53 protein-coding genes and 1 tRNA gene (2 of these 54 cut by a window edge) are annotated in these 56,117 nt (G+C 67.3%); 39 read left to right on the forward strand and 15 right to left on the reverse strand.

Annotation, left to right across the window (positions count from 1 at the left end):
• The 6 genes from UAJ10_RS15525 to UAJ10_RS15550 all read left to right on the forward strand — a co-directional run.
• Positions 1–59 carry the 3' portion of a PhzF family phenazine biosynthesis protein gene (locus UAJ10_RS15525; protein ID WP_322916165.1) on the forward strand. Its footprint begins 748 nt before the window's first position, so 59 of the gene's 807 nt are visible here — the last part of the coding sequence; its start codon lies beyond the left edge, outside the window; the stop codon is at positions 57–59.
• A gap of 384 nt (positions 60–443) precedes the next feature.
• Entirely contained in the window at positions 444–2,150 is a 1,707-nt protein-coding gene (locus tag UAJ10_RS15530) for a hypothetical protein (RefSeq protein WP_322916166.1), read from the forward strand.
• 306 nt (positions 2,151–2,456) lie between these two features.
• Complete coding sequence (locus tag UAJ10_RS15535; protein WP_322916167.1) at positions 2,457–3,626, forward strand: phosphoserine transaminase; 1,170 nt, start codon at positions 2,457–2,459, stop codon at positions 3,624–3,626.
• Between the two features lie 114 nt (positions 3,627–3,740).
• Positions 3,741–5,324: a phosphoglycerate dehydrogenase gene (gene serA, locus UAJ10_RS15540; RefSeq protein WP_322916168.1), complete on the forward strand. Its 1,584-nt coding sequence runs from the start codon at positions 3,741–3,743 to the stop codon at positions 5,322–5,324.
• 264 nt (positions 5,325–5,588) lie between these two features.
• Entirely contained in the window at positions 5,589–5,936 is a 348-nt protein-coding gene (locus UAJ10_RS15545; RefSeq protein ID WP_004273812.1) for a methyl-accepting chemotaxis protein, read from the forward strand.
• A gap of 343 nt (positions 5,937–6,279) precedes the next feature.
• Positions 6,280–7,326: a GGDEF domain-containing protein gene (locus UAJ10_RS15550; RefSeq protein ID WP_322916169.1), complete on the forward strand. Its 1,047-nt coding sequence runs from the start codon at positions 6,280–6,282 to the stop codon at positions 7,324–7,326.
• Between the two features lie 183 nt (positions 7,327–7,509).
• On the opposite strand, the gene UAJ10_RS15555 is transcribed toward UAJ10_RS15550, so the two are convergent.
• Entirely contained in the window at positions 7,510–7,866 is a 357-nt protein-coding gene (locus UAJ10_RS15555; protein WP_322916170.1) for a hypothetical protein, read from the reverse strand.
• A 358-nt stretch (positions 7,867–8,224) separates the two neighbouring features.
• Between UAJ10_RS15555 and UAJ10_RS15560 the strand changes: the two genes are divergently transcribed.
• Positions 8,225–10,528: an ATP-dependent helicase gene (locus tag UAJ10_RS15560; RefSeq protein WP_322917334.1), complete on the forward strand. Its 2,304-nt coding sequence runs from the start codon at positions 8,225–8,227 to the stop codon at positions 10,526–10,528.
• Between the two features lie 18 nt (positions 10,529–10,546).
• On the opposite strand, the gene UAJ10_RS15565 is transcribed toward UAJ10_RS15560, so the two are convergent.
• Entirely contained in the window at positions 10,547–11,188 is a 642-nt protein-coding gene (locus tag UAJ10_RS15565; protein WP_322916171.1) for a YbhB/YbcL family Raf kinase inhibitor-like protein, read from the reverse strand.
• A gap of 127 nt (positions 11,189–11,315) precedes the next feature.
• Between UAJ10_RS15565 and UAJ10_RS15570 the strand changes: the two genes are divergently transcribed.
• Together UAJ10_RS15570 and UAJ10_RS15575 are read left to right on the forward strand one after the other, a co-directional pair.
• The gene (locus UAJ10_RS15570; RefSeq protein ID WP_322916172.1) at positions 11,316–11,948 is read left to right on the forward strand and encodes a TetR/AcrR family transcriptional regulator; all 633 of its coding nucleotides are present in this window, start codon (positions 11,316–11,318) and stop codon (positions 11,946–11,948) included.
• Between the two features lie 101 nt (positions 11,949–12,049).
• The gene (locus UAJ10_RS15575) at positions 12,050–13,150 is read left to right on the forward strand and encodes a 2OG-Fe(II) oxygenase family protein (protein ID WP_322916173.1); all 1,101 of its coding nucleotides are present in this window, start codon (positions 12,050–12,052) and stop codon (positions 13,148–13,150) included.
• Here UAJ10_RS15575 and UAJ10_RS15580 read toward each other — a convergent pair.
• Entirely contained in the window at positions 13,147–14,742 is a 1,596-nt protein-coding gene (locus tag UAJ10_RS15580) for a tetratricopeptide repeat protein (RefSeq protein ID WP_322916174.1), read from the reverse strand. The two genes, UAJ10_RS15575 and UAJ10_RS15580, sit on opposite strands and share 4 nt — an antisense overlap.
• A gap of 213 nt (positions 14,743–14,955) precedes the next feature.
• Between UAJ10_RS15580 and pepF the strand changes: the two genes are divergently transcribed.
• The 4 genes from pepF (at position 14,956) to UAJ10_RS15600 (ending at position 21,598) form a co-directional block, all read left to right on the forward strand.
• A complete protein-coding gene (pepF, locus tag UAJ10_RS15585; protein ID WP_322916175.1) occupies positions 14,956–16,845 on the forward strand; it encodes an oligoendopeptidase F in 1,890 nt (629 codons plus the stop codon).
• 239 nt (positions 16,846–17,084) lie between these two features.
• Complete coding sequence (locus UAJ10_RS15590) at positions 17,085–17,954, forward strand: 50S ribosomal protein L11 methyltransferase (protein ID WP_322916176.1); 870 nt, start codon at positions 17,085–17,087, stop codon at positions 17,952–17,954.
• A 502-nt stretch (positions 17,955–18,456) separates the two neighbouring features.
• Entirely contained in the window at positions 18,457–20,502 is a 2,046-nt protein-coding gene (locus tag UAJ10_RS15595; protein ID WP_322916177.1) for an aminopeptidase P family protein, read from the forward strand.
• Between the two features lie 343 nt (positions 20,503–20,845).
• Positions 20,846–21,598 (forward strand): S66 peptidase family protein, encoded by a 753-nt coding sequence (locus UAJ10_RS15600; RefSeq protein ID WP_322917335.1) that lies wholly within the window; start codon positions 20,846–20,848, stop codon positions 21,596–21,598.
• Positions 21,599–21,697: 99 nt separating this feature from the next.
• On the opposite strand, the gene UAJ10_RS15605 is transcribed toward UAJ10_RS15600, so the two are convergent.
• Genes UAJ10_RS15605 through UAJ10_RS15615 form a run of 3 tightly spaced genes read right to left on the reverse strand, consistent with a single transcriptional unit; the run spans position 21,698 to position 24,778 of the window.
• Entirely contained in the window at positions 21,698–23,107 is a 1,410-nt protein-coding gene (locus tag UAJ10_RS15605; RefSeq protein ID WP_322916178.1) for an NAD(P)(+) transhydrogenase (Re/Si-specific) subunit beta, read from the reverse strand.
• Between the two features lie 15 nt (positions 23,108–23,122).
• The gene (locus UAJ10_RS15610; protein WP_040848625.1) at positions 23,123–23,551 is read right to left on the reverse strand and encodes an NAD(P) transhydrogenase subunit alpha part 2; all 429 of its coding nucleotides are present in this window, start codon (positions 23,549–23,551) and stop codon (positions 23,123–23,125) included.
• 6 nt (positions 23,552–23,557) lie between these two features.
• Positions 23,558–24,778 (reverse strand): Re/Si-specific NAD(P)(+) transhydrogenase subunit alpha, encoded by a 1,221-nt coding sequence (locus tag UAJ10_RS15615; protein WP_322916179.1) that lies wholly within the window; start codon positions 24,776–24,778, stop codon positions 23,558–23,560.
• Positions 24,779–25,312: 534 nt separating this feature from the next.
• Between UAJ10_RS15615 and UAJ10_RS15620 the strand changes: the two genes are divergently transcribed.
• Positions 25,313–25,513: a hypothetical protein gene (locus tag UAJ10_RS15620; protein ID WP_244909245.1), complete on the forward strand. Its 201-nt coding sequence runs from the start codon at positions 25,313–25,315 to the stop codon at positions 25,511–25,513.
• A gap of 60 nt (positions 25,514–25,573) precedes the next feature.
• Positions 25,574–25,897 carry an HNH endonuclease signature motif containing protein gene (locus tag UAJ10_RS15625; RefSeq protein WP_322916180.1) on the forward strand — a complete coding sequence of 108 codons (324 nt, stop codon included), beginning with the start codon at positions 25,574–25,576 and terminating at the stop codon, positions 25,895–25,897.
• 105 nt (positions 25,898–26,002) lie between these two features.
• Here UAJ10_RS15625 and rpsU read toward each other — a convergent pair whose 3' ends face one another.
• Positions 26,003–26,206, reverse strand: a complete 204-nt coding sequence (gene rpsU / locus UAJ10_RS15630; protein WP_012567245.1) for a 30S ribosomal protein S21 — start codon at positions 26,204–26,206, stop codon at positions 26,003–26,005.
• Positions 26,207–26,552: 346 nt separating this feature from the next.
• On the opposite strand from rpsU, the gene def reads away from it, so the two are divergent.
• Both def and UAJ10_RS15640 read left to right on the forward strand, forming a co-directional pair.
• On the forward strand, positions 26,553–27,092 hold the full coding sequence (def, locus tag UAJ10_RS15635) for a peptide deformylase (protein ID WP_322916181.1): 540 nt from the start codon (positions 26,553–26,555) through the stop codon (positions 27,090–27,092).
• A 106-nt stretch (positions 27,093–27,198) separates the two neighbouring features.
• Positions 27,199–27,918 carry a COQ9 family protein gene (locus UAJ10_RS15640; protein WP_322916182.1) on the forward strand — a complete coding sequence of 240 codons (720 nt, stop codon included), beginning with the start codon at positions 27,199–27,201 and terminating at the stop codon, positions 27,916–27,918.
• Between the two features lie 23 nt (positions 27,919–27,941).
• On the opposite strand, the gene UAJ10_RS15645 is transcribed toward UAJ10_RS15640, so the two are convergent.
• The 4 genes from UAJ10_RS15645 to UAJ10_RS15660 all read right to left on the reverse strand — a co-directional run bounded on the left by UAJ10_RS15645 (position 27,942) and on the right by UAJ10_RS15660 (position 33,280).
• The gene (locus tag UAJ10_RS15645; protein WP_322916183.1) at positions 27,942–29,081 is read right to left on the reverse strand and encodes a M14 family metallopeptidase; all 1,140 of its coding nucleotides are present in this window, start codon (positions 29,079–29,081) and stop codon (positions 27,942–27,944) included.
• Positions 29,082–29,260: 179 nt separating this feature from the next.
• On the reverse strand, positions 29,261–29,443 hold the full coding sequence (locus tag UAJ10_RS15650) for a hypothetical protein (RefSeq protein ID WP_322916184.1): 183 nt from the start codon (positions 29,441–29,443) through the stop codon (positions 29,261–29,263).
• 107 nt (positions 29,444–29,550) lie between these two features.
• Complete coding sequence (locus UAJ10_RS15655) at positions 29,551–31,359, reverse strand: patatin-like phospholipase domain-containing protein (RefSeq protein WP_322916185.1); 1,809 nt, start codon at positions 31,357–31,359, stop codon at positions 29,551–29,553.
• A 250-nt stretch (positions 31,360–31,609) separates the two neighbouring features.
• On the reverse strand, positions 31,610–33,280 hold the full coding sequence (locus tag UAJ10_RS15660; RefSeq protein ID WP_322916186.1) for an MFS transporter: 1,671 nt from the start codon (positions 33,278–33,280) through the stop codon (positions 31,610–31,612).
• A gap of 591 nt (positions 33,281–33,871) precedes the next feature.
• Between UAJ10_RS15660 and UAJ10_RS15665 the strand changes: the two genes are divergently transcribed.
• Positions 33,872–33,947: transfer RNA gene (locus UAJ10_RS15665), tRNA-Ile, on the forward strand.
• A 198-nt stretch (positions 33,948–34,145) separates the two neighbouring features.
• Positions 34,146–35,360 (forward strand): FAD-dependent oxidoreductase, encoded by a 1,215-nt coding sequence (locus UAJ10_RS15670; protein WP_322916187.1) that lies wholly within the window; start codon positions 34,146–34,148, stop codon positions 35,358–35,360.
• A gap of 15 nt (positions 35,361–35,375) precedes the next feature.
• On the opposite strand, the gene UAJ10_RS15675 is transcribed toward UAJ10_RS15670, so the two are convergent.
• Entirely contained in the window at positions 35,376–36,299 is a 924-nt protein-coding gene (locus tag UAJ10_RS15675; RefSeq protein WP_322916188.1) for a LysR family transcriptional regulator, read from the reverse strand.
• A 92-nt stretch (positions 36,300–36,391) separates the two neighbouring features.
• On the opposite strand from UAJ10_RS15675, the gene UAJ10_RS15680 reads away from it, so the two are divergent.
• From UAJ10_RS15680 to UAJ10_RS15695, 4 genes are all read left to right on the forward strand, one after another.
• Positions 36,392–37,648 carry an MFS transporter gene (locus UAJ10_RS15680; RefSeq protein ID WP_322916189.1) on the forward strand — a complete coding sequence of 419 codons (1,257 nt, stop codon included), beginning with the start codon at positions 36,392–36,394 and terminating at the stop codon, positions 37,646–37,648.
• Between the two features lie 149 nt (positions 37,649–37,797).
• Positions 37,798–38,565, forward strand: coding sequence for a class I SAM-dependent methyltransferase (locus tag UAJ10_RS15685; protein WP_322916190.1), 768 nt, complete (start codon positions 37,798–37,800; stop codon positions 38,563–38,565).
• Positions 38,566–38,670: 105 nt separating this feature from the next.
• Complete coding sequence (locus UAJ10_RS15690; RefSeq protein WP_322916191.1) at positions 38,671–39,576, forward strand: phosphorylase family protein; 906 nt, start codon at positions 38,671–38,673, stop codon at positions 39,574–39,576.
• A 110-nt stretch (positions 39,577–39,686) separates the two neighbouring features.
• Positions 39,687–40,691 carry an LLM class flavin-dependent oxidoreductase gene (locus UAJ10_RS15695; RefSeq protein ID WP_322916192.1) on the forward strand — a complete coding sequence of 335 codons (1,005 nt, stop codon included), beginning with the start codon at positions 39,687–39,689 and terminating at the stop codon, positions 40,689–40,691.
• 83 nt (positions 40,692–40,774) lie between these two features.
• On the opposite strand, the gene UAJ10_RS15700 is transcribed toward UAJ10_RS15695, so the two are convergent.
• The 3 genes from UAJ10_RS15700 to rimO form a co-directional block, all read right to left on the reverse strand.
• Entirely contained in the window at positions 40,775–42,451 is a 1,677-nt protein-coding gene (locus UAJ10_RS15700) for a M28 family metallopeptidase (protein WP_322916193.1), read from the reverse strand.
• A gap of 172 nt (positions 42,452–42,623) precedes the next feature.
• Positions 42,624–44,300 (reverse strand): M28 family peptidase, encoded by a 1,677-nt coding sequence (locus UAJ10_RS15705; RefSeq protein WP_322916194.1) that lies wholly within the window; start codon positions 44,298–44,300, stop codon positions 42,624–42,626.
• Positions 44,301–44,552: 252 nt separating this feature from the next.
• Entirely contained in the window at positions 44,553–45,923 is a 1,371-nt protein-coding gene (rimO, locus tag UAJ10_RS15710) for a 30S ribosomal protein S12 methylthiotransferase RimO (protein ID WP_416235371.1), read from the reverse strand.
• 539 nt (positions 45,924–46,462) lie between these two features.
• Between rimO and rpsL the strand changes: the two genes are divergently transcribed.
• From rpsL to rplN, 16 genes are all read left to right on the forward strand, one after another.
• Positions 46,463–46,834: a 30S ribosomal protein S12 gene (gene rpsL / locus UAJ10_RS15715; protein ID WP_004274236.1), complete on the forward strand. Its 372-nt coding sequence runs from the start codon at positions 46,463–46,465 to the stop codon at positions 46,832–46,834.
• A gap of 11 nt (positions 46,835–46,845) precedes the next feature.
• Positions 46,846–47,316 (forward strand): 30S ribosomal protein S7, encoded by a 471-nt coding sequence (gene rpsG, locus UAJ10_RS15720; protein WP_088871760.1) that lies wholly within the window; start codon positions 46,846–46,848, stop codon positions 47,314–47,316.
• A 30-nt stretch (positions 47,317–47,346) separates the two neighbouring features.
• Positions 47,347–49,416 carry an elongation factor G gene (fusA, locus tag UAJ10_RS15725; RefSeq protein ID WP_322916195.1) on the forward strand — a complete coding sequence of 690 codons (2,070 nt, stop codon included), beginning with the start codon at positions 47,347–47,349 and terminating at the stop codon, positions 49,414–49,416.
• A 32-nt stretch (positions 49,417–49,448) separates the two neighbouring features.
• Positions 49,449–50,639, forward strand: a complete 1,191-nt coding sequence (gene tuf / locus UAJ10_RS15730; protein ID WP_322916196.1) for an elongation factor Tu — start codon at positions 49,449–49,451, stop codon at positions 50,637–50,639.
• Positions 50,640–50,715: 76 nt separating this feature from the next.
• Positions 50,716–51,024: a 30S ribosomal protein S10 gene (rpsJ, locus tag UAJ10_RS15735; RefSeq protein ID WP_040848411.1), complete on the forward strand. Its 309-nt coding sequence runs from the start codon at positions 50,716–50,718 to the stop codon at positions 51,022–51,024.
• Between the two features lie 58 nt (positions 51,025–51,082).
• Entirely contained in the window at positions 51,083–51,790 is a 708-nt protein-coding gene (gene rplC / locus UAJ10_RS15740) for a 50S ribosomal protein L3 (protein ID WP_040848410.1), read from the forward strand.
• A 5-nt stretch (positions 51,791–51,795) separates the two neighbouring features.
• Positions 51,796–52,416 (forward strand): 50S ribosomal protein L4, encoded by a 621-nt coding sequence (gene rplD / locus UAJ10_RS15745; RefSeq protein ID WP_044564207.1) that lies wholly within the window; start codon positions 51,796–51,798, stop codon positions 52,414–52,416.
• On the forward strand, positions 52,413–52,730 hold the full coding sequence (locus UAJ10_RS15750) for a 50S ribosomal protein L23 (protein WP_088871757.1): 318 nt from the start codon (positions 52,413–52,415) through the stop codon (positions 52,728–52,730). Before rplD ends, UAJ10_RS15750 begins: the two co-directional genes overlap by 4 nt.
• An 11-nt stretch (positions 52,731–52,741) precedes the next feature.
• Positions 52,742–53,569 carry a 50S ribosomal protein L2 gene (gene rplB, locus UAJ10_RS15755; protein WP_322916197.1) on the forward strand — a complete coding sequence of 276 codons (828 nt, stop codon included), beginning with the start codon at positions 52,742–52,744 and terminating at the stop codon, positions 53,567–53,569.
• 12 nt (positions 53,570–53,581) lie between these two features.
• The gene (gene rpsS, locus UAJ10_RS15760; protein ID WP_004273665.1) at positions 53,582–53,860 is read left to right on the forward strand and encodes a 30S ribosomal protein S19; all 279 of its coding nucleotides are present in this window, start codon (positions 53,582–53,584) and stop codon (positions 53,858–53,860) included.
• A gap of 1 nt (position 53,861) precedes the next feature.
• Positions 53,862–54,257, forward strand: a complete 396-nt coding sequence (gene rplV, locus UAJ10_RS15765; protein ID WP_004273664.1) for a 50S ribosomal protein L22 — start codon at positions 53,862–53,864, stop codon at positions 54,255–54,257.
• Position 54,258: 1 nt separating this feature from the next.
• On the forward strand, positions 54,259–54,939 hold the full coding sequence (rpsC, locus tag UAJ10_RS15770) for a 30S ribosomal protein S3 (RefSeq protein ID WP_040848406.1): 681 nt from the start codon (positions 54,259–54,261) through the stop codon (positions 54,937–54,939).
• Positions 54,940–54,968: 29 nt separating this feature from the next.
• Positions 54,969–55,394 (forward strand): 50S ribosomal protein L16, encoded by a 426-nt coding sequence (gene rplP / locus UAJ10_RS15775; RefSeq protein ID WP_040848405.1) that lies wholly within the window; start codon positions 54,969–54,971, stop codon positions 55,392–55,394.
• Positions 55,391–55,597: a 50S ribosomal protein L29 gene (gene rpmC / locus UAJ10_RS15780; RefSeq protein WP_040848404.1), complete on the forward strand. Its 207-nt coding sequence runs from the start codon at positions 55,391–55,393 to the stop codon at positions 55,595–55,597. Before rplP ends, rpmC begins: the two co-directional genes overlap by 4 nt.
• 14 nt (positions 55,598–55,611) lie before the next feature.
• On the forward strand, positions 55,612–55,869 hold the full coding sequence (gene rpsQ, locus UAJ10_RS15785) for a 30S ribosomal protein S17 (protein WP_004273663.1): 258 nt from the start codon (positions 55,612–55,614) through the stop codon (positions 55,867–55,869).
• A gap of 25 nt (positions 55,870–55,894) precedes the next feature.
• On the forward strand, positions 55,895–56,117 hold the 5' portion of the coding sequence (gene rplN, locus UAJ10_RS15790; protein ID WP_004273662.1) for a 50S ribosomal protein L14. Its footprint extends 146 nt past the window's final position; 223 of the gene's 369 nt are visible here — the first part of the coding sequence; the start codon lies at positions 55,895–55,897; the stop codon falls past the right edge of the window.

Genomic DNA, 56,117 nt, shown 5'->3' on the forward strand with positions numbered 1-56,117 from the left:
ACCGCGTGCGCATCGGCGGCGACGCGGTCCTGTTCCTGGAGGGGCACATCCACATCTGACCCTGGGACCGCTTCTCACTTGGCGGGGAAGCGGTCTATGCCGTTCAGCCGATTGATCCGGCCCCCACCTTTTGGGGAGGATGCCCGAATGCTTCGGAGTCGGAAGGGGTATGGCATCGGTTGGTCTGCCCCCAACCGATGGCTTGACCCTTCCGCTCCGGGTGACCCCGACCACAGGGTGCGAAATCACTCCGTTTTCGCCGGCATGCCGGTTACGGAAGGGGTGGTTGCGGACATAGCCGTTTACCCGGCCCTGTGGATGCGGGATGATGCGCGACGCATTCATAAAACCGGGCGTTCAAGCTGTATTAACACTACGGCCGCGCCCAGCTATTCGTTGGAGCCAGGGTCCCGGTGGAAAGGCATCAGCAACTGGTCGGAACGGTGAAAACCGCGTTCGAGCTGCACAGCCTGCACAATGACCAGTGGCTTCTGGTCAAGGAAGGGCCTGACCTGCGGCAGATTGAGCCGGCAGCGGCCCTGCTGATCGACCGCAAGGAGGTCGACGGCGTCCGCATCGTGCGCCGCCGCGATTACCTGGACCATGACTTCAAGAGCCACATCACCGTGCGCAAGCGCCTGCGCCCCGGTGTGGCGGAAACCGACCCGCTGCAGATCGCCAACCCCGGCCGCGACGCCTCCTGGTGCGACAAGGCGGAGGATTTCACCGGCGACGTCCAGCGACAGGTCATCCGCGGCCTGTTCGCCCGCTATCTGGACGATGTCCGCGTGACCCCGCTGGAAGTGCTGTATTACGAGGCGGCGGCCCGCGCGTTGGACAACGCCGGTACCCTGGTCCAGGGCGCGCTGCAGCGCCTGGCCAGCCAGCAGGTGCGCGGCAGCCAGCAGAGCGCCGTGTCGCGCATGAAGGAACTGATGGCCATGGTGGACGACGGCCTCAGCCGTCTGCTGGCCAAGGCCAAGGGCAACCCGGTGCCGCCGCTGGCGCCCGGCGGCCTGAAGGCCTTGTCGGACAAGCTGGCCGCCGGCGGGGCCGACCCCATCCCCGGCCTCTATCGCGCCACCGCCGCCTATCTCGCCGGCTGCAAGACCTGGATGGAGAAGCTGGACCGGCTGTTCCGCCTGTTCAGCCCCGAGCTGACGGTGCGCGAGATGCGAATCATCGACAGCATCGCCGCCGAGATCATGGGCTCCTCCCTGGCCTTGCGCGAACTGGTGGGGAAGGAGGCCGACCGCATCGAGCTGGTGCTGAACGCCATCAACCTCTACGTCGGCAAGCTGGGCAAGGTGGAGATGGATGACGCCGGCAGCCATCTGCCCGGCGTCATCACCCTGTCGGAACTGCTGGCCCAGGGCGTGCTGCCGCGCACGCTGGCGGAACTGCGGCTGGGCCTGCTGCGCCACCTGCACGCCCGCCTGCCGTTCCATGGCGAGCGCAACATCCAGGATGAACTGCGCGCCCTGGTGCGCATCCAGGACCACCTCAAGGCCACGGCGCCCACCCTGGTGAATGACGAGGAAATCCAGGAAGCCATCGCGCTGCGCGCCGACAAGCTGATCCAGCCGGAAGGCATGTCGGACGTCATGGCCCTGGCCCGCGGCACCTATTCCAAGATCAACCTGATCCTGAGCCTGGTGAACATGGCGCCGGGCAAGCAGGCCAAGGCCAAGCTGGCGCCCTACCTGCGCTCCCTCATCGTGCCGGACGACATCGTCTGGGACATGGGCTGCCAGAATCGGCGCATGGACATCATCCAGCCGCTGAGCGAACTGTCCGACCGCATCCAGAACGCCGGCCTGCCCGAAACCTCCAAGCGGGAGATGCTGGACATCCTGGACAGCGCCCTGTTCGAGACGGTGCGGACGGAGATCGTCGGCAACCAGGCCATGGGCTTCGCCGACCGCATGCTGGCCCTGATCAACACCTGCGGCGGCCTGCCGGAGGGCAGGGCCCGCACCTTCGCCAGCGAGACGCTGACCACGGCCCTGCGCCGGCCGGAGTTCATCCTGAACTACCTGGAGCGATTCGAGAGCGCGACGGAGCGGCGGGACAACTATTTCAAGCTGTGTGAGAATTTGGCGGCGAGCCGCCTGGTTCCCCCGGCCCTGATTCCCCACGCGGCGGCTTGATTTTATTGCTCCTTCAGGTGCCGGGCGATTACGTTCGTGGCCTTGGCTTTCCTCGATTTCCAGTCCGCTGACGCTCCCCGGAAACCTCCGGCGGACGCGATCGCGTCCTACGACGGCCCGGGTGCAGCCCATGCCGTTGGCGGATTGGACATCATATCCGAAAGGATGTTTCGCGATGCGTTCTGGCATGGCAGCAATGTGTCGCCGCCATGCTGTCATGATTGACGTTCTTGCGCGACGCCCATAAGGTCCGCGGCGGGACACGCCTCCCCAACGAGGCGCAACTATTCTGCAAGGAATAGCATCATGACCGTACCGCCGAAGCCCGAGAGCCGGCCGTCGAATCCGAATTTCTCCTCTGGTCCTTGCGCCAAGCGTCCGGGTTGGACGCTGGAAGCCTTGAAGGGCGCCCTGGTGGGCCGCTCGCACCGGTCCAAGCCCGGCAAGGCCAAGTTGCAAGAGGTCATTGACCGCAGCCGCGCCCTGCTGAACATCCCGGCCGACTACCGTATCGGTATCGTCCCGGCCTCCGACACCGGTGCTGTGGAAATGGCCCTGTGGTCGCTGTTGGGCGCCCGGGGCGTCGACATGGTCGCCTGGGAAAGCTTCGGCAAGGATTGGGTGACCGACGTCGTGAAGCAGCTGAAGCTGCCCGACGCCCGCACCTTCACCGCCGGCTACGGCAAGCTGCCCGACCTGGCGCAGGTCGACTTCAAGAACGACGTGGTCTTCACCTGGAACGGCACCACCTCCGGCGTACGTGTGCCCGATGGTGACTGGATCGCGGCCGACCGCGAGGGCCTGACCATTTGCGACGCCACCTCCGCCGCGTTTGCCATGGATCTGCCCTGGGACAAGCTGGATGTGGTGACCTGGTCCTGGCAGAAGGTCCTGGGCGGTGAGGCGGCCCATGGCATGCTGGTGCTGAGCCCCCGCGCCGTCGCCCGCCTGGAAAGCTACAAGCCGGCCTGGCCGCTGCCCAAGATCTTCCGCATGACCAAGGACGGCAAGATCGTCGAAGGCATCTTCAAGGGCGAGACGATCAACACCCCCTCCATGCTGGCGGTGGAAGATGCCCTGGACGGCCTGCGCTGGGCCGAGTCCGTGGGCGGCCTGAAGGGCCTGATCGAGCGGTCCGAAAGCAACCTGGCCGCCGTGGCCGATTGGGTTGCCGCCGGCACCACCGCGGCCTTCCTGGCCGAGGTGCCCGCCACCCGCTCCTGCACCTCCATCTGCCTGAAGTTCGCCGACCCGAAGCTGGCCGGCCAGACGCCGGACGTGCAGGCGGAGGTGGCGAAGAAGGTGGCGGCCCTGCTGGAAAAGGAAGGCGTGGCGCTGGACGCCGGCGCCTACCGCGACGCCCCGCCCGGCCTGCGCATCTGGGGCGGCGCCACGGTGGAGCGGTCCGACATCCAGGCGCTGCTGCCCTGGATCGACTGGGCCTACGCCACGGTCGCGGCCGAACTGGTCGCCTGAGCCGAGCCTTAGCGTCTTACACGCCTTTCCCGACATACGGCCTGGCGCCGCCCTGAACACCCGGAGTCCATCCGGGGGCGGCGCCGGCCCATCCTGCAGAAGGATCGCAGAGCCATGCCCAAGGTTCTCATTTCGGACAGCCTGAGCCCCCGCGCCGTCGAGATTTTCAAGGAACGCGGCGTCGAGGTTGACGTCATCACCGGCCTGAAGCCCGATGAGCTGAAGGCCATCATCGGCAAGTACGACGGCCTGGCCATCCGCTCGTCCACCAAGGTCACCAAGGAAGTGCTGGCGGTCGCCACCAACCTGAAGGTGGTCGGTCGCGCCGGCATCGGCGTCGACAACGTGGACGTGCCCGCCGCCACCGCCAGCGGCGTGGTGGTCATGAACACCCCGTTCGGCAATTCCATCACCACCGCCGAGCACGCCATCGCCATGATGTTCGCGCTGGCTCGTGAAATCCCCGCCGCCAACACCTCCACCCATGCCGGCAAGTGGGAAAAGAACCGCTTCATGGGTGTCGAGCTGTACGGCAAGACCCTGGGCGTCATCGGCTGCGGCAACATCGGCTCCATCGTCGCCGACCGCGCCGTGGGCCTGAAGATGCGCGTCGTCGCCTTCGACCCCTTCCTGTCGGCCGAGCGCGCCCAGGATCTGGGCGTGGAGAAGGTGGAGCTGGACGAGCTGCTGCGCCGCGCCGACTTCATCACCCTGCACACGCCGCTGACCGACGCCACCCGCAACGTCCTGGACGCCAAGGCCCTGGCGAAGACCAAGCCGGGCGTGCGCATCATCAACTGCGCCCGTGGCGGCCTGATCGTCGAGGCCGACCTGAAGGCGGCGCTGGAGAGCGGCCATGTCGCCGGCGCCGCCCTGGACGTGTTCGCCGAGGAGCCGGCCAAGGAAAGCATCCTGTTCGGCAACGAGAAGATCATCTGCACGCCGCACCTGGGCGCCTCCACCACCGAGGCGCAGGAGAACGTGGCCCTGCAGGTGGCCGAGCAGATGTCCGACTTCCTGGTCACCGGCGCCGTGGTCAACGCGCTGAACATGCCCTCGGTCTCGGCCGAGGACGCGCCCAAGCTGAAGCCCTATATGAAGCTGGCCGAGCAGCTGGGCGGCTTCGCGGGCCAGATCACCGAGACCGGCCTGAAGTCTGTGACGGTGGAGTACGAGGGCCAGGTCGCCGACCTCAACACCCGTCCGCTGACCGCCATCGTCCTCATGGGCCTGCTGTCGCCCCTGCTGGCGTCGGTCAACATGGTCAACGCCCCCGTCATCGCCCGCGAGCGGGACATCAAGGTGGCGGAGACCAAGCGGGATGACGCCGCCGACTACCAGACCCTGATCCGTGTGGTGGTGCAGACCGAGCGGGCGACCCGCACCGTGGCCGGCACCCTGTTCGGCGGCGAGAAGCCCCGCATCGTGCAGATTGAGGAAGTGCCGATCGAGGCGGAGCTGAGCGAGCACATGCTGTTCATCCGTAACGAGGACAAGCCCGGCTTCATCGGCAAGCTGGGCACCACCCTGGGCGACGCCGGCGTCAACATCGCCACCTTCCATCTGGGCCGCACCGAAGCCGGCGCCAACGCCATCGCCCTGGTGTCGGTGGACCAGGAGGTGGCTGACGGCCTGCTGGAACGCATCCAGGGCCTGCCCAGCGTGGTGCGCGCCAAGGCCCTGCGCTTCCAGGCCTGAGGCCGAACCCGCGTCATGATCGGGAAGGCCGCCCCGGGGGGACCCAGGGCGGCCTTTTCTTATTTCCAAAGCTCCGCGTCTGGATTGTTTCGGAACCGAACCAAATAAATCCAGCTATATGCGCAGGGGTTGATTTTGTGCGTCCCGGCCCCTGTTCTTCTGTGGTATTAGAAGGCACCGGGTTGGCCGTCCCGGCAGGGGACACCCGGCCATCATTCCCGGCCACCGATCCAGCGATACCCTAATCAACCTCAGGTGCCATCGATGAGCTCCACGCCCACCAGTCTGTCGAAGACCGAGTTGTCCTCCGCCCTCCAGGAAATCAGCCGGGAACTGGAAGGCCTGCGCGCCGAGATCGAAAAGGTGGGCACCGTCGCCCAGCAGATTGACGCCATCGCCAAGCAGACCAACCTGCTGGCCCTGAACGCCACCATCGAAGCCGCCCGCGCGGGCGAGGCTGGCAAGGGCTTCGCCGTCGTCGCCGGCGAAGTGAAGAACCTGTCGGGGCAGACCGCCGCCGCCACCGCGGAAATCTCCGCCGTGCTGCAGAGCCTGACCAAGCGCACCCAGCACCTGGGCCAGCTGGTCGAGCGGGCGATCACCTCCGCCTGATAGGGTTGCGGCGGCTCGGTCAAGAGTCGCCCTTGTATTCGCGGGCCCGCGCGGGGGATGCACCCTCAGGCGCGGGCCTGTTTGTTTGCGGGCGTCACACGCTTTTTTGAGTGCGCCCTTAGGCGGCGCGGCTTCGGGGGCAACGAACAATTTCGGATATGGCGACTCTTTCCGATTTTCCGCCGTTTCCATCCCCGCCGTTTTGTGACTTATTCTTACGGGGTAGGGGCGGCGGGCGGCCGTCCTGAAAATGGCTACCTATAGAGGTAGTGAACCGAAAACCGCCCAGCCCGCATAGGGGACCGTGGAAGGCGCCCCGGACCAGATGGCGTAGGGAGAGCACGTGCTGTTCGCGGAGGGACCACAGGCTGCCGGCCACCTCGCCCAACGGGCGATGGAGCGCATGCGCGCCGAGGCGGTGGCCCCGCACCCGCACAACTTCACCGTCTGGTATGCCTACTGCAGCGGCCGTTATCCCGACCTGACCCGGGCGGTGGACATCATCGCCAGCAACGGCCTGCCCTTCACCGAGGCGCGTTGCGCCGACCTCTACCACAAGTTCTTCGCCGCCGATGACGAGATCCAGGCCATCCAGGAGATCGGCGTCAAGTTGACGGAGGCCCTGGCCGGCGTCACCGGCGCCGTCGCCACCGCCGGCAATGATGTGGGCAATTTCGGCGCGGCGCTGAAGGTGTTCCAGGGGCAGGTCGACCTGTCCGAAACCCTGGACCAGTTGCGCGGCGTCATCCGCGCCATGACGGAACAGGCCCAGCGCGTGGCCGTGCGCAACCAGTTCCTGCAAACCCAGCTGAGCGACAGCGCGCAGCAGCTGGAAACCATGCGCCGCGACCTGGACACCGTGCGGCGCGAGGCCATGACCGACGCGCTGACGGACCTGGCCAACCGCAAGCAGTTCGACCAGGCCCTGCGCGAGGCCGCCGCCACCGCCATGGAAGATGGCCGGCCCCTGTGCCTGCTGATGATCGACATCGATTTCTTCAAGAAGTTCAACGACAACCACGGCCATGTCGTGGGTGACCAGGTGCTCAAGCTGGTGGGGCGCACGCTGAAGGACTCGGTGCGCGGCCGCGATACCGCTGCCCGCTTCGGCGGTGAGGAATTCGCCATCATCATGCCGGAATGCACCCTGGACGAGGCGCTGGCCTTCGCGGAGAAGACCCGTGCCACCATCGCCAACCGCCGCATCGTCAAGCGCACCTCGGGGGCCGCCATCGGCAACATCACCCTGTCGGTGGGCGTCGCGCTGTATGAGCCCGGGGAAACGCTAGGCCGTTTCGTCCAGCGCGCGGACGAGGCGCTGTACATGGCCAAGCATGAGGGCCGCAACCAGGTGCGGGCGCATGTGGATACCGAAGCGGCTTTTGTATAGTTGCTCCGGGCGCCAGCAGGGCCATCCGACCCTTCGGCTATCCTCACCTTTCAGTCCGCTGACGCTCCCCGAAAGGTTCCGGGGGCCGCCGCCGCGGCCTCGTCGCTTCGCTTCGTTGAGGCCTTCGACATCAGGACGATATGGCGGTGGGGACGGGGCGGGCGTCCCCGCTCACCATTTGGATCACCACTTGCGCTCGGTCTTCATGCCGCCGGCGTTAATGGCGTCCAGGAAGGGGCTGCCGGTCGACTTGCGGTCGCGGGTGGCGCGCAGGGTGCCCTGCGCACGGGTGGCGGCGACCACCTTGACGGCGGCCTCGGTGGCGTCCGTGTGGATCTGGTGCCGCACGTCGGGTTCCAGCGACTCGAACGCCTCGCGGGCGAAGACCAGCGCGTTCTCCGACCGGGTTTCCAGAACCTGGCGCAGGGCGTTGGCCGCCATCAGGCATTCCAGCCGCTCAGGCCCGGACAGGTCGTCCAGGACATCGGCCAGGATGCCGATCGCTTGCAGCGTCTTGGTGTCGTTCAAGCGCAGGTTCATCGGTTCACTCCCCGCTTCGCCGGCCGCCGCCCGAGGGGGCGCGGGACCGTCCGAACGGCTTCATCATGGTGATCATTATCTTTCCACCATATGAACCTCTTGTGCAACGAGATAGGTGCCCGGCCTTTAGGGGAGGTCCCCTCTGGCGAAAGGGGGGGCAGACGGCGGAGAAGGTGGGGAAAGTCATCGCGGGGGCAGACGAAACGAGGCTTGTGCTATATATGTTCCCATCATGACCGACCTGTTTTCCCGTCTGGACCCGCCCGCCCCGCCCAAGAAGGACGAGCCTGAGAAGGTTGTGCCCTTCGCCGCCACGTCCGTCATGGCCCCGCGCCCCGCGCCGGCCCCGCCGCCGCCCATGCCCCCCCATGGGCCAACTGGCTGGTCGCCCGCCTATCTCGACGCGCTGAACCCGGCGCAGCGCGAGGCGGTGGAGTCGCTGGACGGTCCCGTCCTGGTGCTGGCGGGTGCCGGCACGGGAAAGACGCGCGCCCTGACCACCCGCCTGGCCCACCTGCTGATGACCCGGCGCGTCAGCCCCTGGAACATCCTGGCCGTCACCTTCACCAACAAGGCGGCGCGCGAGATGCGGGAGCGCGTGGGCGCGCTGATGGGCACGGACACCGAGGGCTGGTGGATGGGCACCTTCCACGCCCTGGCCGCCCGCATCCTGCGTCGCCATGCCGAGCTGGTGGGCCTGACCTCCAGCTTCACCATCCTGGACACCGACGACCAGCTGCGCCTGCTGAAGCAGCTGATGGAGGCGGAGGGCGTGGACGCCAAGAAGTGGCCGGCCCGCTTGCTGCTGTCGGTCATCGAGCGTTGGAAGGATCGGGCCCTGCCGCCCGACCGCCTGCGCCCCGAGGACGCGGGCGAGGCCGCCGGCGGCAAGGTGCTGACCCTGTACCGTCAATACCAGGAGCGCCTGCGCACGCTGAACGCCTGCGACTTCGGCGACCTGCTGATGCACAACATCACCCTGTTCCAGGCGCACGCGGATGTGCTGGCGGACTACCATCGCCGCTTCCGCTACATCCTGGTGGATGAGTACCAGGACACCAACGTGGCGCAGTACCTGTGGCTGCGCCTGCTGGCCCAGGGGCATCACAACATCTGCTGCGTCGGCGACGACGACCAGTCCATCTACGGCTGGCGCGGGGCGGAGGTGGGCAATATCCTGCGGTTCGAGCAGGACTTCCCCGGCGCCAAGGTCATCCGCCTGGAACAGAACTACCGCTCCACCGGCCATATCCTGGGGGCCGCGGCCGGCGTCATCGCCCACAACCAGGGCCGTCTGGGCAAGACGCTGTGGACCGAGGCCGATGGCGGGGAAAAGGTGCGCCTGCGCGGCCTGTGGGACGCCGACAGCGAGGCGCGCTGGGTGGGTGACGAGGTGGAGGCGCTGCAGCGCAAGGGCACCAGCCTGGACCAGATGGCCGTGCTGGTGCGCGCCGGCTTCCAGACCCGCGAGTTCGAAGAGCGCTTTATCACCCTGGGTCTGCCCTACCGCGTGGTGGGCGGACAGCGTTTCTATGAGCGCCTGGAAATCCGCGACGCCATGGCCTACCTGCGCGTGGTGGCCCAGCCGGCGGACGATTTGGCGTTCGAGCGCATCATCAACACGCCCAAGCGCGGCATCGGCCCCGCCACCATCCAACAGCTGTACCAGACCAGCCGCGTGCTGGGCGTGCCGCTGCTGGAGGCGACCTGGCGCCTGACCGGGACGGACGAGCTGAAGCCCAAGGTGCGCGGCACCCTGCGCGGGCTGGTAGAGGACTTCGCCCGGTGGCGGTCGCAGATGGACACCGTGCGCCACACCGACCTGGCCCAGTCCATCCTGGATGAGAGCGGCTATACCCGCATGTGGCAGGAGGACAAGACGCCGGAGGCGCCGGGGCGCTTGGAAAACCTGAAGGAACTCGTCAACGCCATGGGCGAGTTCGAGAACCTGCTGGGCTTCCTGGAGCATGTCAGCCTGGTGATGGAGAATGCGGAGACGGTGGATTCCGCCCAGGTCTCGCTCATGACCCTGCATGGCGCCAAGGGCCTGGAGTTCGACGTGGTCTTCCTGCCCGGGTGGGAGGAGGGCGTGTTCCCCAGCCAACGCACTCTGGATGAGAACGGCATCGCGGGGCTGGAGGAAGAGCGGCGGCTGGCCTATGTCGGCATCACCCGTGGCCGCAAGCGCGTCTACATCAGCCACGCCGCCAACCGGCGCATCCACGGCACCTGGTCCACCAGCCTGCCGTCACGCTTCATCGGCGAACTGCCGGACGATCATATCACGGTGGAGAATGACCCCGGGCTCACCTCCGGCCATTGGGGGCAGGCGATGGGGGGCACCGACGGCGGGTATAGCCGGGGCGGTTCGTCCTGGGGGGCCCGCAGCGACAGTTTCAGCGACAGCTTCAACCGCATGGGACGCCAGGCGCCCGCCGGCAACCGCACCAGCCGGCTGATCGAGGGCACGGCCCTGGACGTCACCCCGCGCGCCCGCCCCGATGCCCCCTTCCGCCCCGGCGCCCGCGTCTTCCACCAGAAGTTCGGCTACGGCGTGGTGAAGGCGGTGGAGAACGACAAGCTGGAAATCTACTTCGAACACGCCGGCACGAAGAAGGTCATGGACAGCTTCGTCGTGCCGGCGGACCAGGCGGGGAAATAAGGGCGGCGGACCGGCGCCTCACGCCCGCTCGTACGTTCCGGTCAGGGTGCCCCAGGCCAGCACGGTCTGGGGTGTCAGGGCCGCCAGCAGGTCGGCCAGGCTGGGCAGGTCCGGCAGGGCCAGCGGGTGTTCCAGGGCCAGCAGCTGGAAGACGTAGCGATGGGGGCCATGGCCGCGCACCGGACGCGGCCCGGCATAGCCGATGCGGCCGAACAGGCCCCGGCCCAGGACGACGCCGTTGCCCACCTGGGGGCACAGCTCCCCCTCCTCGAAGCCCTTGCGCTTGGGGGCGATGGCCGTGGCCAGCAGGTGGGTCACCGGCCGGGGCAGGGGGGCGTCCGGGTCCTGCATCACCAGGGCCAAGGCCGCCGTGCCGGCGGGCACGCCTGTCCAGGTGAGCGCCGGGGAAAGGTTCCCACCCACGCCGCCGCCGGCATGGTGGCGGGGGATGGCGGCGCCCTCGGCAAAGGCGGGGCTGCTGAGGCGCAGGCTGGCGGGCGCGTCCTTCACCAGGGGGTGGTTCACGACCAGGCGCGCATCCCCGGCCCGCAAGCCGCGCAGCAGGCGACCCAGCCAGTGGCGTTTGGCGGCGGCGGGGCGCATGCCGTGGCCGCGCTCCAGGATCAAGGGGGGCAGGCCGCTGTCCAGGGTGGTCCTCATGCGGTTCCTCCCGCGTCAGGGTGGTGAGGGGCAACGTGGTGCCCAAGTGGCGGCGCCCAGCTGAGGAGGTGACGGCGGCGGCGGCCCATGTTATGCGAGGATGATCTCGCATAACGGATAGTTGAGGATGTCCTCGCAAAAGTCAACAGCCGCGGCGGATGCCGCCCCCGACGGGGCCGGGCGGGCGCCCAAGCGGGCGCGCGGGCGGCAGCGCGTGGCCGCCCTGCTGGACGCCGCCACCCTGGTGTTCGCAGAAAAAGGCTATGACGCCGCCACGATGACGGAGATCGCGGCGCGATCCAGCACGGCCATCGGGTCGCTCTACCGTTTCTTCCCGTCCAAGGAGGCGCTGGCCGAGGGGGTGCTGCGCCGCTATGGCGAACGGGCGGGCGCGGGCCTGGACGCCATCGCCGCCCGGGCGCCCGACCTGACGGCGGGCGACCTGGTCGATGCGCTGCTGGACCTGATGATGGCGCTGAAAAGCGAGCGCACGGCGCTGAAGGTGTTGATGGATGCGCGGGTGGATTGCGATAACCGGCGCCAATACCTGCGCGGTGTCGTTCAGGGCCGTATCGCCGGCGTGCTGTCGGCCTACGCCCCGGCCCTGCCGGCGGATCGGGTGGCCGTCGTCTCCGTCATGCTGCTGCACCTGATGAAGGCCGTCCCGGAATTGGCGGAGGAGGGGGCGGCGGCGGCCCTGATCGCAGAGATGCGGCTGGTGCTGCGGGCCTACCTGACGGCGGCGGTGGCCGACGGCTGAGGTATGGCGGCCAGCGACGGAACGCCCCCTGGCGGCCCGGGGGCGGGTTGCTGCTATGGTGGCCATCAAGAGGCGCTGTTAGTTAGGAAGTCAGCACAGCGATGTCGGCATCAGGTCCTTGGGAGCGGTTCGTCTGCGGCGAGCCCGTGCCGTGGTTCAACGGCCCCACCCATACGCATCCCCGTTTCGCCCTGGACACCGTGGCCGGCCGCCATGTTCTGCTGGCCTTCTTCGCGTCGGCCGGGGAAGCGGCGGGCGCCGGCATGCTGCGCGCGGTGGCGGCGAACCGCGCCCTGTTCGATGACGACCGGGTCTGCTTTTTCGGCGTCACCACCGACGCCGGTGATGATGCCGCCGGCCGCGTCACGCCACAGCTGCCGGGCATCCGCTATTTCCTGGATCATGATTGCAGTCTCAGCCGGGGCTATGGGGCCATCGGCGCGGATGGCGTCCACACCGGCTTCTGGCTGCTGCTGGATCCCACCCTGCGGGTCCTGATGGCGGCACCCGCCGCCGAGGCGGAACAGATCATGGCGGCGGTGGCGGCCCTGCCGCCCCCGGATCTGCACGCCGGCATGGCGGTGCAGGCGCCCGTCCTGGTGGTGCCCCGGGTGTTCGAGCCCGATTTCTGCCGCCTGCTGGTCGCGCTGCACCAACGTCACGGCGGCCTGGATTCGGGCGTGATGAACGAGGTCGACGGCCGGCTGGTGGGGGTCTACGACTACGCCCGCAAGCGCCGCCGCGACTACTTCATGGAGGAGGAGGCGCTGTGCCAGGCGGCGACCCAGCGCATCGCCCGCCGCCTGCTGCCCCAGGTGCGCCAGGCCTTCGCCTTCGAAGCCACGCGCATGGAACGCCACGTGGTCGCCTGTTACGACGCGGAGGAAGGCGGCCATTTCAAGCCGCACCGCGACAACACCTCCGCCGGCACCGCCCACCGCCGGTTCGCCGTCACCCTGAACCTGAACACGGAAGACTATGAGGGTGGGGAATTGCGCTTCCCCGAATTCGGGCCCCACACCTATCGCGCGCCCACCGGCGGCGCCGTGGTCTTCTCTTGCAGCCTGCTGCACGAGGCGCTGCCGGTCACCCGGGGCCGCCGCTACGCCTATCTGCCTTTCCTGTTCGATGAGGCGGGAGAGAAACAACAACGAGAGTACCAGCAGCGGGTGGCCCAGGCGGAGATGGTTCCAAAGGACTAAAGCGTGTCCAGCGCTTCCCCCACCGCCACCACCACGGCCGGCCAGTCGCCGGGCCGTGGCTGGCGGAACAGGCGCATCGACGGATACCAGGGGCTGTCGGCGCGGTCCTCCATCCAGCGCCATTCCGCCACATGGGGCAGCAACAGCCAGGTGGGCCGCCCCAGGGCCCCCGCCAGGTGGGCCACGGCGGTGTCCACGGTGATGACCAGGTCCAGGGCGCTGATGGCCGCCGCCGTCTCGGCGAAGTCGGTCAGCTCCGGTCCCAGGGGGAGGGGCCCGGCCACCGGCGCCCCATCCTTCTGCAGGCTGTGCCAGGCGATGTCCGCGCGCCGCAGCAACGGCGCCAGCGCGTCCGGCGGCACGGACCGGCGGCGGTCGTTCCAGTGGCCGGGGTTTCCCTGCCAGACCAGCCCGGCGGCCAGGCGCCGGCCGTTCCGGCGCTCGGCGATGCGGTGGGCCCATCGCCGGCGGCTGTCGTCCGGTGCCCGCAAATAGGGGATCGGCGCGCCGGGCAGGCGGTCCAGCGTGACGCCCAGGTGGCCGGGCAGGCTCATCATCGGCAGGTGGGCGTCGGCCGGGGGCAGGCCGTCGACGCCGGGAAAGCCCGCCGCCAGGGGCAGCAAGACAGGGTCAACTCCCGCCAGGCCCAGCAAATCCCAACTGGCCTCGATCAGCCGGATCAGTTCCGCCCGCGTTTCCACCACCAGGCGGGCGTTGGCGGCTCGCGCCGCCGGCGCCAGGAAGCGCAGCATCTGCAAGGTGTCGCCCCAGCCCTGTTCGGAATGGATCAGCAAGGCGCCGCCGCCTAAATCCCCGCCGGACCAAAGGGGCATGGCGAAGGGGCGGCGCTGCGCCGCCAGGGTGGCATTGCCGCCCCAGCGCCACTCGAACTCGGCCCAGCCCTCGGCCAGGCGGCCCAGCTTCAACAAGGCCTGCGAGCGGTTCCAATGGAGCTTGGCATCATCGGGGTCCAGCGCCAGGCCGGCGTCGTAGGCCGCCAGGGCCCCGGCGCTGTCGCCGATGTCATTCAATGTCACGCCCAAATTGATCCAGGCCGCCCGGTGGGTGGGCGCCAGCGTCACCGCCCGGCGGTAGGCCCGGATAGCGGCCGCCGCGTCGCCCAGCCTTTCATGGACCATGCCCAGGTTGTGCCAGGAATCGGCGTTGTTGGGCGCCAGCGCCACGGCGCGTTCCAGGCAGCGCAGGGCGCCGCCCAGGTCGCCCTGGTCCGTCAGGCAGATGCCCAGGTTGGCATAGGCGTTGGCCTGGCCGGGGTCGGCGCCGATGGCCTGGCGGTGATGGTCCGCCGCCTCGGCCAGCCGGCCCAAGGCCCGCAGCGCGATGCCCCGGTTGTCCAGCAGTAAGGCATCACGGGGCGCCAGGGCGAGGCCGGCCTGGAACAGGCGGTCGGCCTCGGCGGCGTTGCCCTGGGACAGGCGCAGCGCGCCCAGGTTGCTGAGCGCGTCGCGGTGCTCCTGCCGCTCCGGCCCCGTCTGCTCCATCAGCCGCTGATAAGCGGCCGCCGCGCGGGACAGATCACCTGCGCGGTGCGCGAGCAACGCTACTCGGAACAGGGCTGCGGGGGTGCTCATCTTGGGGGCCGGTCCTTGCCGTGGCGTGCCGTGATAAGACCGGCTGCCCGGCGGCAATTCAAGGCAATTGGGTGGAGGGGTCGCAGGGCTTCGCCGTTACGCCCGTGTTACAAACCACCCCGCGCCTTGGCCGCAAGTGCCTGATATAAAGGGCCCAACCTGCGGAAGCTCGTGTCGCCGGCTTCCGCTCATGAACATCGGGGGCTTTGCTGAATGTTGGGCAAGATCACTCTACGCCGCGCCGTCCTGGCCGCGGCGTCCACCGTTTCCCTGCTGGCGCTGGCCGTGCCGGCGCGCGCGGCGGATGATCCCAAGGTCGATCCCAAATACATCTGGGACCTGAGCGACTATTACAAGTCGCCGGCGGATTGGGATGCGGCGCGGGCCAGGATCAAGGCCGAACTGCCGGGCCTGGCCAAGTACAAGGGCACGCTGGCGAAGGGACCGGCCGCCACGCTGGCGGCGCTGGAGGCCATCTACGGCGTCTATCATGAGCTGGAGCAGGTGGGCACCTACGCCAGCACCATCGCCAGCACCGACACGCGCGACGCGCCGGCGCAGGAGCGGGACGGCCTGGCCCAGGACCTGTCGGGCGAGGTCTCGGCCGCGACCGCCTGGCTGTCGCCGGAGATCCAGGCCTTGGGCGCCGCCAAGGTCGACGCCTACCTCAAGGCCGAGCCCAAGCTGGCCAAGTTCGGCTTCGCCCTGCATGACGCCCTGCGCCTGAAGCAGCATACCCTGGGGGCGGAGGCCGAGGGGGTGCTGGCGGCGCTGAGCCCGGCGCTGGGCGGCAGCGGCACCACCTACAACCTGCTGTCCAACGCCGACATCGACTGGCCCACCATCACCCTTCCCAATGGGCAGTCGGTGAAGCTGACCCAGGCCAATTACCAGAAGTATCGCGAGGATCCGGACCGCGCCGTGCGCAAGGCCGTGTTCGACGCCTTCTGGACCAAGTTCGGCCAGTATTCAAACACCATGGGCTCCACCCTGGGCAACACGGTGCAGGGCGACGTCATCCAGTCCAAGCTGCGCCATTACCCGTCGGCGGTGGCGGCCTCGCTGTCCAACAACGACATTCCCGAGGGCGTCTACCGCACCCTGGTGGCGGAGGCCAACAAGGGTCTGCCCACGCTGCACCGCTATTTCAAGCTGCGGCAGCGCATGCTGAACCTGCCCGACCTGCACTATTACGACATCTATCCGCCCCTGGTGTCGTCCGACGCCAAGTTCCCGGTCGAGGAGGGCGAGAAGCTGGTGCTGGCGGCGGTGAAGCCGCTGGGTGACGATTACCAGAAGGCGCTGGCGGACGGCTTTGCCCATCGCTGGATGCACGCCTATCCGCAGGAGGGCAAGCAGTCCGGCGCCTATCAGACGGGCGTCTATGGCCTGCACCCCGTGGTCTTCCTGAATTACCAGGACAACTACAACTCCGTCTCCACGCTGGCCCATGAATGGGGCCACGCCATGCACACCACCTTCGCCAACCGCACCCAGCCCTATGAGCTGGCGGGCTATTCCCTGTTCATGGCGGAGATCGCGTCCACGGCGAACGAATTCCTGCTGTCCGACTACATGCTGGCCAACGCCAAGACCAAGCAGGAAAAGTTGCTCTATCTGGGCAATGAGCTGGAAACCATCCGCGCCACCTTCTTCCGCCAGACCATGTTCGCCGAGTTCGAGCTGCGGGTGCATGACGCGGTGGAGAAGGGTGAGCCCATGTCGGGCAAGCGCATGACGGAGATCTACCTGGATCTCTTGCGCAAGTACCATGGCGCCGACCAGGGCGTGATGCAGATCGACCCCGTGTACGCGGCGGAATGGGCCTTCATCCCCCATTTCTACCGGCCCTTCTACGTCTACCAGTACGCCACCTCCATCTCGGCTTCCGCCTACTTCACGGAGAAGATCCGCGATGGCGGTCCGGCGGCGCGTGACACCTACCTGGCGGCGCTGAAGGCCGGCGGGTCGGACTATCCGGTCAACGTGCTGCGCAAGGCCGGCCTGGACATGGCCTCGCCCGCGCCCTACCAGGCGCTGGTGCGGCGCATGGACGCCGTCATCACCGAGATGGAACGGTTGCTGGATCAGAAGGACAACTGATACGCCTTCCTGGCGGAAGGCTGCGTTCACGCGCCCAGTGGGTTTCGCATTGGGGGGCTTACGGCCCGCTGGGCCGCGGCCGTGGTCGCGTCCGATACATATACCGGCCAAGAAGCCGGTATATGTATGTGGCTTCACAGGCGAATCAGCACCGTTTATAGAGAATGCGCAGGTTCCGGCGGGGCAGCCCGCCGGAACCTTTTGCCATGGGCTTTCATGATTGTGCGGGAGTGTGGGTGATGTCGGGCATGTGGCGGGTCGCACTGACGGTGCATGAGGATGTGGTGCAGAACTTCGCCCAGGTGCTGGAGAGCCATGTCGACGCCGTGTCCACCTTCGAGCTGGAAGAGGGCGACAACTGGCTGATCGAGGGCACCAGCCATGGCGAGCCCGACCAGTCCCGCCTGGTGGCCCGCGTCACCGTGCTGGCCATGGCCCTGGGCGTGCCGCAGCCGCAGATCGAGGTGGAGCCGCTGGCCCCCATCGACTGGGTGACCCAAACCTATCTCAGCTTCCCGCCCATCCGCGCCGGCCGCTTCTTCGTCCACGGCAGCCACCACAAGAAGCCGGTGCCCGCCGGCGCCATCGGCCTCTTGATCGAGGCCGCCATGGCCTTCGGCTCCGGTGAGCACGCCACCACCCAGGGCTGCCTGCGCGCGCTGAGCGATCTCAACAAGTCCATGCCCGTCACCCGGGCGCTGGACATGGGCTGCGGCTCCGGCATCCTGGCTTTCGCCATCGCCAAGCTGTGGCACGCGCCGGTGGCGGCGGTGGACATCGATGCCCTGTCCATCATGATCGCCGCCGAGAACGCCCGCCTGAACAAGGTGGACAAGCTGGTGACCTGCCGGGGCGGCGACGGTTATCGCACCCCCATCGTGCGTCAGAAGGGGCCCTACGACCTGATCGTGGCCAACATCTTGGCGCGGCCCCTGGCCCGCATGGCGCCGCAGCTGCGCCGCAACCTGCGCCGGGGCGGTGTGGCCGTGCTGTCCGGCCTGTTGGCCCGGCAGGAGAAGCTGGTCATCGCCGCCCACCGCCGCCAGGGCCTGAAGCTGGTGCGCCGCTACCAGATCGGCGAGTGGAACACGCTGGTGATGAAGGGCTGAACCCCAAGCCCGAAAACCCCGGGATCCAAAATTTTCAGGATGTTGAACGCCGGTCCCGTCCAGGGCCGGCGTTCGTCGTTTCCGGGAGCGTTTTCAGGCCTGTAAATTCATGTAACGCGTGTGTAAACGCGGCAGACAGGGGCGGCGGCGTGGGCGTATCACAAAGGCCTTGGGCACCGCCGTCCACTTGGACGGACGGCCCGACGGATACGGCATCGGGCGACCGGAGCCGGTAGTCGCGGCGGGGGTCTTCTCCCCGCGTTGGTCTCCGCCGCGACGCTTCCCCCTTCGCATGAGGGGTTTCCCACCAAAAAATTTGATGCTGTCAAAAGCCTCGCCTACACTGGCGGCAAGGGGGCTTGAGGGCGGCCATGGGCAGGGCCCGCGACGTCTGGGATGGCGACGGGCGCACCTTCTTGCGCGCGGGCGTGCCACGTCCTAGCTTCGTCCCCCAAATCAATCGGCCGCCGATCCTCGCGGCCTTGAGAGAGGCGTCTTATCCGTGGACAGCACCCATCATACCCCGCACCCCGCCGTTGAACCCTACCGGGGCGATGCCGAGCTGGCGCGCCTGCTGAAGGCCGCCGGCATCGACCGTGACGTGGCCGGGGTGCGGGAGTTGCTGCGCGGGGTGCGGGCGGCGCCGGAGGATGTGGACCCGGGCCATTTCCTGTCCCTGTTCGGCCGCGACCTGCCGGAGGAACTGGCGGCGCAGTTGGCCGCGTTGAAGAGCTTGATCGAGGCGCCGCCCCCGCCGCAGGTGGGCGACATCGCCGCCCGCGTGGCGGCGCTGCGCGCGGAACTGGCGCGCATGGATTTGGACGGGTTCGTCATCCCCCGCGCCGATGAATTCCAGGGCGAGTACGTGCCCGCTCGGTCGGAGCGCCTGGCCTGGATCACGGGCTTCACCGGCTCGGCCGGTGTCGCCGTGGTGCTGCGAGACCGCGCCGCCGTCTTCGTCGACGGCCGCTACACCCTGCAGGCCGAGGCCCAGGTGTCGGCCAGCCTGTATGAGCGCCACCACCTGACCGAGACCTTCCATGGCGATTGGATCGCCGGCATCGTCAAGAAGGGTGGGCGGATCGGCTATGACCCGTGGTTGCACACCGTGGGCTGGATCGACCGCATGAAGGCGGCCCTGGGCCGCGCCGGCGCGGACCTGGTGGCGGTGGACACCAACCCGCTGGACGCCATCTGGCACGACCGCCCCTCCGCCCCGCTGGGCCCCGTCGTCGCCCAGGCCTTGGCCCAGGCCGGCCAGTCCTCCGCCGACAAGCGGGCGGAGATCGCGGCCGAGCTGAAGCGCAATGGGGAACTGGCGGCCGTGCTGACCCAGCCGGACGGCATCGCCTGGCTGCTGAACATCCGTGGCGGCGACGTGCCCAACACGCCCCTGCCGCTGTCCTACGCCCTGCTGACCAATGACGGTGACGTCGACCTGTTCATCGACAGCCGCAAGCTGGTGCCGGGGCTGGAGGTCCACCTGGGCAACCAAGTCTCCGTCCGCAAGCCGGAGGAGCTGCGCGGCGCGCTGGAGGCCATCGGCGCCACCGGCGGCAAGGTGCGGGTCGACCCCGTCTGGACCGCGTCCTGGGTGTTCGACCGCCTGACCGAGGCCGGGGCCCGGGTGGTGAAGGAACGCGATCCCACCGTGTTCCGCAAGGCCGCCAAGAACACGGTCGAGATCGCCGGCACCCGCGCGGCGCATGCCCGCGACGGTGTGGCCGTCACCCGCTTCCTGCACTGGCTGAGCGGTGCGGCGGCGGCCAGCACCCTGACGGAGATCGAGGCGTCGGATCGCCTGTTCGAGTTCCGCAAGGAACAGCCCCTGTTCCGGGGCACCAGCTTCGACAGCATTTCCGGCGCCGGGCCCAATGGCGCCATCGTCCACTACCGCGCGGCGCCCGAGACCAACCGCGTGCTGGAAAAGGACAGCGTCTACCTGATCGACAGCGGCGGGCAGTACCTGGACGGCACCACCGACATCACCCGCACCGTCGCCGTGGGCACCCCACCGGCCGACGCCAAGCGCCACTTCACCCTGGTGCTGAAGGGGCACATCGCCCTGGCCACCCTGCGCTTCCCCAAGGGCACCACCGGCTCGCAGATCGACATCCTGGCCCGCCAGTTCCTGTGGGCCCAGGGCCTGGATTACGACCACGGCACCGGCCATGGCGTGGGCAGCTTCCTGTCGGTGCATGAGGAATCGGCCCGCATCGCCAAGGCGCCCAACGCGGTGGCCATGGTGCCGGGCATGATCCTGTCGAACGAGCCCGGCTATTACCGCGCGGGCGAATACGGCATCCGCATCGAGAACCTGGTGCTGGTGCGGCCGGCGGCGGACATTCCCGGCGGCGACCATCCCATGATGGCGTTCGAGACCCTGACCCTGGCGCCCATCGATCGCAATCTGATCGAGCCGTCGCTGCTGACGGAGGCGGAGAAGGCCTGGCTGAACGCCTATCACGCCCGCGTCGCGGAAAAGGTCGGGCCGCACCTGGAGGCGGACGCCGCCGCCTGGCTGGCCACCGCGACGGCGCCCATCTGAGATAACCGGCGGGTTTGCGGGCCCGCCGGCATCCTTTAAGCTGCCGTCCTCATGACAGGGGGGCGGCAGTGGATCGGCGTTCATTCCTGGCGACGGCGGGCACCGCCGCCGTCATCGCCTCTTCGGCTCCGGCGGCGGCGGGCGGCTCGCCGATCAAGCCCCCGATGGTGCGGGCGGGCGACAAGGTGGGCGTGCTGGACCTCAGCACCGCCGTCTACGACCCCGCCGTCGCCGACCGGGTGGCGGCCATCGTCCAGGCCCTGGGTCTGGTGCCGGTGCTGTCCCCCATCTCTTCGACCGGTCGCGAGCCTTCAAGGCCTCCGTCCAGGAGCGGCTGTCCGACCTGCACGGCTTTATGGCCGACCCTGCCATCCGCGGCGTCTTCTGCGCGCGCGGCGGCTACGGCATCAGTGAGATCGTGGACCGCGTGGACTACGACCTCATACGCCGCAACCCCAAGATCTTCCTAGGGTTCAGCGATCCCACGCTGCTGCACCTGGCCATCGCGCGCAAGGCCGGTCTGGTCACCTTCCACGGCCGCATGCCGGGCCTGACCAAGTTCACCCCCTATTCGCTGGAGGCGCTGCGCCGCGCCATCTGCGCGCCGGAGCCCCTGGGCGCCCTCTCCAATCCGGAGGAGGGCAATCCGCTCCGCCCCAACTACCCGCTGCGGACCATCGCGCCCGGCCAGGCCAGCGGCCGGCTGGTGGGCGGCAACCTGTCCATGATCATGGCCGCCATGGGCACGCCGTGGGAGATAGACACGCGCGGCGCCATCCTCATGGTCGAGGACGTGGATGAGGCGCCCTACGCCATCGCCCGCATGCTGTGGACCCTGCGCCACGCCGGAAAGCTTCAGGCTGCGTCCGGCATCGCCGTCGGCGCCTGCGCTGGGTGCGACAAGCCCTCCGACGCCTCGCCCTATGGCCTGAACGAGGTGTTCGACCTGGTGCTGGGCGACCTGGGCATCCCCGTCTTTTCCGGATTGGCCCTGGGCCACACCGATGAGACCCTGACCCTGCCGCTGGGCGTCCAGGCCCACCTGGACGCCACGGCCCGCACCCTGACGGTGTTGGAGAGCGGGGTGGTGGGGTAGGGGCTCCTTACCCATAGGAAAAGGCCCGGCGGATCGCTCCGCCGGGCCTCATCTTTCGCGCCGGACCGGAAGGGCTCGGTGCCCGCCGGTGGGCGTTTCTCAGTGTCCTCCGGACATGGCCTTCACGATCTCCTCGGTAACCTTCTTGGCGTCGCCGAACAGCATCATGGTGTTGGGGCGGAAGAACAGTTCGTTCTCCACGCCGGCGTAGCCCGCCCCCATGGACCGCTTGATGAACAGCACGGTCTTGGCCTTCTCCACGTCCAGGATGGGCATGCCGTAGATGGGGCTGCTGGGGTCGGTCTTGGCGGCGGGGTTGGTGACGTCGTTGGCGCCGATGACGTAGGCGACATCCGCCTGGCCGAAGTCGCGGTTGATCTCCTCCAGCTCGAACACCTCGTCATAGGGCACGTTGGCCTCGGCCAGCAGCACGTTCATGTGCCCGGGCATGCGGCCCGCCACCGGGTGGATGGCGTACTTCACGTCCACGCCTTCCTTCTTCAGGATGTCCGCCATTTCGCGCACGGCGTGCTGGGCCTGGGCCACCGCCATGCCGTAACCGGGCACGACGATCACGCTGGAGGCGTTCTTCATGATGAAGGCGGCGTCGTCGGCGGAGCCGGACTTGAAGCTGCGGTCGCCCGCCGGGCCCGCCGCCGCCCCGGCGGCGGCGTCACCGCCGAAGCCGCCCAGGATGACGTTGAAGATGGACCGGTTCATCCCCTTGCACATGATGTAGCTGAGGATGGCGCCAGAGGAGCCGACCAGCGCGCCGGTGATGATCAGCAGCGGGTTCTGCAGGGTGAAGCCGATGCCGCAGGCCGCCCAGCCGGAATAGCTGTTCAGCATGGACACGACCACGGGCATGTCGGCACCGCCGATGGGCAGGATCAGCAGGAAGCCCAGGGCCAGCGACACCAGGATGATCAGCCAGAAGAAGAAGGCGCTCTGCGTCGCGCACAGCAGCAGGATCAGCAGCACCAGGCCCACCGCCAGCGCCGCGTTCAGCGGGTGCTGCATGGGGAAGACCAGGGGCTTGCCGCTCATGCGGCCGTCCAGCTTCAGGAAGGCGACCAGGGAGCCGGTGAAGGTGATGGCGCCGATGGCGATGCCCAGGCTCATCTCGATGAGGGAGCCGACATGGATATCGCCGTCGGTGCCGATGCGGTATTCCTCCGGCGCGTAGAAGGCGGCGGCCGCGATGAACACGGCGGCCAGGCCCACCAGGCTGTGGAAGGCCGCCACCAACTGGGGCAGCGAGGTCATCTTGATGGTGCGGGCGATGTGCGCGCCCGCAGCACCGCCGATGGCGATGCCGACGACGATCAGCACCGCCGCCAGGAAGGAGAACTGCGGCAGCACGAACAGGCTGGTGATGATGGCGATGGCCATGCCGGCGATGCCGTAGGCGTTGCCGGTGCGGGCCGTTTCCGGGCTGGACAGCCCGCGCAGCGCCATGATGAAGCACACGGCGGCCGCGAGATAGGCGAGCGAAGTCGCGATCAGCATGATGGTCCGGCCCCCTTACTTCTTGGCGCCCTGGGCAGGGGCCTTTTTCTTGTACATGGCCAGCATGCGCTGGGTGACCATGAAGCCCCCGAAGATGTTCACCGACGCCAGGATGACGGCCAGAAAGCCCATCACCATGGAGAAGCCGAAGTGGTGGGCGCCCGTGGCGATCAGCGCGCCGACGATGATGACCGACGACACCGCGTTGGTGACGCTCATCAGCGGGCTGTGCAGGGCCGGCGTCACCCGCCAGACCACGTAGTAGCCGACGAACACCGCCAGGACGAAGACCGTCAGGCCGGTGACGATGAAGGGCATGCCCTGCTGGGCTTGGTCGGTGGCGATCTGCGTCGCCTGGTTGGCGACGTTGGCGGCCTGCTCGGCCAGCTTCTGCGCGTTGGTGGCGAGGTCGGCCGCGTTCTTGGCGTAGTTTTGCGCGTCCATGGGGGCTTACTCCGCTTTCTCGGGCGCGGCGGCCGGTTCGGCGGCCGGGGTGGGCTCGGGCGTGGCCGCCACGGGCGGTGGGGGCGGCGGCGCGGCGGCCGGGGCGAAGGTCGGGTGGACGACGGCGCCGTCGCGCGTCAGGGCCGTGCCCTTGATGATGTCGTCGTTCCAGTCGATCTTCAGGGCCTTGGTTTCCTTGTCCACCAGGGGGGTGAGGAAGTTCAGCAGGTTCTTGGCGTAGAGCGCGCTGCTGTCCACGGCGATGCGGCTGGGCACGTTGGTGTGGCCCACGATCTTCACGCCGTACTTCTCGACGATCTTCCCGGGCTCGCTGCCCTCGACATTGCCGCCCTGTTCCACCGCCAGGTCCACGACCACGGCGCCGGTCTTCATGGTGCGCAGCATGGCGTCGGTCACCAGCACCGGGGCCTTGCGGCCGGGGATCAGCGCCGTGGTGATGACGATGTCCTGCTTCTTGATGGTCTCGGCCACCAGGGCCGCCTGCTTGGCCCGGTACTCGGCGCTCATCTCCTTGGCGTAGCCGCCGGCGGTCTGCGCCTGCTGGAACTCCTCATCCTCCACCGCGACGAAGGTGGCGCCCAGCGACTGCACCTGTTCCTTGGTGGCCGGGCGCACGTCGGTGGCCGAGACGATGGCGCCCAGGCGGCGGGCGGTGGCGATGGCCTGCAGGCCAGCGACGCCCACGCCCATGATGAAGGCGCGGGCCGGCGGCACGGTGCCGGCGGCCGTCATCATCATGGGGAAGGCGCGGCCGAACTCGTACGCCGCGTCCAGCACGGCGCGGTATCCGGCCAGGTTGGCCTGGCTGGACAGCACGTCCATGCTCTGCGCGCGGGTGATGCGGGGGATGAACTCCATGGCGAAGGCGTCGACGCCGGCGTCGGCGTAGCTCTTCACCCGGTCCGCGTCGCCGTAGGGACTGAGGATGGCGGCCAGCTTGGCGCCGCGCTTGATCAGCGCCAGCTCTTCCGGTTCCGGCCGCTGCACCTTCAGCACCACGTCCGCGTCGGCCAGGGTGCTGGCGGCGTCGGGCGCGATGGTGGCGCCGGCGGCGGTGAACGCGTCATCGGTGATGGCGGCGCCGACGCCGGCGCCCGTCTCGATGGTGACGTCGAAGCCGAGCCCGACGAATTTCCGTACCGTCTCGGGCGAGGCGGCGACGCGCAGCTCCCCCGGTCGACGTTCTTTAAGTACGCCGATTTTCATTGGTTACGCTCCCCATGATCGCTGGGCCCCATGACGCTGGGTTTGGGCCAGCTTGATTCAATTTGGCCGCGAGAAGGTTTTTATCGCGGAAGGGTGATGACGCTGGGCCACCATGACCTATCCGGTAATCTTTGTGAAGAAGCGGAGGGGCATGCGCATGGAACCGTCACGATACGTGCAAGGCTTCGCAGCAAAAGTGATTAATGCCATCCGTTCATCCCCCTCTCCATTGCCCCTCCCCGTTATAGGGGTGTACAGGCGAAAGTGGAATTGTCCACCGGTTACCATAAGGGCCAGCCATGCGAGGTGCCAGGAAGGGCCCGCCGAATTGGGTGCCCCGGAAGGAGATAGGGTGAGCGAGGACGCGCCGCGAGGCCAGGGGCGAAAAAGGCCTATACGGGACATTGGGGTGGTTTGGTCCAAATCACGCCGTTAAACTGCGCCCGGTGTTCCCCCGTCCGGCGTTGAACCGTCATCAGACAGCAACGGCCTTACAGGACGCGGGTGACGCCCATGTGGACGAGAGAATTCGTGATGACCGATTCCCATGCGCTGGCCGCGGCCGGGCGCGCCCTGTTCAAGGAACTGACGGAAGCCGGCCGCCCCGTGGTGGGCGTGGGCATCGGCGAGGGCCTTATCTATCTGCGGGTCACGGCCCCGGACCATGGCGCGCCGGAAAACTACAACGGCTATCCCGTGGTGGTGTTCGGTGAGGACGGCGCCCGCCGCCATTGAGACTATACTCCCCCGGCCCTGACGCATCAGGACCGGGAAGGGGACATGGGCCGGAAATCCATGAGAATCGGTGGGCCGCCGGAAGGGGCGACCCCTGGCGCGCCACCGGGCCTCTGCGCCCTGTGCGGCAGGCCCCTGGTGCCGGGCCGGTCGGTGGAACAGCATCACCTGGTGCCGCGCAGCGCGGGCGGCCGGGTGACGGTGCCTCTGCACCGCGTCTGCCACCGCAAAATCCATGCTGAATTGACCGAGCGGGAATTGGCCGGGCCCTACGCCACGGTGGACGCCCTGCGCGCCCACCCCGCCATCGACGCCTTCATCCGCTGGGTGGCCAATAAGCCGCCCGAGTTCGTGACCCGGACTGAACCGAGGCGCCGGGTATAACCGATGGCATGCCTTGGCATTTCACGCGAATAGCAGGCATGACAAAAGCCGCCCACTGAGCTTCAGGGGCGGCTCCGTCCGTGCGTCTGACAGCGCGTGAAAGGCTTAGTAGCCCTCGCGCTCCAGACGCTTGCGCAGCAGCTTGCGGGCGCGGCGAATGGCCTCGGCCTTCTCACGGGCGCGCTTCTCCGAGGGCTTCTCGTAGTTGCGACGCAGCTTCATCTCGCGGAAAATGCCTTCGCGCTGCATCTTCTTCTTGAGAGCGCGGAGGGCCTGATCGACGTTGTTGTCACGAACCAGCACTTGCACGGGACGTCACCACTCCAAACAGAGTAAAAGGTTAACGGGTAATAGCCAAGACGCACGGTCGCGCAGGCAGCCCGATCGGAGGCCGGTGGTATAACACAGGCCCCCCGCCCTGTGAAGTGAATCCCGCCATGGCCGCGCGGGGCCCCCATGCGTCCCGGGGATGGGCGTCCCGGGGATGGGCCGTGATCCGGCCGTGATCGCTTTATCCAAAGGACAGGCGGCGGGGTGCAGGGTGACAGGGCGCCCTAACCGGTGGAAACTAACAGGGTACCACCTATATCGGCTTGAGGGCGCGCTGGCGCGGGGCTTGGCGGCACTTGATCGAAGATCCGGGGAAGGGGGAACGTTGGCCATCCTGAAGATCGCCCGCATGGGCCATCCGGTGCTGCGCCGTCCGGCCGTGCCGGTGGAGGAGCCGATACCCGCGGTGGTCCGCCAGCTGGCCCAGGACATGATTGAAACCATGGTCGATTCCTCGGGCGTGGGCTTGGCGGCCCCCCAGGTGCATGTCGGCTGGCGCGTCATCGTTTTCCGCGTCCCGCCGGAACGGGCGGGCGGGGAGACCGTCGACGTCCAGGTGCTGGTCAACCCGGTGGTGGAGCCCCTGTCGGAGGAGATGCAGTTCGGCTGGGAAGGCTGCCTGTCCATCCCCGGTCTGCGCGGCGCCGTGCCCCGCTACAACCACATCCGCTATCGCGGCCTGGCCCTGGATGGATCGGTGGTGGAACGCGAGGCGCGGGGTTTCCACGCCCGCGTGGTTCAGCATGAGTGCGACCACCTGGACGGCGTGCTGTACCTGGATCGCATGAACGACCTCCGCTTCCTCAGCTTCACGGAGGAAATGAAGTATTTCGGCACCGATTCGGTACCCAAGCTGCCCGGTTGAGCCGATACTGTTTCCCTTCGAGGGGGTAGAGGTGGGCGGCGGTGCGCGCCTATACTGGCGCCCAACCCGCGGCCGCCGGCCGCCCGTCCGTTGCAAGGGACAGCCCATGGTCACCCCTGACACCCTCGCCGCGTCCCCGTCCCACCCCCATGATGGGTTGGTGGATGAGCGCCTGGTTTTGCGCGACCGGCTGATGCTGGCCGTCCTGCCGCACGTGGCCTTCGACGGCTGGTCGGACGCGGCGTTGCGCCAGGGCGCGGCCGATGCGGGCATGGGGCAGGCCCAACTGGCGGCCCTGTTCCCCGGCGGCGTGGCCGACGTGGTGGCGCAGTTCAGCGACTGGGCCGACCGCGCCATGCTGGCGCAGCTGGCGGGCCGGGACCTGGCCACGATGAAGGTGCGGGCGCGGGTCACCCTGGCGGTGCGCGTGCGCCTGGAACTGCTGGCGCCGTGGACGGAGGCGGTGCAGCGCGCCAGTTCCTTCCTGGCGCTGCCCACCCATGCCGGCCTGGCCGCCCGCCTGCTGTACCGCACGGTGGATGCCGCCTGGTACGCCGCCGGCGACCAGTCGACCGACTTCAACTATTACACCAAGCGGGCCCTGCTGGCCGCCGTGCAGACCGCCACCGTGCTGTACTGGCTGAGCGACCGCTCGCCCGACCATGCCGACACCTGGGCCTTCCTCGACCGCCGGATCGAGAACGTCATGGCGGTGGGCAAGGGCCTGGCGACCTTCTCGCTGCCCAAGCTGTCGTCGCTGAAAAGCTGGGGCGGCCTGGTGCCCTCACCCCTGCGCTTCTCCCGCCATCTGCGCCAACGGGCGTGAGGGGCCCCGCGATCGGCGCGATATCAGAAGGAGTCGGCGAGCAGCCGGAAGACCGTGTCCGCCTCGCTCAGCACCTTGCCACGCCAGCCGGGATCGGCGGGATTGAACAGATCGCGGAAGTTGTCCGTGACCGTGGTGCAGATCGCCTGGGAATTACAGCCGTGGAAGTGGGCCTGGTTCTCCAGGATCATGCGGGTCGCGCTGCCCAATTGGGCGGTGATGCCTGTTCCCAAGGTGCCGTATTCCAGGGTCAGGGCCAGGATGTTGCCGCGATCCGATCCCAGGGTGGGGACGTAGTCGATGACGTCGCCGCTGGTGGGGAAATCGTCGCTGGTGTGGATGACGATGCCGTCCTTTTCATGGCCGGCCAGCAAGGTGGCGAAGGTCGTCATCAAGGGCTCGGCCGGCTTCTTGCCCTTGATGATGGCCAGCACGCCGGCGTCGCCCAGCCCGGTGTGCAGGTCGAGGAACAGAACCTTGCCGTAAGCGGGACTGGCCACCAGCGGCGACAGGATGCTTTTCAGGAATTCCGTTTGTTGGGCGGGGCCGCCGCCGCCATAGTTCAGGCCGGCTGGATGGCTGTATTGTCCCATGTCCAGGCCTATCAGGATGTCGCGCTTATTGAAGCCGGCGGTGACGTACCGGCTCAGCAGGCCAACATCGCCTTTCAAGGAACCCAGCAGGGCGTCGCCGACGGGCGCGTCGGGTTCCAGCACCGGTCGCAGCTGCTCATAGCTGGAGTTCTTCGTTTGGAACAGCCTGCCGTCGGCATCGAAATTGCGGTTCAGGTTGACGTTGAAGCCGTCGGTGCGCCGGTTGTTCTTGAAGCCGTAGGGGTCAAGGGCGTGGATGAACAGGACGTCCACCCCCCTTTCCAGAAAGCGCGCCAGATATTTGCGCATCACCATGCGCTGGACGGCGGCTCCCGCCGGGCCCTCGACCCCATGGATACCCGACTGGACAACCAGAAGGCGATCGCCGCCGTGGCCGTAGAAGGCATAGTCGATCGTGAGATCGTTGTCCTTGTCGTCACGGACGGCATAGCTGCGGCAAAAGTCGTCCGCCCTCCGCAGCAGGACGGCGCAATCCTGGCGGAAGGCGGCGCGGGAGGCGGTGTAGTCCGCCGGGAAGGTATCGTCCAGGGCCGGAGGTGGGGCCGCCATGCTGGAGTGGGGAAGTGCCCCGCAGGCCAGGAGCGCCAACCCGAGAAGCAACCTGATCGTCGTCGTTCTTTCCATGCGGTGTATCCCCGTCTGCGATGACGTTGAGGCCCTTCCTGCCGATGGGAGCTATAGCCGGCTGCGTTTAATCGGAACCACAGCCGGCTATAACTGAATCCGCTCTAAGGGGTGGCGTTGGAAACGACAACGGCCGAAGAGCCATCATCCAGGGCGCAGACGGCGGCTAGACGCCGTGCCACCGAGGTTTTGCCATCCTGGTAGGCTTTCAGCTTGTCCTTGAAAGCTTGATGCAGGCTGAGGTTCAGCAGAATGGCCTTCTGCTGCTCCTCATCTCCCCCCATCATGTTGCATTCTTCCGGCAATTGGGAAATGAGCGGCGCCGGGGATTGGTTTTCCCGCTCCCGCTGGATCAGGGCGAGGTGACCGCCAGGGCAGTTGAGGAAGGCGCCATTCAGGATCCTTTTCTCGGGAGGGGCGAGGGCCAGGTTCTGGCAAATCTCCTCCATGCGCAGGGCGGTCGCCCAGCGTGCGGCATGGCGCAAGCACAGGGCGTCTTCTTTCCCCATGTTGGCAAGCGCCAGAATGTCCCCATCCACCATCTTGGCTTTCTCGAACAGGCATTGGGGGTGCACTTTTCCCAGCTGCAGCGCCTGGCGGATTTCCGGCTTCGCCACCTGGGCGTAGGCCAGGGCCTGTATCGTGGCGAACGTATTGGCGGCCCCCGCGCCAGCCGGTCTGCCCTGGCAGTCCACAGGCAGCGGCGGGGGGCGACATAGGCCGGGCCCCGGTGGGCGCCGGTCAACTGCAGGGCGTTGAGATCGCAGACGGCAGCGTCGGCGATGAACGTGGGGATGGTGCCGCCGGTGCTGTAATCGTCCAGGGTGACAAGGCCGATCTCCAGCGGCGTGATCAGGACGTCGGCGCGTTGCAGGTTCACCGACGCCTCGTCGATGTCAGCCCGGTAGAGCCGATTGCGTAGGTTGTATCCGCTGGCGGAATAGGCGTCCGTCGCTTGGCCGATCCGTTGGACCGAGCCGTAGAGGAAATTCACCAGGGTGAGCGGCAGGTTTTTCAGGACGCCGGCGCTGGAATTCGTGCCCGTCGCCTCCGTCACGCTCGTGTTCACGACCAACGCCAGGGCGCGATCGCTGTCCCTGAAGCAGTCGGGCCGGACCGTGTTCACGGCCATGCCGCGCTCCAGCGCCGGGCACGGGACATGTTGGGAAAGGTCCGAGCGCTGTTCGCTGCCCGCCAGTTCCGCCAATGTTTCGAAGACCTCGATCAGGCCTTGATTGTCATTGGCGCCGCCATCGGTCAGGGTTAGCCAGGTCTGGGGCTTTTTCAGGCAACTGGCCCGCTGTCTTTCGGCTTCTGCGCTGCCCGGCGGCGCTGGAGGGTTCAGGCCGTCCGCCGCCGCCGCAAGGTCCGCCTGATCGCAGAAGCTATAATTGGTCAGCACGCCATAGCCGATGAGGGCGGGAAAGGCGGCGGAGGAGGCGACCCCGTAGCTCAAGGGGAAGGTGGTCAAATCGGACTTGATGCGGCTGAAGTAATATTGGGTGAAGGCGAAGTGCAGTTGTTCGTCCGCGGTCCGCCGCCGAAGCATATGTTTATTTTCCGACAATTCGGTCAAAGACCGGAAGTTCGATACCAGCGTGCTGTTCAGGACGAGGACGGGTCTACGGGGATTGAGGTCGCCGAAGTTGAAGCCTGTGCCGCCACTCTTGCCGTCTTGAAAATATGTCCTGTCAATGAAATCGGCGAATTCGGTCACCGGAACCGAATTGGGCCTGCCGGGCAGCAGGGCGTTCCCTAGGCCTTTCCACACCATGGGCTCGAAGCCCTGGCTGACCGTCGCCATCGCTGGCTCATATTTCCAGGGCGGCTGACGGCGCGGTGGCACGTTCGGTGCGTCCGTTCCGTCGACGGACAGGGCGTAGTAGGCCGCCGCGAAGCTGCCCCCTGAAACGGAGGAGAGCATGCCGACATGGGGCAACAACCCCACGGCATCCAGGTAGAACATGGACTCGGCGGAGAAGATCGTGGCCTTCATGCCCCCGCCCGATAGGGATAGGCTGATGAAGTCCTTGCCGTCCTCCGGGCATCCCTCATCACCTCGGCAGGATGGCGCTGCGCGCCAATGCAAAGCGCGGGCGGGCTCGGTTTCGCTTCCCCTTGAGTTCTTTGGGTCCGGCAGCGAGCCTTGACAGGCGGCAAGCATCAGCAGCACGCCAAGAACCATGAAAGGTCCGCGCATCATACAGCCCTCCCAGATATCGGATGGGATCGCCTGTGCGATATGGATATATCAATAAAGTTACCACAACCATTGATATATTTATAGCGCAATATGTGCTATTTTTAGCTTTTTATTCTGGCCGGTGCGTATTCTGGCCGGTGCGCTTGAAACGCGAAGCTGGTGGATTGGGCGGCCACGGAGCGGCGCATGAAAAAAGGGCCCGGACGGGATGTCCGGGCCCTTGATTTCCACGTCGCCGGACGGCGACGCCTTACTTGTCGTGGCTGATTTCCGTGTCCTTGGTTTCCCGCACGAACAGCAGGCCGATCACGAAGGTGATGGCGGCCACGATGATCGGGTACCACAGGCCGGCGTACATCTGGCCGGTGGTGACCACGATGGCCAGCGAGATGGCGGGCAGGAAGCCGCCGAACCAGCCGTTGCCGATATGGTAGGGCAGGGACATGGAAGTGTAGCGGATGCGCGACGGGAACATCTCCACCAACATGGCGGCGATGGGGCCGTAGACCAGGGTCACGTAGATGACCAGGACCCACAGCAGGAAGGTCAGCGCCGGCTTGTTGATGGCGGCGTCATCGGCCTTGGCCGGATAGCCGGCGGCCTTGACCGCGTCCGCCACCGCCTTGTCGAAGGCGGCCTTCTTCTCCTTGGCGTCCGGCGCCTTGGCGTCATAGCTGTCGATGACCGTGTCGCCGATCTTGATCTGCGCCACGGAACCGGCGCCGCCGTCGACCGAGCTGTAGGGCACGCTCTTGCCCACCAGCGCCGCCTTGGCCACGTCGCAGCTGGACGTGAATTTGGACGTGCCGGCCACGTTCAGCTGCCAGGTGCACTCCGCCGGGTCGGCGGTCACCGTGGCCGGGCTGGCGGCCATGGCGGCCTCCAGGGCCGGATTGCCGAAGTGGGTGATGCCCCGGAAGATGGGGAAGTAGGTCAGGATGGCCAGGGCCAGGCCGGCCAGGATGACCTTCTTGCGGCCGATGCGGTCCGACAGCGCGCCGAACACCACGAAGAAGGGGGTGGCGAACAGCAGGGCGACGGCCGCCAGGGTGTCGGCGGTGTTGGGGTCGATCTTCAGCGTGCTCTTCAGGAAGATCTGGGCATAGAACTGGCCGCAATACCAGACGACGGCCTGGCCGGCGACGACGCCGAACAGGGCCAGCAGCACGAACTTCAGGTTATAGAGGTTGCCGAAGCTTTCCAGGATGGGGGAGGACGAGGTCTTGCCCTCCGCCTTCATCTTCTTGAACAGTGGCGATTCGTCCAGCTGCAGGCGGATCCAGAGGGACACCGCCAGCAGCAGCAGCGACACCAGGAAGGGGATGCGCCAGCCCCAGGCTTCGAAGTCCGCCTTCTCCAGGCTGGTGCGGCAGGCCAGGATGACCAGCAGCGACAGGAACAGGCCGCCGGTGGCGGTGATCTGGATCCAGGCGGTATAGGAACCGCGCTTGCCATGGGGCGCGTGCTCCGCCACGTACGTGGCGGCACCGCCGTACTCGCCGCCCAGCGCCAGGCCTTGCAGCAGGCGCAGGGAGATCAGCAGGATGGGCGACAGGACGCCCACCGAGTCATAGCTGGGCAGGAAACCGATGACGGCCGTCGACAGGCCCATGATGACGATGGTGACGAGGAAGGTGTACTTGCGGCCCACCAGGTCGCCCAGCCGGCCGAAGACCAGGGCGCCGAAGGGGCGGACGAAGAAGCCGGCCGCGAAGCCCAGCAGCGTGAACACGTCCTTGGCGCCCTGCGTCGGCAGGCCCGAGAAGAAGCGGGCGCTGATGATGGCGGCCAAGGAACCGTACAGATAGAAATCATACCACTCGAACACGGTGCCGAGGGACGAGGCGAAGATGACCTTGCGCTCCTCCCTCGTCATGCCGGTCGAGGCCCCCTTGGTACTGCTGCTGGCGATGTTCGCCATCGTGACTTCCTCCCATGGATGTTCTGGTATTGGCTGCGGCGGGGGCGGTGCGGGCGCTGCCGCCGATGCCGGAGGTTCGGCGGGTGGATGCGCCGTGCCGTCAATGGCCCCCGCGGGGCCTGGTGACAGGCAAGGCCGATCGGGTGGTCCGCATGCGGGACGTCCCGAACCAGGCTTGCCCGAACCAGGCGTGTATGTCGGATTGCTGCCGCTGGCCCCCCTTCGCGTTCGTCCCCCTGGTGCCGAGGCGCGCAATGGCCCCCGGACCCGACACTCAACCGCTTTGGCGGGCCCCGTTGGCCGGAACCTCATGCGGGTCGCCCTGATGCGGGGCCCGCGTTCGCCGGGCGCCTGTTACCGCTACCCAAAGTGACAGCGCGGCCATTTGCCGCCTGGACAAAGGATTTCGATACGACTCCAAGCCCTGCAAAGGTAGCACCTCAGTCCTGAGCCGGCAACATGGCATTCACCCGCCAACACACGCCAAATCAAAAGGATAGCGGCGCGTTTCCAACGGTTTGGGCGGTGTCGTAAAAAATTTATGAAGGGTGTTGCAAGCCGCTGCCTCACCCGGCAAAGTGCGCCCCGCGTGGGCCTGTAGCTCAACGGTTAGAGCCGGCCGCTCATAACGGTCTGGTTGCAGGTTCGAATCCTGCCGGGCCCACCATTCTCTCCCAGCATCCCGCATGGTTTCAGGGCGCCACCAACCCATGCTTGGCAACGTGCGGCCGGTGGGGCGCAAGCCGTCCCTTGGTTTCGGCCGACGTGGCCCAGACTCCTGGTTTATCAGGATAATCTTTTATCCTATCGTTTCCGGTCGGCGGCACCTAAAGGGGGCGGCCCGCAATCAACACGGGGGGATGGCATGGCGGTTGAGCGGATGAACGGCCTGGGCGTGGGCCGGCGCGACCTGCTGGCGGGGGCGGGCGCCGCGCTGATGCTGGCCGGCTGCGCGGTCAATGTTGAGGGGGGGCGGCATGGCGGCGCGCCGGAGGCGGCACGGTCGCCCCTGGCGCTGACGCCCATCCGGGCCACGCCCGACCGCATCACCCGCATCACCGTCTGCACGCGCCCCTTCCGCGCCCAGGGGCCCAGGCTGGAGGTGGAGCGCATCGGCCAGAAGCTGGTGGTCCATCATTACGGCCATGGCGGTAGCGGCTGGTCCCTGTCGTGGGGGACCGGCCTGGTCGCCACGGAGAAGGCCATGGCCCTGGGCGAGCGCGACATCGCCGTCATCGGCTGCGGCGCCATCGGCCTGACCACGGCGCTGCAGCTGCAGCGCGCCGGCGCCAAGGTCACCATCTATGCCAAGGACCTGCCGCCCGACACCCGCTCCAGCTTCGCCACCGGCGTCTGGTCGCCGGACTCGCGCATCTGCCTGGAACAGTACGCCACGCCGGAGTTCAAGGCGTTGTGGGCGCGCATGTGCCTGACCTCCTTCCAGGCCTACCAGAGCCTGCTGGGCCTGCCCGGCACGCCCGTCGAGTGGGTGGACAACTACAACGTCTCGGACCAGGCCAACCGGGAGCGGCACGAGCCGGTGACCGACGGCCGGCCCCCATTCGCCGACAGCTTGCAGCATGAGCTGCTGCCCACCCTGACGCCGCATGCCGTCGACGTGCCGGCGGGCCTGCACCCCTTCGGCGCGCGCTTCGTCCGCCGCAACACCAACATGGTGTTCAACATCTCCAGCTACGCCCGCCTGCTGTTGGATGAGTTCCACGCCAATGGCGGCCGCATCGAGGTGCGGGAGTTCCACACCCCGGCGGATTTCGCCGGCGTGGCCCAGAAGGTGCTGGTGAACTGCACCGGCTATGGCGCCCGCGCCCTGTTGGGCGATACCTCCATCATCCCCGTGCGGGGCCAATTGGCGCGCATGATCCCGCAGGAGGAAGTGCACTACGGCCTGTTCTACAATGGCGTTTCCTTCGTGCCCCGGCGCGACGGTTTCGTCTTCCAGGCGGTGGGGCCGGACGACTATTACGGCTACAACGACGACAGCATCGAACCCGACCGCCCGCTGGCGGAACAGTCGGTGCGCATCATCGCCGGCCTGTTCCCGCCGCCGGCCTTCGGCTGAGGGGGCGGCCAGGCCTCAGCAGCCCATCCCCTCCGCCACCGCCGCCACCTGCTGGCGCAGCCAGACATGGCCGGGATCGGCCTGGTGGCGGGGATGCCAGGCGGCCATGAAGTCATAGCTGCGCCGGTTGGGCAGGGGCAGGTCGAACAGGTCCAGCTTTTCGGCGTAGCGGCGGGCCAGGCGGCTGGGCAGGACGCAGAGATAATCCGTGGCCAGCAGGATGGGCACCGCCAGCATGAACTGGTGGATGGACAGGGCCACCCGCCGCTGCCGCCCCAGCCGCTCCAGATCCTCATCCACGAAACCGACGAAGCCGCCGCCGTTGGTGGACACCAGGATGTGCTCCTGCGCGCAATAGCCGTCCAGGTCCAGGGGCCCGGCGCCGCGCGGATGGCCCTTGCGCTGGGCCACCAGATAGCGTTCGCCCGCCAGGCGGCGCACGGTCATGCCGGTCTGGACCATGTTCTGCGAGCCGATCAGCAAATCGACCTCGCCCCGCTGCATCTGGCCCAGGATGCGTTCCGCGTTGGGCGCGCGGAAGGACAGGCGGATGCCCGGGCCGGCCACGGCGCGCAAACGCTCCATCAGGCCCAGGCCCACCGCCACTGTGCTGTTGTCACTGGCGGCGATGGCGAAGTCGCGCGTGGCCGTCAGGGGGTCGAAGGCCGGCGGTCGGCGCACCACCGTCTCCAGCTCCTGCAAGGCGGCGCGCAAGGGGGCCTGCAGTTCCAGCGCCCGCTGGGTAGGCACCATGCCCCGCCCAGTTTCGGAGGGCACGAACAGGGGATCGTGGAACAGGTCGCGCAGGCGGGCCAGTTGCGCCGACAGGGCTGGCTGGCTGATGCCCAGGCGCGCGGCCGCCCGGGTGACGTTGGCCTGGTCCAGCAGCGCGTCCAGCGAGACCAGCAGGTTCAGGTCCACACCCCTGAGATCGATCATGGTTATGGGTCCAATATTGATGATCGATTTCAATTATAGCCAAGCGGGAACTATCTCACCAGGGCATCGCCAATCCCGAGGAGGCCTGCCCCATGTCCCACCCCGCCCCCCATCCGGAACCGGCCGCCCCGTGGCCAGCCTGGCCTCTGCGCCTGTTGGCGCTGGCCTATTTCACCATGGGCACCGGCACCTTGGCGGTGGTGGGGGCGCTGCCCCCCATCGCCGCCTCGCTGTCCTTGTCCCCCAGCGCGGTGGCGCTGATGGTGTCCGCCTTCGCCGCCACCTTCGCCGTCGCCGCCCCGGTGGTGCAAATGGTGGCGGGGCACCTGCCGCGCCGCACCCTGTTGCTGGCCGGCCTGGGCATCTTGGGCGCCAGCACCCTGCTGTCGGCCGGGGTGGCCAGCTATCCCCTGCTGCTGCTCTTGCGTATCCTCTCGGGCGTGGGGGCCGCCTGCGTCGGGCCGGTGGTGTCGGCTCTGGGCAGCACGCTGGTGCCGGCCCAGCGCCAGGGCCGGGCCTTGGCCATCGTCTTCAGCGGCATGACCATGGCGTCCGTCGTCGGCCTGCCGCTGTCCGCCTGGCTGGGGGAACAGATCGGCTGGCGCCCGCTGTTCGTCGGCCTGGGTGTATGGACCTGGGGCGTGGCGCTGGCCGTGGCGCTGGGGGTGAAGGACCGGGGGCGGGGCCATGCGGTGGGCCTGGGGCAACTGGCGGCCGTCCTGCGACGGCCGGGCGTGGCGGGGGGCGTCGCCCTCATGGTCTGCCAGATGGCGGGCCTGTTCACCACCATCACCCTGATCAACCCGCTGCTGCGCGACCGCTTCGGCGCCGACACGGCGCAGACATCGCTGGCCCTCATGGTGCTGGGCCTGTCGGGGCTGGCCGGCAATTATCTCGCCCGCTGGCTGGCCGACCTGTGGTCCGCCGACCGGCTGGTGGCCATCAGCCTGGGCGGCCTGACCGCCATGTTCCTGGCCATGGCCGGCGCCCCCGCCCGGCTGTGGGCCGCCCTGGCCCTGCTGGTGCTGTGGGCGCTGGCCAACGACCTGTTCATGCCGTCGCAGCAGCGGCGCATGGTGGAACTGGCGCCGGATGTGCGCGGCTTGGTGTTGGCCCTGAATTCGTCGGCCCTTTATGTCGGCATGGCCGCCGGCTCCTTCACCGCCGGCGCGGTCGAGCCCCTGGTCGGGGTGGGAATGCTGCCGCTGGTGTCGGCCGGCTTCATGGCGGCAGGCTTGGGTTTGCTGGCCGCCTCCCGGCGGCGGCGCGCCGTGACAAACGCCCCTGGGGCTGTGGCCGGCGCTGCCAGGAACGTCCAGCCCGCGGCGGCTTGCCCTGCGGCGCGATGACCCGGCGGTTGCAATTCCGTCGTTTTTTCCAGGGTGCGGGATTGATTTATGGCGCCGGCTCCGCACTTTCTAGCGGCAGCCGGCCGCAAGGGACCTGATCGGGGGCCCATCCTTGGCCAAAGGCTGACATCCAGGGAGGGAAGGGAACAATGTCTCGCGTCTCCGTCATCGCGCTGGCCCTGGGGCTGGCCGCGTCCAGCCTGTCGCTTGCCGCCAGCGCCGCCACCGCGCCGTCACCCGCGATCACCGCCGCCGTCGCCGACAGCAACCGGCCCCAGGCCGACAAGGACCGCGACGCCGACCGCAAGCCGGCCGAGATGCTGGCCTTCGCCGAGGTGAAGCCGGGCGACAAGGTGGTGGATTTCATGCCGGGCGCCGGCTACTTCACCCGCCTGTTCGCCAAGGCGGTAGGCCCCAAGGGGCGAGTTTACAGCCTGCTGCCCGGTGAGTTGGCCACCCGCTCGCAAAAGGCGGTGGATGGGCAGAAGGCCCTGGCCCAGGACAAGGCCTATGGCAACATCGTTCCGCTGATCCAGGCGGTGAACGCCCCGTCCATCCCGGAAAAGGTCGATGTGGTCTGGACCTCGCAGAACTACCACGACCTGCATGACGCCTTCCTGGGCCCGGCGGACGTGGCGGCCTTCAACAAGGCTATCTTCAGCGCGCTGAAGCCCGGCGGCGTCTATATCGTGCTGGACCATGCCGGCGAGACGGGTTCGGGCCTGCGCGACACGGACACCTTGCACCGTATCGATCCCGAAACGGTGAAAAAGGAGGTGGAGGCCGCGGGCTTCGTGTTCGACGGCCAGGACGACGCCCTGCACAACACGGCGGACAACCACACGCTCAAGGTCTTCGACCCCGCGCTGCGCGGCCACACCGACCAGTTCGTCTTCAGGTTCCGCAAGCCGAAGTAAAAGCGTCCTTCACCACGGGGGCTGCGCCAGGGCCGCTTTGGCCATTGCGCAGCCCTTTGTTTTTGCGGACCCTTTAGCCATCAAGACCACGAAGGGGGACGGGGCATGGCGAAAGGGATCGCGGCGTTGGTTGTGGGCCTGGTGATGGTTGGGATGGCGGGGCCGATGCCAGCCGCCGAGGCCCCTTACCGGGCGCTGGACGGCTATGCCCGCCACGGTCATCAGGAACGGCTGAACACCCCGGCCGATGAGGTCGACTGGCTGCGCAAGAACCGCTTCGTGCATGGCGAGCTGGACGATTTCCCCGCCGACGCCATCGTGCTGCACCGGGTGGACGTGGAAACCTACCTGGACCAGGCGGGGTTCCAGGGCAGCTACACCCACCTGTCCTACGGCTTCACCGACCCCACCGACCTGTGGGTGGTGCGCAAGGCAGGCACCGCGCCCTTCGTCGTGGCGCGCGGCCTACCCGGCGCCGGCGGCATCACCACCCAGGTGGCGGAGTTGCAGGCCCTGGGGGCGCGCCGAATCATCCATGTCGGCACGGCGGGCCTGTTGTCGCCGGACGTGCCCTATGGCCAGATCATCGTGTCGGACGGTTCCTACCGCGACGGCGGCGCCTTCCTGCTGGCGCCCGACGCGCGGGAGCAGGTGGCGCGGCCGGACCGGGAATTCACCGCCCGGGTGCGCGCCGCCGCCGCCCGTTCCGGCCTACCCAGCGCCCGGGGCGTCGGCTACACCATGCCCATCTACTATTTCCAGCCGGGCAGCATCCTGCGCGACCTGCTGGCCATCAAAGGCCCGGACAAGCCCACTTTCGTGGAGATGGAGGAGGGGCCGTTCTTCACCTTGGCCACCCTGATGGGGCTGAAGGCCGCCAGCGTGGTCGTGGGGTCCGACCGCCTGGTCAACGACGGCGGCCACCTGCGCCAGTCGCTGTGGGACGGTGACCTGGACGCCCTGGAACTGGCGGCGTTCAAGGTGGCGGTGGAAGCGGTGACCGCCCCGTGAGTGCCGGGGGCGGGGCGGCCTGTGACCGGCCTCACCTCGAAAAGTCGCGCGGACATGCTTAGGTAAGCTCTGGCAGTTCCGTCGCGGTTCGAAGAAAGGCCGGTCCCCCCGTGTCGCTTCCCATTCCCCTGTCCGTCCTCGACCTTTCCCCCATCGTCGAGGGCGGCACCGCCGCCCAGGCCCTGCGCAACACGCTGGACCTGGCCCGCCATGCCGAGGCCCTGGGCTACCGCCGCTTCTGGGTGGCGGAGCATCACAACATGACGGGCATCGCCAGCGCCGCCACCTCGGTGGTCATCGGTTATATCGCCGGCGGCACCAAGAGCATCCGCGTGGGCGCCGGCGGCATCATGCTGCCCAACCATGCTCCACTGGTGATCGCGGAACAGTTCGGCACGCTGGAATCCCTCTATCCCGGCCGCATCGACCTGGGCCTGGGCCGCGCGCCGGGCAGCGACCAGCGTACCGCCTGGGCATTGCGGCGCGACCGCTCGGACAACGGCGACAACTTCCCCCGCGACGTGCAGGAACTGCAGGCCTATTTCCGCCCGGCGCAGCCCGGGCAGGCGGTGCGGGCCGTGCCCGGCGCCGGCTTGGACGTGCCGCTCTGGATTCTGGGGTCCAGCACCTTCGGCGCCCGGCTGGCGGCGGAACTGGGTCTGCCCTACGCCTTCGCCTCCCACTTCGCGCCCGACCAGTTGCTGGAGGCGCTGCACGTCTACCGCCAGTACTACAAGCCCACCGCGGCCAATCCCAAGCCGCACGCCATGGTCGGTATCAATGTCTTCGCCGCCGACACGGACCAGGAGGCGGAGGTGCTGTTCACATCCCTGCAGGATCGGTTCGTGGCCTTGGCCCGGGGCAACCCCGGCCCCCTGCGGCCGCCCCAGCCGGGCGTGCAGTGGAGCCCGGAGGAACGCGCCTGGGCCGACCGGGCGCTGCGCTATTCCGTGGTCGGCGGGCCGGAGACGGTGCGCCACGGCCTCGACGCCATCCTGCGACAGACAGGGGCGGATGAGATCATGGTGACCGCCGCCATCCACGACCATGCCGCCCGCCGGCGATCCTTCCAGATCACGGCCCAGGTGGCCGGGCTGGCGCCACGTCTGGATTGAACCTGGGAAATCCTGTCCCGCGCCCGGCGTGGGATGGCGCACAGGAAAAGAGGCCGCCCCCCGCCGGGACGGCCCCTTTTGTCTTACTTGCCCATCGACTTGTCGCGGGCGGCCTTGAACTCTGCCTTGTCGTACCATTTCGGCCAGTCGGTGCCGAAGGCCAGCGGGCGGCTGAGGTCATAGATCATGTTGACCTCCATGGCGCCGCCGCTGAGGTCCAGGTCCGGCGACCATTTGTCGGAGGGCTGATGGTAGTGGAGGCGGGTGAACTCGTCCTCCTTGGTCTTGCCCCACTCGGCGCCGTTCGCCACGCTGTCGATGCCGCTGTGGGCGTAGATCACCGGGATGCCGATCTTGGCCAGGTTGAAGTGGTCGGAGCGGTAGTAGTAGCCGCGCTCGGGGAAGGGCTCCTGGTTCAGGGCCATCATATGGGCGTCGGTCCAGGCCTTCAGCCTGTCCTCCAGGTCGGACTTGCGCCCGCCCACCAGCACGACGTCGCGGGTCAGGCCGACGCTGCTCAGCATGTCCATGTTGAAGCCCGCGACCGTCTTGTTGGGCGCGAACAGGGGATGCTGGGCATAATACTCGGACCCTAACAGGCCTTGCTCCTCCGCCGTGTAGGCGATGAACAGCAGGGTGCGGTCGGGCTTGGGGCCCTTGGTGTAGCGCTTGGCCAGCTCGATCAGGCCGGCGACGCCGGAGGCGTTGTCCATGGCGCCGTGGTAGATGGTGTCGCCGTTGATGGCCGGGCCGATGCCCAGATGGTCCCAGTGCGCGCCGACCAGCACCATCTCATCCGGGTGCTTGGCGCCCGGGATGGTGCCGATGACGTTGTGGGAGATGACGTCACGCTCCGTCGGCGTGATGCCGACCGACATCTTCAGGGGCAGGGGTACGGCCTTGAAGCCGCGCCGCGCGGCGCTGTCCTTCAGCGTGTTGAAATCCAGGCCAGCGGCCTGGAACACGGCCTTGGCCTGGTCCAGCTGCATCCAGCCTTCCACGGCGGAGCGGGTCTTCAGCCCGCCGTCGGCCGGCATGAGGCTCAGCTTGGGGATGCTGCCGCCGTTGGCGACCACGCCCCAGGGATAGCCCGCGGCGCGCGTCTCATGCACGATGATGGCGGCGGTGGCGCCGTGCCGGGCCGCTTCCTCGAACTTGTAGACCCAGCGGCCGTACCAGGTCATGGCGCCGCCGCCGAACAGCGTGGCGTCGCCGGTGGCGTAGCCGGGGTCGTTCACCAGGATGACCACCGTCTTGCCGCGCACGTCGACGCCGGCATAATCGTCCCAGCCGAATTCCGGCGCCGTTATGCCGTAGCCCACGAACACCATGTCGTTGTCCTTGACCTGGACATGGGGCGTGCGCTGGCGGGTCCAGACGATCATGTCGCTGAAATAGTTCAGCGACAGCGGTTCCGCCTTGGGGCCGGTGATGACCATGGGGCCGTCGGCCTTGCTGACGATCTCCGTCAGCGGCACATCCTGCAGGTAGCCGCCGTCCACCGCCGGCTTCAGGCCGATCTTCTTGAACTGGTCCTGGATGTAGGCGATGGCCTTGTCCTCGCCCACCGTGCCGGGCTTGCGGCCCTGGAACTCATCGGACGCCAGGATGCGGATATGCTCGGACAGGGCCTGGGCCGTCACCGGGGCCACGTCCTTCGTGACCTTGTCGGCCGCCAGCGCCGGCAGGGCCATCGTCGCGGCGAGGGCCAGCGCCGCCGTGCCTTTCAGCAGGCGGGCGCGTCTGTTGTGGGGTCGCATGGGGTGCTTGCGTTCCTTATCTTATGCGGGGCGTGTCCATTGGCGTCCCTCAAACCGCCCATGCCCCCTGCCTGGGGTCATGGGTGTCGGCGGGGTTGCGACCGGGCGGCCGCCTCCCCGACGGAAAATGGGCCGCCGGATCCCTTCTGCCAGGGTACCGGCGGCCACACGCTCATTTGCCCTGGGACTTGTCCCGGGCGGCCTTGAACTCGGCCTTGTCGTACCACTGGGGCCAGGCGTCGCTGGACGCCAGGTCGCGGCTGATGTCGTACCACATGTTGACTTGAAGGGCGCCGCCGCGCAGGTCCATGGCCGGCGACCATTCGTCGGACGGCTGGTGGTAGTGCAGGCGCGTGTACTCCTCCTCCTTCGCCTTGCCCCACTCCGCGCCGTGCTCCACGCTGTCGATGCCCATGCCGGCGTCGATGACGGGGATGCCGACCTTGGCCAGGTTGAAATGGTCGGAGCGGTAGTAATAGCCGCGCTCGGGGAAGGGTTCGGGGTTCACGACCATGCCGTGGGCGTCGGTCCAGGCCTTCAGCCGTTCCTCCAGGTCGGACTTCTTGCCGCCGACCAGGACCACATCATGCACGGGGCCCAGCACGCCCAGGCCGTCCATGTTGAAGCCGGCCACCGTCTTGCCCGCCGGGTACAGCGGGTGCTGGGCATAGTATTCCGAGCCCAGCAGGCCCTGTTCCTCCGCCGTGTAGGCGATGAACAGCAGGGTGCGGTCCGGCTTGGGACCGTGGGTGTAGCGCTTGGCCATCTCGATCAGGCCGGCGACGCCCGTGGCGTTGTCCAGCGCGCCGTTGTAGATGGTGTCGCCGTTGACCGCCGGGCCCACGCCCAGGTGGTCCCAGTGCGCGCCCACCAGCACCACCTCGTCCGGGCGCTTGGTGCCGGGAACGATGCCGACCACGTTGTGCGAGACGACGTCGCGCACCACGGGGGTGATGCCCACCGACATCTTGGCGTTCATGGGCACGGCCTTGAAGCCGCGCCGGGCGGCGCTGTCCTTCAGCGTGCCGTAGTCCAGGCCGGCGGCCGCGAACAGCTCCTTGGCCACGTCCAACTGCACCCAGCCTTCCACGGCCGACCGGCTCTGCAGCCCGCCATCGGCGGGCATCAGGGTCAGCTTGGGCACGCTGTTGCTGTTGGCGACCACGCCCCAAGGGTAACCGGCGGCGCGCGTCTCATGCACGATGATGGCGGCGGCCGCGCCATGGCGGGCCGCTTCCTCATACTTGTAAGGCCAGCGGCCATACCAGGTCATGGCCCCACCGCCGAACAGGGCGGGGTCGCCGGTGGCGAAGCCCGGGTCGTTCACCAGGATGACCACCGTCTTGCCCTTCACGTCCACGCCGGCATAGTCGTCCCAGCCGAATTCCGGCGCCGTGATGCCGTAGCCGACGAACACCAGGTCGCTGTCCTTGACCTCGGCATGGGTGGTGCGCTGCCGGTTCCAGACGATCATCTGGCTGAAGTACTCGTACGACAGGCTCTTGGCCTGGCCGTCCTTGCCCGTGGCCGTGAACACCATGGGGCCATCGGCCTTGCTGGTGACCTCGGTCATGGGCACGTCCTGCAGGTAGCCCTTGGCGCCGGCCGCGGGTTTCAGCCCGATCTTTTTGAACTGCTCCTGGATGTAGGCGATGGTCTTCTCCTCGCCCACGGTTCCGGGCTTGCGGCCCTGGAAGTCGTCGGAGGCGAGGATCTTGACGTGGGCCGACAGGGCCTCGGGCGTTACCGGGGCGGCGTCCTTGGCCTGCCCCACCGTCGCGGCCCCGACATCGAGCGCGAGGGCCGCGGCGATCAGCGCCGTGGTCCCTGTGCGTAGTCTGGCTCCCATAAGTGCGAATCCCCATTGTCTTGGTCGTGTCGCCGGCGGTTACCCCGCGATAGCGCCGCTTGGGGCGAGAGCATACGGGGGCACCGCCCGGGAATCCAAGACCCTGGGTGGGGGCGTTGACGAAAGTTGGATATTGGATATGGGGCGTCGGGTGGCTGACGGCTTGCCCCTGGCTCCGGCTTACCGAAGACGAAAGGGTCCGGCCATCGCTGGCCGAACCCTTCATGGCGGGGACGGAATAGGGCCCGGAACTTAAGCGTCCACGCGGGTGCCCCACAGGTCGTATTCCTCGGCGTGCTCCACCGTCACCTGGACGATGTCGCCCACCGCCACGCTGGTGTCGCCGTTCAGGAAGACGCTGCCGTCGATCTCCGGGGCGTCGGCGGCGGACCGGCCGATGGCGCCTTCCTCGTCGACCTCGTCGATGATGACGTCGATGGTGCGGCCCACCTTGGCCTGCATGCGCTCCTCGCTGATGGCTTGCTGATGGGCCATCAGGCGGTTCCAGCGCTCCTCCTTCACCTCATCCGGCACGGCGCCGTCCAGGGCGTTGGCGGGGGCGCCGTCCACGGCCTCATACTTGAAGCAGCCCAGCCGGTCGATCTTTGCCTCCGACAGCCAGTCCAGCAGGAACTGGAAATCCTGCTCGGTCTCGCCGGGGAAGCCGACGATGAAGGTGGAGCGGATGGTGAGGTCGGGGCAGATGTCGCGCCAGCCTCGAATCCGGTCCAGCACCTTTTCCTGGTTGGCCGGCCGCTTCATGGCCTTCAGCACGTTGGGGCTGGCGTGCTGGAAGGGGATGTCCAGATAGGGCAGCACCAGGCCTTCCGCCATCAGGGGGATGACCTCGTCCACATGCGGGTAGGGGTAGACGTAGTGCAGGCGCACCCAGGCGCCCAGACCACCCAGCTCGCGGGCCAGGTCGGTCATGTGGGCGCGGACCTTGCGGCCCTTGAAGTCGCTCTCGGCGTGGCGCAGGTCCAGGCCGTAGGCGCTGGTGTCCTGCGAGATCACCATCAGCTCGCGCACGCCGGCGTTCACCAGGCGCTCCGCCTCGCGCAACACGTTGCCGGCCGGCCGGCTGGCCAGGTCGCCGCGCAGCGAGGGGATGATGCAGAAGCTGCAGCGGTGGTTGCAGCCCTCGGAAATCTTCAGATAGGCGTAATGGCGCGGCGTCAGGCGCAGGCCCTCGGGCGGCACCAGGTCGGTGTAGGGGTTGTGCACTGGCGGCAGGTGGTCGTGCACCGCCGACACCACCTGCTCGTACTGGTGGGGACCGGTGACGGCCAGGACGTTGGGGTACATCTCGCGGATGCGGCCCTCTTCCACGCCCATGCAGCCGGTGACGATGACGCGGCCGTTCTCGCGCATGGCCTCGCCGATGGCGTCCAGGCTTTCCTGCTTGGCGCTGTCCAGGAAGCCGCAGGTGTTGACCAGCACCACGTCGGCGTCGTCATAGCTGGGCGACACCTCATACCCTTCCGAGCGCAGCTTGGTCAGGATGCGCTCGCTGTCGACCAGGGCCTTGGGACAGCCCAGGCTGACGATGCCGACCTTGGGCGCGCCAATGGGGGCGGCGCCGGAAGGGGAGGCGTTGGAGGTGATGAGGGTGGGCTTGCTCATGGCGGCGCTCGGGAATCCCAAAGGGCGCCCACGATGGAACCCGCGCCGCATGCGGTCGGCGACAAGTCCCCCTCGAAGGCGCGCTTGCACTATACTATAAGGTGAGCGGCATCGTCGTGGACGCGGGCGCTCGTCTGGCCCGGGTATATAGCGGCAGCCGGCCCTTTTGCCCATCCCCCGCGATCTGTGACGGGCGTGCCAGGCGCGCAGGGGAGGGGCCCGCAATTGTGGGGCCGCCCCCTGTTCTGGACGCACGGCTTACCCTGGATTTTTGACTCCAGGGCGCTTGACGGGCGGGGCCGACCTCCATATAGTCCGCCCACATTTTTCGAGGGGCAGGCTGTAGGCCGCCCTTGCGGGCTAGACGCTGTCTCTCAAAAAGACCCCCTCGAAAATCTGTATAGCCGCACCCGAGTCCTTGTTCGGACGGCGTTTGCAAGGCCCGCGCGGAGCCAGTCAGTGCTTCGTGACGGGACTTTCGTCGTTCTGGGCATGCGTTTGGGTGCCTTGTTGTTGGAACTGTGAACCGAGAGCGGTAGATGCCGACGATCAACCAGTTGATCCGCAAGTCCCGTGAGGGCGTGCCGGAGCGGGACAAGGTCCCGGCGTTGCAGGAATGCCCCCAGAAGCGCGGTGTCTGCACGCGCGTCTACACGACCACCCCGAAGAAGCCGAACTCGGCGCTGCGTAAGGTCGCCCGCGTGCGGCTGACCAACGGCCACGAGGTCATCAGCTACATCCCCGGCGAGGGTCACAACCTGCAGGAACACTCCGTGGTGATGATCCGCGGCGGCCGTGTGAAGGACCTTCCCGGCGTGCGCTATCACATCATCCGCGGTTCGTTGGATACCCAGGGCGTGAAGGACCGTCGCCAGCGTCGGTCCAAGTACGGCGCCAAGCGTCCGAAGTAAGGAGTTATCTCATGTCCCGTCGTCGTCGCGCCGAGAAGCGTGAAGTCCTGCCGGATGCCAAGTACGGCGATACCGTGCTGACGAAGTTCATGAACTGCCTGATGTACGACGGTAAGAAGTCCGTCGCCGAGCAGATCGTGTACGGCGCTTTGGAGCGTATCGAGGGCAAGGTGAAGGCTGATCCCATTCAGCTGTTCCACGATGCCCTGAACAACGTCCGTCCCTACCTGGAAGTGCGTTCCCGCCGCGTCGGCGGTGCGACGTACCAGGTGCCGGTTGAGGTCCGTCAGGACCGCGCCCAGGCCCTGGCCATCCGTTGGCTGATCGCCGCCGCCCGCGGCCGGTCGGAGAACACGATGACCGAGCGCCTGTCGGGTGAGCTGCTGGACGCGGCCAACCAGCGCGGCGTTGCCGTGAAGAAGCGTGAAGACACCCACCGTATGGCGGAGGCCAACAAGGCCTTCTCGCACTACCGGTGGTAAGGCTGGGACCAGCTTAGGCCTTAAGGAATCATGGCGCGCTCCCATCCTCTCGACCGTTACCGGAACATCGGCATCTGTGCCCACATTGATGCCGGCAAGACGACGACGACCGAGCGGATCCTGTACTACACCGGCAAGTCCTATCGCATGGGCGAGGTCCACGAGGGCACCGCCGCGATGGACTGGATGGAGCAGGAGCAGGAGCGCGGCATCACCATCACTTCGGCGGCCACGACCTGCTTTTGGCGTGACCATCGGGTGAACATCATCGATACCCCCGGGCATGTCGACTTCACCATTGAGGTCGAGCGGTCCTTGCGGGTGTTGGATGGTGCGGTGGCGCTGTTCGACGCCGTGGCCGGGGTCGAGCCCCAGTCGGAAACCGTGTGGCGGCAGGCGGACAAATACCGTGTGCCGCGCATGTGTTTCGTGAACAAGATGGACCGGGTCGGCGCCGACTTCTTCGGCACCGTCCAGATGATCCGGGAGCGGCTGGGCGCCAACGCGGCGGTCCTGCAGCTTCCCATCAAGACGGAAGCCGGCTTCTCCGGCGTCGTCGACCTGGTGAAGAACAAGGCCATCGTCTGGAAAGAAGAGACGCTGGGCGCCGAGTTCTTCGAGATGGAAATTCCGGCCGCCCTGGCCGCGCAGGCGAGCGAATACCGCGCTCGTCTGGTCGAACAGGCGGTGGAAATGGATGAGGCCGCCACGGAGCGCTACCTCGAGGGTGAGGAACCCGACGAGGCGGCGCTCAAGGCGCTGATCCGCAAGGGGACGATCGCGCTGCGCCTGGTTCCGGTGCTGTGCGGCTCGGCCTTCAAGAACAAGGGCGTTCAGCCGATGCTGGACGCCGTTGTCGACTTTCTGCCCTCGCCGCTCGACATCGCCGATGTCGCCGGCGTGACGCTGGACGGGGAACCGGCCAGCCGGCGGACGGACGACGCGGCGCCCTTCGCCGGCTTGGCGTTCAAGGTGATGAACGATCCTTTCGTCGGCGCGCTCACCTTCGTCCGGATTTATTCGGGGCGGATGGCGGTCGGCGATCGCGTGCTGAACGCGAGCAAGGGTGAGAAGGAGAGCGTCGGCAAGATGTTGCTGATGCACGCCAACACCCGGGAAGAGATCGAGGCGGCCTGCGCGGGCGACATCGTCGCCCTGGCGGGGCTGCGGAACACGACGACGGGTGAAACCCTATGCGATCCGGAAGCGCCCCTGGTGCTGGAACGCATGGAGTTCCCGGAGCCGGTGATCGAGGTGGTGGTCGAGCCTAAGACCCAGGCTGACCACGACCGGATGGCGATGGCGTTGCAGCGACTGGCGTCGGAGGATCCCTCCTTCCGCGTCGGCCGTGACTCCGAGACGGGGCAAACCGTCATCGGCGGCATGGGCGAGTTGCACCTGGAGATCATCGTCGATCGCATGCGCCGGGAATACCGGGTGGAAGCCGACGTCGGCGCGCCGCAGGTGGCGTACCGGGAGACCATCGCCCAGAAGGCGGAGGCGGCCCACACGCTGAAGCGGCAGGTTGGCGCCATGGGGCAGTACGCCCAGGTGACGCTGTCCTTCGAGCCGTCCGAGCCCGGCAGCGGGTTCCGGTTCGAAAACAAGGCGGGCAGCCATCTGCCCAAGGAATTCGCCCACGGGGTCCAGAACGGCGTCGATGCCGCCAAGGACAGCGGGGTGATCGCCGGGTTCCCGGTGATCGATCTGAAGGTAGAGCTGGTCGACGGTGGCTTCCACGACGTCGACAGCTCCGTCGAGGTGTTTGAGCAGGCCGCTCGCGCCGCGTTCAAGGAAGGGATGGCGAAAGCCAAGCCCGTTCTCTTGGAACCGGTGATGGCGGTCGAGGTGGTCACCCCCGACGACTACATGGGTGATGTCATCGGCGATCTGAACAGCCGCCGGGGACAGGTGACAGGAATGGATCAGCGGGGCAATGCGCGCGTCATCATTGCCAGGGTCCCGCTGGCCAACATGTTTGGGTATGTGAACAACCTGCGCTCGATGAGCCAGGGCCGGGCGCAGTACTCGATGCAGTTTGACCATTATGAGCCGGTGCCGGCTGCCATCGCGGATGTCGTTCGCGCCAAGATGGCCTGATCAGGCAGAAGTCAAGAGAAGGAAGAGTAACCATGGCGAAGGCGAAATTCGAGCGCACCAAGCCGCACTGCAACATCGGCACCATTGGTCACGTTGACCATGGCAAGACGTCGCTGACGGCTGCGATCACGAAGGTGCTGGCTGAAACCGGTGGCGCGACGTTCACCGCGTACGACCAGATCGACAAGGCGCCGGAAGAGAAGGCGCGCGGCATCACGATCTCGACGGCGCACGTCGAGTACGAGACGGCCAACCGTCACTATGCCCACGTCGACTGCCCCGGCCACGCCGACTATGTGAAGAACATGATCACCGGCGCCGCGCAGATGGACGGCGCGATCCTGGTCGTGTCCGCCGCCGACGGCCCGATGCCGCAGACCCGCGAGCACATCCTGCTGGCCCGTCAGGTCGGCGTGCCGGCTCTGGTGGTGTTCATGAACAAGGTCGACATGGTCGACGACCCCGAGCTCTTGGAGCTGGTGGAGCTGGAAGTGCGCGAGCTGCTGAGCAGCTACGACTTCCCTGGCGACGACATTCCGATCGTGAAGGGCTCCGCCCTGTGCGCGCTGGAGAACCGCAGCCCCGAGATCGGCCATGACGCCATCCTGGAGCTGATGAAGCAGGTCGACGCCTACATCCCGCAGCCGGAGCGTCCGGTTGACAAGCCCTTCCTGATGCCGATCGAAGACGTGTTCTCGATCTCGGGCCGCGGCACCGTGGTGACCGGCCGTGTCGAGCGCGGCATCGTGAAGGTGGGCGAGGAAATCGAGATCGTCGGCCTGAAGGCGACGGTCAAGACGACCGTGACCGGCGTTGAGATGTTCCGCAAGCTGCTGGACCAGGGCCAGGCTGGCGACAACATCGGCGCGCTGCTGCGCGGCACGAAGCGTGAGGACGTCGAGCGCGGCCAGGTCCTGGCCAAGCCCGGCTCGATCACGCCGCACACCAAGTTCGTGGCCGAAGCCTACATCCTGACGAAGGAAGAAGGCGGCCGTCACACCCCGTTCTTCACCAACTACCGTCCCCAGTTCTACTTCCGCACCACGGACGTGACGGGCATGGTCTCGCTGCCGGAAGGCACCGAGATGGTGATGCCGGGCGACAACGTGCAGGTGACCGTGGAGCTGATCGCCCCGATCGCCATGGACGAAGGCCTGCGCTTCGCCATCCGCGAGGGCGGTCGCACCGTCGGCGCCGGCGTGGTCGCGAAGATCATCGCCTGATAAGTACCAACTGATTTGATTGACGGTGTGCGGTGCCGATGCTATTCGGCACCGCTTCCAACCAAGGTTTAGGACGATGGAAAGCCAGAATATCCGGATCCGCCTGAAGGCGTTCGATCATCGCGTGCTCGACCAGTCGACCAGCGAGATCGTGAATACGGCCAAGCGGACCGGTGCCCGGGTGCGCGGTCCGATCCCCCTTCCGACCCAGGTCGAGAAGTTCACGGTGAACCGCAGCCCGCACATCGACAAGAAGTCGCGTGAGCAGTTCGAGATCCGTACCCACAAGCGCCTGCTGGACATCGTCGATCCGACCCCGCAGACCGTGGACGCGCTGATGAAGCTCGACCTGGCCGCCGGCGTCGACGTCGAGATTAAGCTGTAAGTTTGAGTTGTGGGACCTCTCCCCCTGAGGATGTCCCCTGTTAGGAGAAGAGACTAAAATGCGATCCGGTTTGATCGCGCAGAAGCTCGGCATGACCCGCATCTTCACGGATGAGGGTGAGCACGTGCCGGTGACTGTGCTGAAAGTCGACAATTGCCAGGTCGTCTCCCACAAGACCGAAGACCGGGACGGGTACACCGCCCTGGAAATCGGCGTGGGCAAGGCCAAGGTGAAGAACGTCACGAAGGCTGAGCGCGGCCACTTCGCCAAGGCGAAGGTGGAGCCGAAGAAGAAGACCGTGGAGTTCCGGGTGACCCCGGACGCCCTGGTCGAGGTCGGTGCGGAGATCACCGTCGATCACTTCGTCGCTGGCCAGTTCGTGGACGTCACCGGGACGACCATCGGTAAGGGCTTCGCCGGTGGCATGAAGCGCTGGAACTTCGGCGGCCTTCGCGCCACGCACGGTGTGTCCGTGTCGCACCGTTCGCACGGTTCGACCGGTCAGCGCCAGGATCCCGGCCGCACCTTCAAGAACAAGAAGATGGCGGGTCACCTGGGCGTTGAGCAGGTCACCACCCAGAACCTGAAGGTCGTCTCGGTCGATGTCGAGCGCGGCCTGATCCTCGTCCGCGGCGCCGTCCCCGGCTCCGAAGGCGGTTACATCCTGGTCAAGGACGCCGTGAAGAAGAAGCTGCCGGAGGGCGTTCCCTTCCCGGCCGCCTTCCGTGCGCCGACGCAGGACGCTCCTGCCGCGCAGGAGGGCTGAGCATCATGAAGACGACCGTTAAGAACCTGAAGAACGAGCAAGTCGGCGAGATCGAGCTGGACGACGCCGTGTTCGGCCTGCCGGCCCGCGCCGATCTGCTGGCCCGCATGGTGAACTGGCAGCTGGCCAAGCGCCGTCAGGGCACGCACAAGACCAAGGGGATCTCCGAGATCTCCGGCACGACCAAGAAGCCGTGGAAGCAGAAGGGCACCGGCCGTGCCCGTCAGGGCTCCCTGCGCTCGCCGCAGTTCCGCGGCGGTGCGGTGATCTTCGGTCCGGTGGTGCGCAGCCATGAGCACGACCTGACGAAGAAGGTCCGCAAGCTGGCCCTGAAGACCGCCCTGTCGGTCAAGGCCGCCGAGGGCAAGCTGGTCATCCTGGACGACGCCCGCGCCGAGACCCACAAGACGAAGGCGTTGGTCGAGCAGTTCGGCGCCCTGGGCCTGAACTCGGTTCTGATCATCGACGGCGCCAACCTGGATGAGAACTTCGTCCGGGCCGCCGGCAACATCCCCCACGTGGATGTGCTGCCGGAGCAGGGCGCCAACGTGTACGACATCCTGCGGCGCGACACCCTGGTGTTGACCCGCAACGCGGTCGAGCAGTTGGAGGCTCGCCTGAAATGAGCAAGAACGCGAAGCCGTTTGTGAGCGCCGAGCGCATGTACGACCTGATCGTCGCGCCCGTCATCACCGAAAAGTCCACCCTGGGCTCCGAGCATAACCAGGTCACCTTCCGGGTGCCCCTGGATGCCACGAAGCCCGAGATCAAGCAGGCCGTCGAAGGCCTGTTCAAGGTCAAGGTGACGGCCGTCAACACCATCGTCTCGAAGGGCAAGACCAAGCGCTTCCGGGGCATCGTGGCTCGTCGGTCCGACTTCAAGAAGGCCATCGTGACCCTCGCCGAAGGGCACACGATCGACGTCACCACCGGCGTGTGAGGGCATTAACGATGGCACTTAAGACTTATCGTCCCATTACCCCGAGCCTGCGCCAGCTGGTGCTGGTCGACCGCTCGGAGCTGTACAAGGGCAAGCCGGTTAAGCGTCTGACGGAGGGCCTGAGCGGCACCGGCGGTCGTAACAACACCGGTCGCATCACCGCGCGTCGCATGGGCGGCGGCCACAAGCGCCGTTACCGCCTGGTCGACTTCAAGCGCAACAAGTTCGACGTCCCCGCGACGGTCGAGCGTCTGGAGTACGATCCCAACCGGACGGCCTTCATCGCTCTGATCCGTTATCAGGACGGCGACTTGGCCTACATCCTGGCTCCTCAGCGCCTGAAGGCCGGTGACGTCGTCGTCGCCGGTGAGAAGGTCGACGTGAAGCCCGGCAACGCCATGCCGCTGAAGAACATCCCGGTCGGCACCATCGTCCACAATGTGGAGCTGCGTGCGGGCAAGGGCGGCCAGCTGGCCCGCTCCGCCGGCACGTTCCTGCAGCTGGTGGGTCGCGACCAGGGTTACGCCCAGCTGAAGCTGCCCTCGGGCGAGCTGCGCATGGTGCGGGGCGAGTGCATGGCCACCATCGGTGCCGTGTCCAACCCCGACCAGTCCAACACCGTGATCGGCAAGGCCGGTCGCAACCGTTGGCTGGGCCGTCGTCCGTCCGTCCGTGGCGTCGCCATGAACCCGATCGACCACCCGCACGGTGGTGGTGAAGGCCGTACCTCCGGTGGCCGTCATCCGGTCACGCCGTGGGGCAAGCCGACCAAGGGCAAGAAGACGCGTAGCAACAAGAAGACGGACGGGCTGATTATCCGTCGTCGTCGCTCTAAGTAAGGAGTAGGACCCGTGACCCGTTCCGTCTGGAAGGGGCCGTTCATTGACGGCTACCTTTTGAAGAAGGCAGAGAAGGCGCGCGCGTCCGGCCGCAACGAGATCATCAAGATCTGGTCGCGCCGTTCCACGATCCTGCCCCAGTTCGTCGGTCTGACCTTTGGCGTTTACAACGGCCATAAGTTCCTGCCGGTGCTCGTGACCGAGAACATGATCGGACACAAGTTCGGTGAGTTCTCCCCGACGCGGACTTTCTACGGCCACGCGGCCGACAAGAAGGCGAAGAGGAAGTAAAATGAGCAAGCCTCAATCTGAACGGCCTTTCGCCGACAACGAGGCTGCGGCGCACGGCCGGATGATCAAGTCCAGTGCCCGCAAGCTGAACCTCGTCGCCCAGATGATCCGCGGCAAGGAAGCCGGCACCGCGCTGGCCATGCTGACCTTCTCCAAGCGCCGCATCGCCGGCGAAGTGAAGAAGGTCCTGCAGTCGGCCATCGCCAACGCCGAGAACAACCACCAGCTGGACGTTGACCGTCTGGTGGTCGCTTACGCCACCGTGGGCCGCGCCCTGGTGATGAAGCGCTTCCATGCCCGGGCCCGCGGTCGCGGCGCCCGTGTCGAGAAGTCTTACAGCAACTTGACCGTGGTGGTGCGCGAGCGCGCCGAGGAAGCCACGGGGGAGACCGCGTAACATGGGTCAGAAAGTCAACCCCATCGGGCTCCGCGTCGGTATCAACCGGACCTGGGACAGCCGCTGGTTCGCCAGCCGCGACTACGCCACGCTGCTGCACCAGGACCTGCGCCTGCGCAAGCACCTGCAGGGCAAGCTGGCCGCGGCCGGCGCCTCGCGCATCATCATCGAGCGGCCGGCCAAGAAGGCCCGCGTCACCATCCACACGGCCCGTCCGGGTGTGGTGATCGGCAAGAAGGGCGCCGACATCGAGAAGCTGCGCACCGATCTGGGCCGCATGACCGGTTCCGAGGTCAGCCTGAACATCGTCGAGATCCGCAAGCCGGAACTCGACGCCCGGCTGATCGCCGAGAACATCGCCAGCCAGCTGGAGCGCCGTGTCGCCTTCCGTCGCGCCATGAAGCGCGCCGTGCAGTCGGCCATGCGCCTCGGCGCCCAGGGCATCCGCATCAACTGCGGCGGCCGTCTGGGTGGTGCTGAGATCGCTCGTATGGAGTGGTACCGCGAAGGTCGCGTGCCGCTGCACACGCTGCGCGCCGAGATCGACTACGGCACGGCCACGGCTAAGACCACCTACGGCACCTGCGGTGTCAAGGTGTGGGTGTTTAAGGGCGAAATTCTGGCGCACGATCCGTTCGCCCAGGACAAGCGCGCCGATCAGCAGCCCGTCGCGGCGCGCTGAGGGTGAACGGATACTAGAGGGCAATTGCCATGCTGAGTCCGAAACGTACTAAGTACCGCAAGCAGCACAAGGGGCGCATCCACGGCGCCACCAAGGGCGGCAGCCAGCTGAACTTCGGCGCCTTTGGCCTGAAGGCGGTCGAACCGGCGCGCATCACCGCGCGCCAGATCGAGGCGGCCCGCCGCGCGATCACCCGTCACATGAAGCGTCAGGGCCGGGTCTGGATCCGGATTTTCCCGGACGTGCCGGTGTCGAGCAAGCCCGCCGAAGTCCGCATGGGCTCCGGTAAGGGTTCGCCCGAGTTCTGGGCGGCCCGCGTGGCCCCCGGCCGCATCATGTTCGAGCTGGATGGCGTGCCGGCGGACCTCGCCAAGCGCGCCTTCGAGCTGGCCGCTGCCAAGCTGCCGATTAAGACCCGATTCATCACCCGCCTGGGTGAGGGAGCTGAGGCATGACCAAAGCCGTCGACCTGCGCACCAAAAGCGTGGATGAGTTGCAGGACCAGCTCTTGCAGCTGAAGAAAGAGCAGTTCAATTTGCGCTTCCAGCGCGCCTCCGGGCAGCTGGAGAATACCGCGCGTGTCGGCCAGGTTCGGCGCGACATCGCTCGGATCAAGACCATCCTGGGCCAGCGGGAAACCGCTGCGCCCGTGTCCTGACAGGGGGAAGCGTTATGCCCCGGCGTGTTTTGCAGGGCACGGTTGTGAGCGACAAGGGCGACAAGACCGTCATCGTGCTGGTCGAGCGTCGTGTTATGCACCCCGTGTACAAGAAGTTTATTAAGCAGTCGAAGAAGTATGCTGCTCATGACGAGCAGAATGCTTATAAGGCTGGCGACACGGTGACGATCGAAGAGTGCCGTCCGATTTCCAAGCGGAAGCGGTGGGCCGTCGTCGTGGAAAGCGCCGCCCCGTCGGGCGCCGCCGTCTAACTGTTTTGCTTAAGGAAGCCAAACCATGATCCAGATGCAAACCAACCTGGAGGTCGCTGACAACAGCGGCGCGCGCCGGGTGCAGTGCATCAAGGTGCTGGGCGGCTCCATGCGGAAGGTCGCGGCCGTTGGCGACGTCATCGTCGTCTCGGTCAAGGAGGCCATTCCGCGGGGCCGCGTGAAGAAGGGTGACGTGCACCGCGCCGTCATCGTTCGCACCGCCAAGGAAATCCGTCGCACCGACGGTT

It is taken from the genome of Nitrospirillum guaranorum (assembly GCF_034653275.1).
In the GTDB taxonomy this organism is placed as follows: domain Bacteria; phylum Pseudomonadota; class Alphaproteobacteria; order Azospirillales; family Azospirillaceae; genus Nitrospirillum.

Coding starts and splice junctions, on each gene's coding strand:
- UAJ10_RS15535 (WP_322916167.1), top strand. CDS start 2,457: ATGACCGTACCGCCGAAGCCCGAGAGCCGGCCGTCGAATCCGAATTTC.
- serA (WP_322916168.1), top strand. CDS start 3,741: ATGCCCAAGGTTCTCATTTCGGACAGCCTGAGCCCCCGCGCCGTCGAG.
- UAJ10_RS15545 (WP_004273812.1), top strand. CDS start 5,589: ATGAGCTCCACGCCCACCAGTCTGTCGAAGACCGAGTTGTCCTCCGCC.
- UAJ10_RS15555 (WP_322916170.1), bottom strand. CDS start 7,866: ATGAACCTGCGCTTGAACGACACCAAGACGCTGCAAGCGATCGGCATC.
- UAJ10_RS15560 (WP_322917334.1), top strand. CDS start 8,225: ATGCCCCCCCATGGGCCAACTGGCTGGTCGCCCGCCTATCTCGACGCG.
- UAJ10_RS15565 (WP_322916171.1), bottom strand. CDS start 11,188: ATGAGGACCACCCTGGACAGCGGCCTGCCCCCCTTGATCCTGGAGCGC.
- UAJ10_RS15570 (WP_322916172.1), top strand. CDS start 11,316: ATGTCCTCGCAAAAGTCAACAGCCGCGGCGGATGCCGCCCCCGACGGG.
- UAJ10_RS15575 (WP_322916173.1), top strand. CDS start 12,050: ATGTCGGCATCAGGTCCTTGGGAGCGGTTCGTCTGCGGCGAGCCCGTG.
- UAJ10_RS15580 (WP_322916174.1), bottom strand. CDS start 14,742: ATGAGCACCCCCGCAGCCCTGTTCCGAGTAGCGTTGCTCGCGCACCGC.
- pepF (WP_322916175.1), top strand. CDS start 14,956: ATGTTGGGCAAGATCACTCTACGCCGCGCCGTCCTGGCCGCGGCGTCC.
- UAJ10_RS15590 (WP_322916176.1), top strand. CDS start 17,085: ATGTCGGGCATGTGGCGGGTCGCACTGACGGTGCATGAGGATGTGGTG.
- UAJ10_RS15605 (WP_322916178.1), bottom strand. CDS start 23,107: ATGCTGATCGCGACTTCGCTCGCCTATCTCGCGGCCGCCGTGTGCTTC.
- UAJ10_RS15610 (WP_040848625.1), bottom strand. CDS start 23,551: ATGGACGCGCAAAACTACGCCAAGAACGCGGCCGACCTCGCCACCAAC.
- UAJ10_RS15615 (WP_322916179.1), bottom strand. CDS start 24,778: ATGAAAATCGGCGTACTTAAAGAACGTCGACCGGGGGAGCTGCGCGTC.
- UAJ10_RS15620 (WP_244909245.1), top strand. CDS start 25,313: ATGACCGATTCCCATGCGCTGGCCGCGGCCGGGCGCGCCCTGTTCAAG.
- UAJ10_RS15625 (WP_322916180.1), top strand. CDS start 25,574: ATGAGAATCGGTGGGCCGCCGGAAGGGGCGACCCCTGGCGCGCCACCG.
- UAJ10_RS15640 (WP_322916182.1), top strand. CDS start 27,199: ATGGTCACCCCTGACACCCTCGCCGCGTCCCCGTCCCACCCCCATGAT.
- UAJ10_RS15645 (WP_322916183.1), bottom strand. CDS start 29,081: ATGGCGGCCCCACCTCCGGCCCTGGACGATACCTTCCCGGCGGACTAC.
- UAJ10_RS15650 (WP_322916184.1), bottom strand. CDS start 29,443: ATGATGGGGGGAGATGAGGAGCAGCAGAAGGCCATTCTGCTGAACCTC.
- UAJ10_RS15655 (WP_322916185.1), bottom strand. CDS start 31,359: ATGATGCGCGGACCTTTCATGGTTCTTGGCGTGCTGCTGATGCTTGCC.
- UAJ10_RS15660 (WP_322916186.1), bottom strand. CDS start 33,280: ATGGCGAACATCGCCAGCAGCAGTACCAAGGGGGCCTCGACCGGCATG.
- UAJ10_RS15670 (WP_322916187.1), top strand. CDS start 34,146: ATGGCGGTTGAGCGGATGAACGGCCTGGGCGTGGGCCGGCGCGACCTG.
- UAJ10_RS15675 (WP_322916188.1), bottom strand. CDS start 36,299: ATGATCGATCTCAGGGGTGTGGACCTGAACCTGCTGGTCTCGCTGGAC.
- UAJ10_RS15680 (WP_322916189.1), top strand. CDS start 36,392: ATGTCCCACCCCGCCCCCCATCCGGAACCGGCCGCCCCGTGGCCAGCC.
- UAJ10_RS15685 (WP_322916190.1), top strand. CDS start 37,798: ATGTCTCGCGTCTCCGTCATCGCGCTGGCCCTGGGGCTGGCCGCGTCC.
- UAJ10_RS15690 (WP_322916191.1), top strand. CDS start 38,671: ATGGCGAAAGGGATCGCGGCGTTGGTTGTGGGCCTGGTGATGGTTGGG.
- UAJ10_RS15700 (WP_322916193.1), bottom strand. CDS start 42,451: ATGCGACCCCACAACAGACGCGCCCGCCTGCTGAAAGGCACGGCGGCG.
- UAJ10_RS15705 (WP_322916194.1), bottom strand. CDS start 44,300: ATGGGAGCCAGACTACGCACAGGGACCACGGCGCTGATCGCCGCGGCC.
- rimO (WP_416235371.1), bottom strand. CDS start 45,923: ATGAGCAAGCCCACCCTCATCACCTCCAACGCCTCCCCTTCCGGCGCC.
- rpsL (WP_004274236.1), top strand. CDS start 46,463: ATGCCGACGATCAACCAGTTGATCCGCAAGTCCCGTGAGGGCGTGCCG.
- rpsG (WP_088871760.1), top strand. CDS start 46,846: ATGTCCCGTCGTCGTCGCGCCGAGAAGCGTGAAGTCCTGCCGGATGCC.
- fusA (WP_322916195.1), top strand. CDS start 47,347: ATGGCGCGCTCCCATCCTCTCGACCGTTACCGGAACATCGGCATCTGT.
- tuf (WP_322916196.1), top strand. CDS start 49,449: ATGGCGAAGGCGAAATTCGAGCGCACCAAGCCGCACTGCAACATCGGC.
- rpsJ (WP_040848411.1), top strand. CDS start 50,716: ATGGAAAGCCAGAATATCCGGATCCGCCTGAAGGCGTTCGATCATCGC.
- rplC (WP_040848410.1), top strand. CDS start 51,083: ATGCGATCCGGTTTGATCGCGCAGAAGCTCGGCATGACCCGCATCTTC.
- rplD (WP_044564207.1), top strand. CDS start 51,796: ATGAAGACGACCGTTAAGAACCTGAAGAACGAGCAAGTCGGCGAGATC.
- UAJ10_RS15750 (WP_088871757.1), top strand. CDS start 52,413: ATGAGCAAGAACGCGAAGCCGTTTGTGAGCGCCGAGCGCATGTACGAC.
- rplB (WP_322916197.1), top strand. CDS start 52,742: ATGGCACTTAAGACTTATCGTCCCATTACCCCGAGCCTGCGCCAGCTG.
- rplV (WP_004273664.1), top strand. CDS start 53,862: ATGAGCAAGCCTCAATCTGAACGGCCTTTCGCCGACAACGAGGCTGCG.
- rpsC (WP_040848406.1), top strand. CDS start 54,259: ATGGGTCAGAAAGTCAACCCCATCGGGCTCCGCGTCGGTATCAACCGG.
- rplP (WP_040848405.1), top strand. CDS start 54,969: ATGCTGAGTCCGAAACGTACTAAGTACCGCAAGCAGCACAAGGGGCGC.
- rpmC (WP_040848404.1), top strand. CDS start 55,391: ATGACCAAAGCCGTCGACCTGCGCACCAAAAGCGTGGATGAGTTGCAG.
- rpsQ (WP_004273663.1), top strand. CDS start 55,612: ATGCCCCGGCGTGTTTTGCAGGGCACGGTTGTGAGCGACAAGGGCGAC.